Source organism: Streptomyces bluensis (genome assembly GCF_014650715.1).
GTDB classification, from domain to species: Bacteria; Actinomycetota; Actinomycetes; order Streptomycetales; family Streptomycetaceae; genus Streptomyces; species Streptomyces bluensis.
The window spans coordinates 1-44,473 of the sequence record NZ_BMVM01000035.1; the positions used below are offsets into that span (position 1 = coordinate 1).

3 protein-coding genes are annotated in these 44,473 nt (G+C 75.1%); all 3 read right to left on the reverse strand.

The window, feature by feature from the left end:
• A partial coding sequence (locus tag IE262_RS38810) for a type I polyketide synthase (protein WP_373305239.1) occupies positions 1–1,736 on the reverse strand: 1,736 nt, incomplete at its 3' end.
• A gap of 42 nt (positions 1,737–1,778) precedes the next feature.
• Complete coding sequence (locus IE262_RS38815) at positions 1,779–16,424, reverse strand: type I polyketide synthase (RefSeq protein WP_189880325.1); 14,646 nt, start codon at positions 16,422–16,424, stop codon at positions 1,779–1,781.
• Between the two features lie 11 nt (positions 16,425–16,435).
• Positions 16,436–44,473 (reverse strand): type I polyketide synthase (locus tag IE262_RS38820; protein ID WP_189880327.1); only part of this gene is annotated, 28,038 nt, incomplete at its 5' end.

Below are 44,473 nucleotides of genomic sequence, written 5' to 3' on the forward strand. Positions count from 1 at the left end.
CCCTCACCCCACATCGCCTCCCGCACACCAGAAGGCAACAGCGCCAGCACCTCATCAATAGCCCGCGCGAACACCGGAAAACGCCCGTACAACTCCCGCCCCATACCCAACCGCTGAGCACCCTGACCAGAGAACAACACGGCCAACGGCCCCGGCTCGGCCACCCCTCGCGCGGCCTCCGTGAGTCCGTCGGGCGTGGCGAGCAGCACGGCGCGGTGCTCGAAGACCGGGCGGGCGGTGGCGAGTGAGTAGCCGACGTCCAGTGCCGGGTGCCCCTGCGCCTGCGCGCGGACCCGGTCGAGTTGTTCGTCCAGCGCGACCTCGGTGCGGGCGGAGACCGGCCAGGCGACGATGCCGGGAGCGACGGTGCCCTGCTGCGGCTCGGCGGTGGCGGCCGGGGTGTGCTCCTCGACGATGACGTGGGCGTTCGTGCCGCTGATACCGAAGGACGACACGCCCATGCGGCGCGGGTGGCCGGTGTCGGGCCAGTCGGTGGTGGAGGTGAGGAGTTCGACGGCGCCCTCGGTCCAGTCGACGTGGCCGGAGGGGCGGGCGATGTGCAGCGTGGGCGGCAGGGCGGCGTGTCGTAGGGCCATGACGGCCTTGATGAGTCCGGCGGCTCCGGCCGCGGCTTGAGTGTGCCCGATGTTGGACTTCACCGAGCCCAGCAGCAGCGGCCGTTCACGGTCCTGACCGTACGTCGCCAGCAGCGCCTGCGCCTCGATCGGGTCGCCCAGCCGGGTGCCCGTACCATGCGCCTCCACCGCGTCCACCTCGGCCGGCGTCAGCCCCGCCGACGCCAGCGCCTGCCGGATCACCCGCTGCTGCGACGGACCGTTCGGCGCCGTCAGACCGTTCGACGCACCGTCCTGGTTGACCGCGGAGCCCTTCACCACGGCCAGGATGCGGCGGCCGTTGCGCACCGCGTCCGAGAGTTTCTCCAGTACGACGACACCGATGCCCTCCGACCAGGTGGTGCCGTCGGCGTCGTCGGAGAACGCCTTGCAGCGCCCGTCGGACGCGAGGCCGCCCTGGACGTCGAAGCCGGCGAAGGCGGCCGGGGTCGTCATCACGGTGACGCCGCCGGCCAGGGCGAGGGAGCACTCGCCGCCGCGCAGCGCCTGCGCCGCCAGATGCAGCGACACCAGCGACGACGAGCACGCCGTGTCCACGGTGACCGCCGGGCCGACCAGGCCGAGGACGTAGGCGACGCGCCCGGATATCACGCTGGCGGCGAGGCCGGTGCCGGCGTGCCCGGACAGGTCCTCCTTCGCGGTGTGCACGAGGCGGACGTAGTCCTGGCCGTTGGTGCCGACGAAGACGCCGGTCTGACTGCCGCGCAGGCTCAGCGGGTCGATGCCGGACCGCTCGAAGGCCTCCCAGCCGGTCTCCAGCAGCAGCCGCTGCTGGGGGTCCATCGCGAGGGCCTCGCGGGGGCTGATGCCGAAGAAGCCCGCGTCGAAGCCTCCGGCGTCGTCGAGGAAGCCGCCGCGGCCCTGAAGGTCCCAGCCGCGGTCGGTGGGGAACGCGGTGATGGCGTCGGTGCCGGAGGCGACCAGCTCCCACAGCTGCTCCGGCGTCCGCACCCCGCCGGGGAAACGGCAGGCCATGCCGACCACGGCGACCGGCTCGTGGCGCCCCGACTCGGCCTCGTCGAGACGTCGCCGGGTCTCGTGCAGGTCAGCGGTGACGTACCTGAGGTACTCGACGAGTTTCGCTTCGTCCGGCATGGTCAATGCCCTTTCCTCGGTGGGAGACCGGTGGGAGATGTGACCGGTTCAGCGGTCGGTGGGTCGGCCGATCTCGCTGTCGATGAAGGCGATGAGGTCTTCGGCGCCGGCGGCGTCGAGGCGCTTGCGCACGTCGTCGTCCGCCCCCTGCCGTTCGCCGCCGCCGTCGGTGATCCGGGCGAGCAGGGCCCGCAGCCGGGCGGCGGTGCCGGTGCGGACGGCGGGGTCGAGGCCGTCGGTGTCGAGCGCACCGGCCAGGGCCGTGTCCAGGCGGTCGAGTTCGGCGCGCAGTGCGTCGGCGGGTGCCGTCGGACCGCGGCCGAGCCGCCGGGCGAGGTGCTCGGCGACGGCCAGCGGCGTGGGGTGGTCGAAAACGAGGGTGGCGGGGATCCGCAGGCCGGTGACGGTGCCGAGCCGGTTGCGCATCTCCACGGAGGTCAGGGAATCGAAGCCGAGGGAGGCGAACTCGTCCTCGGCACCGATCTGTTCGGGTGTGTCGTGGCCGAGCACGGTCGCGGCCTCGGCGCGCACCAGGTCGGTGAGGTGCCGGGTGCGCTCCGACGGACGCAGTCCGTCGAGGCGGGCGGCGAGTTCGGCGGCGCGGTTGCGGCCCGCGGCCGTGCGGCGTCCGCCGATCAGCCCGCGCAGGACGGGCGGCACCGGTCCGGCGAAGGGCAGCGCCGCGCCGGTGCGGGCGGCCGTGCGCATCAGTACGGGCCGGGCGTCGTCGCGGGCGGTGGCCGCGTCGAACAGGGCGAGCCCCAGTTCGGGTTCGAGGGGCGGGGTGCCGGAGCGGTTCATGCGCCGGATGTGGTCCTCGCTCAGTGAGCTGGTCATGCCGGAGCTGTGCGCCCAGGGGCCCCAGGCCAGCGAGTGGCCGGGCCGTCCGGTCGCGGCGCGGTGCTGGGCGAGGGCGTCGAGAAAGGCGTTGGCGGCGGCGTAGTTGGCCTGGCCGGGGCTGCCGACGACACCGGCGGTGGACGAGTACGTGACGAACGCGTCCAGGTCCAGATGGCCGGTGGCCCGGTGCAGATGCCAGGCGGCGTCGGCCTTGGGCCGCAGGACGGTGTCGAACCGGTCGGGGGTGAGGGCGTCCAGGACGCCGTCGTCGAGAACGCCGGCCGTGTGCACGACGGCGGTCAGCGGGTGTTCGGCGGGAACGCTCGCGACGAGGGCGGCCACGTCGTCCGGGTCGGCGACATCGGCGGCGGCCAGGGTGACCCGGGCGCCGTGCGCTTCGAGTTCGGCGCACAGCTCCGTGGCGCCGGGGGCGTCGGGGCCGCGCCGGCCGGCCAGCAGGAGGTGGCGCATGCCGTGCGCGGTGACCAGGTGCCGGGCGAGGATGCGGGCCAGGCCGCCGGTGCCGCCGGTGATGAGCACGGTGCCGTCCGTGCGCCAGCCGGCCGGTCCGGCGGCGGATGGGGCGGCGGCGTCGGGCACGCGCCCCAGCCGCGCCACGCGCAGGCATCCGTCGCGGATCATGAACTGCTCCTCGTCCGTGTCCGGCAGGGCGGGCAGCACGGCCGCGGTGGACGCGCCGCCGTCGACGTCGACGAGGAGGAACCGGCCGGGGTGTTCCATCTGGGCGGACCGCACCAGGCCCCAGACCGCCGCGGCGGCCGGGTCGGTGACGTCCTCGCCGTGCGGTGCGACCGCGCCGCGGGTGAGGAACACCATGCGGGTACGGGCGAACCGGTCCTCGGCGAGGAACTCCTGCGTCAACGTCAGCGCGCGGTACGTCAGTTCGTGGACCGCTCCGGCGGTGTCCTCGGGGCGGCCCGTGAGCGGGACGGCGAGCAGCCGCACCGGCGCGTCGTCACCTTCTCGTAGTTCGGCTAGGGACTTCACTGGTTCCGCGAGCGATCCGAGGGCGAGGGCCGGGTCGGTGTCGCCGGTCGTGAGGACGTACCAGGGGGCCGGGTCGGCGGGGGCGGCCGGGACGGGCCGTTCCTCCCAGTCCAGGCGGAACAGGGAGGTGCGCAGGTCGGGTCCGGCGGCGGGGGCGTCGGCGCGGCGCTCCGCGGGGCGCAGGACGACGGCGCGGGCGGTGAGCACCGGCGCGCCGGAGGGGTCGGCGGCGACGAGGTCACGTGTGTCGCCGCTGCCGGTCAGCCGTATGCGCAGTTCGGTGGCCGACACGGCGTGCAGGGACACCTCGCGCCACTGGACGGCGAGCAGCCGCTCGGGCTCGGACTGGTCGGGCTCGGTGACGAGGTGCGCGGCGTGCAGGGCGGCGTCGAGGAGCACCGGGTGCAGTCCGAACCCGGCGTGTTCGCCGGTCTCCTTGGGCAGGGCGAGTTCGGCGTACAGGTGGTCGCCGTGCCGCCAGGCGGCGCGCAGGGCGCGGGCGGCGGTGCCGTGCTCGACACCGGCGTCGGCGAGCCGGTCATAGAGGTCGTCCAGGGCGAGTTCGGTGGAATCCGGCGGGGGCCACTGGCCGGTGGCGTACCGGGTGGTGTCGGGTGCGGGGGCCGGTGGCTCGGGGGTGAGCCGGCCGTGGGCGTGCTCGGTCCAGACGACGTCCGGCTCCTGGGCGGGCCGGGTGTGGCACCACGCGGGACGGCCGCCGTCGTCGCCGGGGGCGCCGATACGGAGCTGGAGTTGGAGGGCGCCCTGGTCGGGCACCGTCACCGGCTCGGTCAGGGCGAGTTCGGCGATGTGCGGTGTGCCGACCTGGTCGCCGGCGCGCACGGCGGCCTCCACCAGGGCGGCGCCGGGCAGCCGGACCGCTCCGTCCACGGCCGAGCCCTCCAGCCAGGGGTGAAGGGTCCGCGACAGGGTGCCGGTGAGTACCAGGTCCCCGGCCCCTGCAACGGGCAGTGCGGCGCCCAGCAGAGGGTGGTCGGTGGCGGCGAGGCCGAGTCCGGTCGCGTCGGCGGAGCGCAGGGAGGCGGTGGGCCACAGCCGGCGCCGCTGGAACGGATAGGTCGGCAGTTCGGGGAGGTGCCGGGCGCCCGTGCCGGCGTACAGGGCGGTCCAGTCGACCGTGACGCCCTCGACGTGCAGGGCGGCGAGCGCGGTCACCACCGACGCCTCCTCGGGGCGGTCACGGCGCAGCAGCGGTACGGCGACGGCGTCGGGTGCGAGGCCGGCGACGAGGGAGGTGAGGCCGCCGTCGGGGCCGATCTCAAGGAAGGCGTCGGCGCCGGTGCCGGTGAGCGTGCGGACGGCGTCGGCGAAGCGGACCGGCTGGCGCAGGTGCCGCACCCAGTACGCGGGCGAGGCGAGGTCGTCGCCGGCCGGGGCGCCCGTCGCGGCGGACACGAACGGGATGCGGGGACGGTGGTGGGTCAGGGTGGCGGTGACGGTCCGGAAGTCGTCGAGCATCGGGTCCATCAGCGGGGAGTGGAAGGCGTGGGACACCTCCAGCCGGCGGGTGCGGCGGTCGCCGAGGCGGGCGAGGACGGCCTCCACGGCGGGCTCGGTACCGGACAGCACCAGCGCGGAGGGGCCGTTGACGGCACCGATGGCGACCTCGCCGGTGAGGAGGGGCACCACCTCGTCCTCGGTGGCGGCGACGGCCACCATGACGCCGCCGGGCGGCAGTTCGCCCATCAGCCGGGCGCGGGCGCCGACCAGGGCGCAGGCGTCGTCGAGGGTGAGGATGCCCGCGACATGGGCGGCGGCGATCTCGCCGACGGAGTGTCCTGTGACGTACTCCGGCGTGACGCCGAGGGACGCGACGAGGCGGTACAGGGCGACCTGGAGGGCGAACAGGGCGGGCTGTGCGTGCTCGGTGCGGCGCAGGGTGTCGGGGTCGTCGCCCCAGACGATGTCGCGCAGGCCGGGCGGGAGGTGGGTGAGCACCTCGTCGAAGGCGTCGGCGAACACCGGGAACCGGTCGTACACCTCCCGCCCCATGCCGGGCCGTTGTGCGCCCTGTCCGGAGAACACCAGGGCCGGGCGGCGTTCGGCGGCGGTGCCGCGCACGCTCTCGCCGTCGGCGAGGAGCACGGCGCGGTGGGTGAAGTGGGAGCGGGCGGCGAGGGAGCGGCCCACGTGGTGCGGGTCGCGGCCGCGCGCCCAGTCGGTCAGTGCCGTGATCCGGGCGTCGAGGGCCTCCTCGGTGCGGGTGGACACCGGCCACGGAGCGAGGGCGGCGCTCACGCCGGACGTCTCCGGCTCCGGCGCGGGAGCGCCCTCGATGACGACGTGCGCGTTGGTGCCGCTGATCCCGAAAGCGGACACGGCGATCCGCGGCGGCCTGCCCGTCTCGGGCCACTCGGTGGTGTCGGTGAGCAGGGACAGCGTGCCGGAGGACCAGTCGATACGGCTGGAGGGTGTGTCGGCGTGGAGGGTGCGGGGCAGCCGGCCGTGGCGCAGGGCGAGCACCGACTTGATGACGCCGGCGACTCCGGCGGCGGCCTGGGTGTGGCCGATGTTCGTCTTCACCGACCCGAGCAGCAGGGGCCGTTCGCGGTCGCGGCCGTAGGTGGCGAGGAGCGCCTGCGCCTCGATGGGGTCGCCGAGCCGCGTTCCGGTGCCGTGCGCCTCGACGGCGTCCACGTCGGCCGGGGTGAGACGGGCGCTCGCGAGGGCCTGGCGGATGACGCGCTGCTGGGAGGGGCCGTTGGGGGCGCTGAGCCCGTTGGAGGCACCGTCCTGGTTGACGGCCGAGCCGCGCACGACGGCCAGTACCTCGTGCCCGGCCCGTACGGCGTCCGACAGCCGTTCCACGACCAGCATGCCGATGCCCTCGGACCACACCGTGCCGTCGGCGTCGTCGGAGAACGCCTTGCAGCGGCCGTCCGCCGCCAGGCCGCCCTGGATGCTGAAGCCGACGAAGCTGACCGAGGTGGTCATCACGGTGACGCCGCCGGCCAGGGCGAGGTCGCACTCACCGGCCCGCAGCGCCTGGGCGGCCAGGTGCAGCGAGACGAGGGACGAGGAGCAGGCCGTGTCGACGGTCATGGCCGGCCCCTCCAGGCCGAACACGTACGCCAGCCGGCCGGAGATGACGCTGGCGGCGAGACCGGTGCCGAGATGGCCGCCGATGTCCTCTCGGGCACGGGTGGCGAGGTGGACGTAGTCCTGGCCGTTGGTGCCGACGAAGACTCCGGTGCGGCTGCCGCGCAGCGCCTCGGGGTCGAGTCCGGCGCGTTCGAACGCCTCCCACGACGTCTCAAGGAGCAGCCGCTGCTGCGGGTCCATCGCGAGGGCCTCGCGGGGGCTGATGCCGAAAAAGCCCGGGTCGAAGTCGGCGACGTCGTACAGGAATCCGCCGCGGGTGGTGGCGCTGCTGCCGGGGCCCGCTCCGTGCAGGGTGTCGAGGTCCCAGCCGCGGTCGTCGGGGAAGGGTCCGGTGCCGTCGCGGCCGGCGAGCATCAGCTCCCAGAACTCCTCGGGGGTGCTGACGCCGCCGGGGAAGCGGCAGGCCATGCCGACGATGGCCAGCGGCTCGTCCTGGGCCACGGGCGCGGCGCGCCGGGCGCTCCGGTCGGCGGTGGCGGCGTCGTCGAGCAGTTCGGTGAGGAGGTGGGCGGCGAGGCGGCTCGGGCTCGGGTAGTCGTAGACCAGGGTCGCGGGCAGTTTGAGGCCCGTGCCGGCCGAAAGACGTCTGCACAGCTCCACGGCGGTGAGCGAGTCCATGCCCAGCCTGCCGAACTCGTGGTCCGGGTCGATCTCGTCGCGGCCCCGGTGGCCAAGCACGGCGGCCGTCTCGGTGCGCACCAGCGTCAGCAGGTGCCGCTTGCGCTCCTTCGGGCCGAGGGGGTTGAGCCGCGCGAGGAGTTCGTCGCGGGAGGCGGAGCCGTCCGTGGCCGGTTCGGTGCGGGCAGCGGGCGGGGCGACAGGGCCGCCGTCGGGCCAGTACCGCTCCCGCTGGAAGGGATACGTCGGCAGGTCCACGCGGCGTGCGCCGGTGCCCGCGCCGACGGCGCGCCAGTCGACGGGGACGCCCGCGACATGGAGCGTGGCCAGCGCGCCGATCACGGACTCCTCCTCGCCCCGGTCGCGGCGCAGCATCGGGGTGGCGACGTCGTCGTCCGGGCCGGTGGCGAGGACCATGCCGCTGAGCACACCGGCCGGGCCGGCCTCCAGGAACGCCCCGGCTCCCGCCGTACGCAGGGCGTCCACCGCGTCGGCGAACCGTACGGTCTCCCGGGCGTGCCGCACCCAGTACTCCGCCGAACACAGCTCCTCCGGCCCGGCGATGCGGCCGGTGAGGGCCGACGCCACCGTGATGCGGGGCGGGTGGAACTCCAGCCCGGCCAGGGCCTGCCGGAAGTCGTCCAGCATCGGCTCCATGAGCGGCGAGTGGAAGGCGTGGCTCACGGTGAGGCGCGTGTGCCGCCGCTCACCGAGGGCGGCCACGACGGCGGTCACCTGGGCCTCGGCTCCGGAGAGGACCAGCGCGGTGGGGCCGTTGACCGCGGCAAGGGACACGCCGTCGGTGAGCAGGGGCCGTACCTCGTCCTCGGTCGCCTCGACGGCGACCATCACGCCGCCCGGCGGAAGGGCGGCCATCAGCCGGCCCCGGGCCGCCACCAGCGCGCAGGCGTCCGCGAGCGAGAGGACGCCCGCGACATGGGCGGCGGCCACCTCGCCGACGGAGTGCCCGGTGACGTGTCCGGCGGTGACGCCCCACGACTCCAGCAGCCGGAACAGCGCGACCTCCACGGCGAACACGGCGCACTGCGCGTGGTCGGTGCGGCTCAGCAGCGCCTCGTCCGTGCCCCACATCGCGTCCCGGACGCCGGTGTCGAAGTGGCCGAGTACCTCGTCGAGGGCGGAGGCGAACTCGGGGAAACGGGCGCTCAGTTCGCGGCCCATACCGAGCCGCTGGCTGCCCTGGCCGGGGAAGACGACGGCGAGGGGACGGTCGGCGCCCAGGCCACGGGCGAGTTCGGTCGTGCCGTCGGGGTGCAGGACGGCACGGTGTTCGAGGGCGGCACGACCGGCCAGCGTCCAGGCCACGTCCCGTGCGTCGAGCCCTTCGGCGGCCGACCTGATCCGGGTGATCTGGGCGTCGAGGGCGGCCTCGGTGCGGGCGGAGATCACCCACGGCAGGAGGGGGGTGGCGGGGGCGGCGCGGTCCGGATCCGCTCCCGGGGCCCCGGCCGACGCGGGGTCCGGACCCGGCGCGGTGGCCGACGCGGGGTCCGGTTGCGTTGCGTTGGGCGGCGTCCGGTTCGGTTCCGGGGCGCCGAGGGGTGGCGGCGGTGCTTCCAACCCGCTTGCGCTGGGCGGCTGTTCGAGCAGGACGTGTGCGTTGGTGCCGCTGATGCCGAAGGAGGACACGCCGGCGCGGCGGGGGCGGCCGGTGTCCGGCCAGGGGTGGTTCTCGGTGAGCAGCCGTACGGCCCCGCTCGACCAGTCGACGTGCCGGGACGGCGGGTCGGCGTGCAGGGTGCGGGGCAGGACGCCGTGCCGCATCGCCATCACGGTCTTGATGAGCCCGGCGGCACCGGCTGCGGCCTGGGTGTGGCCGAGGTTGGACTTCACCGACCCCAGCAGCAGCGGCCGTTCGCGGTCCTGACCGTAGGTCGCGAGCAGGGCCTGCGCCTCGATCGGGTCGCCGAGGGCCGTACCGGTGCCGTGCGCCTCGACGGCGTCCACGTCGGCCGGGGTGAGCCCGGCGCCCGCGAGGGCCTGGCGGATGACCTGCTGCTGGGAGGGGCCGTTGGGCGCGGTGAGCCCGTTGGAGGCACCGTCCTGGTTGACGGCCGAACCCCGCACCACGGCGAGGACCTCGTGCCCGTTGCGCACGGCGTCCGACAGCCGCTCCACGACGAGGACGGCGACGCCCTCGGACCACCCGGTCCCGTCGGCGCCGTCCCCGAAGGCCTTGCAGCGGCCGTCGCCGGCGAGGCCGCCCATGCGGGAGAACCCGGCGAAGCCCACCGGCGTGGACATGACGGTGACCGCTCCGACGAGGGCGAGACCGCACTCACCGCCGCGCAGCGCCTGCCCGGCGAGGTGGAGGGCGACGAGGGAGGAGGAGCAGGCGGTGTCGACGGTCAGGGCCGGGCCCTGAAGGCCGAACACATACGCCAGCCGCCCGGAGGCGACGCTGGTGTTCAGGCCGGTGGTGGCGTGGGCCTCGACGTCGACGGAGGACTGCATCACGAGGGTGCCGTAGTCCTGGCCGCTGAGGCCGACGAAGACGCCGGTGCGGCTGCCGCGCAGGCTGTGCGGGTCGAGGTCGGCCCGTTCGAGCGCCTCCCACGCGGTCTCCAGCAGGAGCCTCTGCTGCGGGTCCGTCGCCACGGCCTCGCGTGGGGAGATCTCGAAGAACGCGGCGTCGAACTCGCCCGCGCCCCGCAGGAATCCGCCGGCGACCCCGTCGGCCGAGGCGACGCCGGTGTGTTTCTCCCAGCCCCGGTCGTCGGGCATGCCGGAGATGGCGTCACCGCCGGCCGCCACGAACTCCCACAGCTCTTCCGGCGAGGTGATGCCGCCGGGGTAGCGGCAGGCCATGCCGACGAGGGCGAGCGGTTCGTCCGTGGGGCCGGTGCCGTGGCCGGCTCCGCTGCCGGGGGCGGTCCGCGTCACGGGGGCGTCGCCGACGACGCCCTCCTCGATGAGTTCGCCGAGGAGATGGACGGCGAGACGACGTGGCGTGGGGTAGTCGAAGACCAGCGTGGCGGGCAGGTGGAGACCGGTGGCGGTGGCCAGCCGGTTGCGCAGTTCGATCGCCGTCAGCGAGTCGACGCCCAGCCGGCGGAACTCGCTGTCGGCGTCGACCGCCTCGCTGGTGCCGTGGCCCAGCACACCGGCCGCCTCGGCCCGCACCAGCTCCACGAGGTGGCGGCGCCGTTCGTCGGGCCTCAGGCCCGCGAGCCGGTCCACGAGCGCGCCGCGCGTGATCGTCCCGCTGCCGGCGGTGCGTCTGCCGGGGCGGACCAGGCCGCGCAGCAGCGCGGGGACGGGGACGCCCGGGGGCAGGGGCGTGCCGCCGACGGGCAGCGGGGCGAGGACGGCCGCGTCGGTGGCGAGCGCGGCGTCGAAGAGGGCGAGGCCCTGCTCGGAGGTCAGCGGCGGGAGTCCGAGGGCCGAGACGCGCCGCTGGTCGCGGTCGGACAGCGCCGCGGTCATGCCGCCGCCGTCCCGCTCCCAGCCGGGCCAGCGCAGCGACAGCGCGGGCAGCCCGTGCGCGCGGCGGTGCTCGGCGAGCGCGTCGAGGAAGGCGTTGGCGGCGGCGTAGTTGGCCTGGCCGGGGCTGCCCATCAGACCGGCGGTGGACGAGTAGAGCACGAACGCGGCCAGATCCAGGTCGCGGGTCTGCTCGTGCAGGTGCCAGGCCGCATCGGCCTTGGGCCGCAGCACGGTGTCGAGCCGGTCGGGGGTGAGGGCGTCCAGCACGCCGTCGTCGAGGACGCCCGCCGTGTGGACGACGGCGGTGAGCGGGTGCGCGGCGGGGACGGCGTCCAGCAGGGCGCGCACGGCGCCGGGCGCGGTGAGGTCGCAGGCGACCAGGGCGGTCTCGGCGCCGTGCGCCGCGAGTTCCTGCTGGAGTTCGCGGGCGCCGGGCGCGTCGGGTCCGCGGCGGCCGGCGAGCAGCAGGTGCCGTACGCCGTGCCGGGTGACGAGGTGGCGGGCGAGGAGGCTGCCGAGGCCGCCGGTACCGCCGGTGACCAGGACCGTGCCGTCGGGGTCCAGGGCGGGCGGCAGGGTGAGGGCGAGTTTGCCGGTGTGCCGGGCGAGGCTCATGAAGCGGAACGCCTCGGCGGCCCGCCGCACGTCCCAGGAGCGCACCGGCAGGGGCCGCAGGGCGCCGTCGGCGAACAGCGCGTCGAGTGCCGTCAGCATCCGCCGGATGCCGTCGGGTTCCACCCAGCCCAGGTCGAAGGGCTCGTAGCGGATGCCGTCGGGGAGGGTGTCCGCGGAGCGCAGATCGGTCTTGCCCATCTCCAGGAACCGGCCGCCGGGCCCGAGCAGTCGCAGTGAGGCGTCGACGAACTCGCCGGACAGCGCGTTGAGGACAACGTCGAAGCCGTCACCCGCCGCGGCGGCGAACCGGTCGGCGAAGCCGGTGTCGCGGGACGAGGCGATGTGGTCGTCCGCGACGCCGAGTTCGCGCAGCACGGGCCACTTGCTCTCACTGGCGGTGGCGAAGACCTCCGCGCCCAGGTGGCGTGCGAGTTGGATCGCGGCCATGCCGACACCGCCCGCGCCCGCGTGCACGAGGACCTTCTCGCCGGGCCTGACGTCGCCGAGTTCGACGAGCGCCCGGTAAGCAGTGAGGAACACCAGCGGCACCGAACCGGCCGTCTCCCAGGACCAGTCGGCGGGTACGGCGGTCAGCTGCCGTTCGTCGACGACGACGCTCGGCGCGAAGCCGCCGGCGACCATGCCCATGACGCGGTCGCCGGGCCGCCACAGCTCGGCCTCGGGGCCCGCCTCGACGACGACACCGGCGGCCTCGGAGCCCAGCAGCCCGGCCTCGCCCGGGTACATGCCGAGCGTGCTCAGCACATCCCGGAAGTTGATACCGGCGGCCCGCACCGCGACGCGCACCTGCCGTCCCGTCAGCTCCTCGTGCTCCGCGGGCGTCAGGGCGAGCCCGTCCAGGCTCCCGCGGTCGGTCACGTCCAGCCGCCACGGCCCGGTCACCGGGGGCACGAGCCCGGCACCCGCGCCCCGCGCCAGCCGCCCGACGCGCAGTTCCCCGTCGCGCAGGACGGCCTGCGGTTCGGCGTCGTCGAGCAGGGCGGGCAGGGTCGGCAGCAGCGCGGCGGACGCGTCGTCGGTGTCCACCAGCAGCAGACGGCCGGGGTGTTCGGCCTGTGCGGACCGGGCGAGTCCCCCTACGGCGGCGGCGCCGGGATCGGGCACGTCCTCGGTGTCCGTCGCTGCGACGGCGCCCCGTGTGACCAGCAGCAGACGGGAGCGGCGGAAGCGGTCGTCGGTGAGGAAGTCCCGCAGCAGGGCGAGGACGTGGCGGGTGGCGGTACGGGCCGCCTCGGCGCCCTCGCCCGACCCGGTGACGGACACCACGAGGTGGCGCGGTGCCCGCCCGTCCGGCAGCGCGTCCAGTGTCGGCACGTGCGCGGCGCCCTCCAGATGCGCCGCGAGCCCGAACGGGTCCTCGCCGACCAGGGCCCAGCCGCCTCGCGCGGCGGCCGGCACCTGGTGGTTGTGCCACTCCAGGCGGAACAGCGACCCGGCCGGGTCGGGCAGGGCCGTCGTGGCGGCGGCGTCGGGTGCGGCCCGCAGGGTGAGCCCGGCGACGGAGAGGACCGGGGCGCCCTGCGCGTCGGCGGCGTCGACCACGACGGTGTCCGGGCCGGTGCGCAGCAGCCGGGCGCGCAGCAGTGCGGGTCCCGAGGCGTGCAGGGTCACCTCACGCCACTCGAACGGCAGCAGGCGCTCGGTGTCGTGGTCCAGGGCGGCCGCGTGCAGGACGGAGTCCAGCAGGCCGGGGTGCACGCCGTACTCGCCGGTGTCGCGGACGGAGGCGTCCAGGGCGATCTCCGCGAACAGTTCCTCACCGCGCCGCCACAGGGCGCGCAGTCCGCGGAAGGCGGGGCCGTACTCCAGGCCGGCGGCGGCGTAGCGGTCGTAGCGGCCGGTGATGTCGACGGGCCGCGCGTCGCGCGGCGGCCACTCGGCGGCGTCGAACCGAGCGGGCTCGGCGGCGTCCGGGGCGAGCCGGCCGGTGGCGTGCAGGGTCCAGGGTGCTTCGGGCCGGTCGGCGGGCCGGGAGTGGAACCACAGCTCGCGGCGCCCCGTCCCGTCCGGTCCGCCGATTTTCAGCTGTACCTGTACGGCGCCGTCCTCGGGCAGCACGAGCGGTACGGCGAGGGTCAGTTCGGCGACGCGGGCGCAGCCCACCTGGTCCCCGGCGCGGATCGCCAGTTCCAGGAAGCCGGTGCCGGGGAAGAACAGCATGCCGCCGACGCGGTGGTCGGCCAGCCAGGGCTGCACGGCGGGCGACAGGACACCGGTGAGCACGAGGTCGTCGGAGCCGGCCACGACCATCGCGGCGCCGAGCAGCGGATGCCCGACCGCTTCGAGTCCGGCGCCGGTCACCTCCAGGGTGCGGGCGCCACCGGCGGGCCAGTACCGCTCGCGCTGGAAGGCGTACGTCGGCAGGTCCACGCGGCGTGCGCCGGTGCCGGCGAAGAACGCGGCCCAGTCGACGGCGACGCCGTGGACGTGCAGCGCGGCGAGGCCGGTGACGAGCGCGGGCTCCTCGGCCCGGTCGCGCCGCAACAGCGGCTGTACGACGGCCCGTTCGGGCAGGCAGGCGCGGGCGGCGGCAGCGAGTACGGTGTCCGGGCCGACCTCCAGGAAGGCGGTGGCCCCGGCCTGAGCGAGGGCTGTCACCCCGTCGGCGAAGCGCACGGTCTCGCGGACGTGCCGTACCCAGTACTCCGCCGAGCACAGCTCCTCCGGTTCGGCGATGCGGCCGGTCAGCCCGGAGACGACGGCGAGTTGCGGGGCGTGCCAGGTCAGTCCTTCGGTGACCTCACGGAAGTCGTCCAGGATCGGGTCCATCAGCGGTGAGTGGAAGGCATGGCTCACCGCGAGCCGGGTGTGCCGTCGCTCCCCCAGCGACGCGAGCAGATCCTCCACGTCCTCCTCGGCGCCCGACAGCACGAGGGAGCGCGGCCCGTTGACGGCCGCCACCGCCACGCCGGGCGTCAGCAGCGGCCGTACCTCGGCCTCGGTCGCCTCGACGGCGGCCATCACGCCGCCCGGCGGAAGAGCGGCCATCAGCCGGCCGCGCGCCGCCACCAGCGTGCAGGCGTCCGCGAGGGACAGCACCCCCGCCACATGTGCCGCGGCGATCTCGCCGACCGAGTGCCCGGCGACGAACTCGGCGCGCACGCCCCAGGACTCCAGCAGCCGGTACAGCGCGACCTCCACGGCGAACAGCGCTGCCTGGGTGTGGTCCGTACGGTTCAGCAGCGCGTCGTCCGTGCCCCACATCACCGCGCGCAGCCCGGGGTCGAAGCGGGCCAGCGCCTCGTCGAGCGCGTCGGCGAACACCGGCAACCGGGCGTGCAGTTCACGGCCCATGCCGAGCCGCTGGCTGCCCTGCCCGGAGAACAGCAGGGCGAGCTTGGGCCGGCCGGTGAGCTGGCCGTGGACGGTGCCGGGGCCCGTGGGGTCGGCGAGGGCGGCCGGGTAGGGCGTGTGGTCGTCGGCGGGGGCGACCACGGCGGTGCGGTGGTCGAGGGCGGCGCGGGTGACGGCGAGGGAGTAGGCGACGTCGAGGGGCCGCGGCCTCTCGTCACCGGCGAGGAGGTCGCGCAGGCGTTCGGCCTGCTCGCGCAGGGCGGCCGGGGTGGCGGCGGACAGCAGCCAGGGCAGGGCGCCGGGCGTGCGGTCGGGGGCCGTCGGCTCGGGCTCCGCCGGGGCGGGCGGGGCCTGTTCGAGGATGACGTGGGTGTTGGTGCCGGTCACACCGAAGGAGGAGACGCCGGCGCGGCGCGGGTGGCCGGTGTCGGGCCAGGGCCGCTCGGTGCCGAGGACCTCGACCGCGCCGGACGTCCAGTCGACGAGGCGGGTGGGGGGGTCGGCGTGCAGGGTGCGCGGCGCGATGCCGTGCCGGATCGCCATGACGGTCTTGATGACGCCGGCGACACCGGAGGCGGCCTGCGCATGGCCGAAGTTGGACTTCACCGACCCCAGCAGCAGGGGCCGGGCACGGTCCTGGCCGTAGGTGGCGAGCAGGCTCTGTGCCTCGATGGGGTCGCCGAGCGGGGTGCCGGTGCCGTGTGCCTCGACGACGTCGATGTCGGCGGGGGTGAGCCGGGCGGCGGCGAGGGCGGCGCGGATGACGCGCTGCTGGGAGGGGCCGTTGGGGGCGGTGAAGCCGTTGGAGGCGCCGTCCTGGTTGACGGCGGAGCCCCGGACGACGGCCAGCACCTCGTGGCCGCCCCGTTCGGCGTCGGAGAGCCGCTCCAGCAGCAGCACTCCGGCGCCCTCGGCCCATCCGGTGCCGTCGGCGCCGTCTCCGAAGGCCTTGCAGCGGCCGTCCCGGGCGAGCCCGCCCTGCCGGCTGAACTCGACGAGGGGTCCGGGTGTCGCCATCACGTTGACGCCGCCGGCCAGGGCCAGGGTGCTCTCGCCGCTCCGTAGCGACTGGCAGGCCAGATGCAGCGCGACGAGGGACGAGGAACACGCGGTGTCGACGGTCAGCGCGGGCCCTTCCAGACCCAGCGTGTAGGAGAGCCGCCCGGACAGGGCGCCGGCGCCGATGCCGCTGCCGACCTCGCCGTCGGCGTCGGCCAGGGAGCGCAGCACGAGGTGGGCGTAGTCCTGGCCGTTGGTGCCCATGAAGACGCCGGTGCGGCTGCCGCGCAGGGTGGTGGCGTCGAGGCCGGCGCGTTCGATCGCCTCCCAGGAGATCTCCAGCAGCAGGCGCTGCTGGGGGTCCATGCGCTGTGCCTCGCGCGGGGAGATGCCGAAGAAGGCGGCGTCGAAGTCGGTGACGCCGTCGAGGAAGCCGCCGCGGGTGCTGAGTTCGTGTCCGTGCTCGTCGACTCCGGCGGTGCTGAGCGCGGTGAGGTCCCAGCCGCGGTCGGCGGGCAGCGGGGACATCGCGTCGGTGCCGTCGGCGACGAGCCGCCACAGGTCCTCCGGGGAGCGCACACCGCCGGGGTAGCGGCAGCCGATGCCGACGACGGCGATCGGCTCCGTGGCGGCGGCGGCCAGCTGCCGGTTCTTCCTGCGCAGACGGTCGACGTCCTTCACGGCGGCCCGCAGGGCCTGGACGACCTGCTCGCTGGGCTTCGTGGTCATGGCTGGCTCCGTCACTTGGCGGACTCGTCGGTCGGGTCGTGCGGGTCATCGGGTTCGGTGGGGTCGTCGGGTCCGGCTGCGTGCCCCTGGAGTGCGGCGCGCACGAGGTCGTCGAGCGCCATGGCGTCGATGTCGGCGTCGGGTTCGGGATCCGACGGGGGCGCGGGGGTGTCCGGGGTGGCTGCGGTGAGGGCGAGGAGTTCTTCGAGCAGTCCGGTCTCGCGGAGCCGGTCCAGGGGCAGTCGGGCGAGCGCCGCGCGGATGCCGGCGTCCTCGGGGGACTCGTCGGGCGAGGCGGGCTCGGTGGGTGTGGTGGGGGCTGCGGGTGTGGGTGTCTCGGGGGTGAGGCGTTCGGTCAGGTGCCGGGCGAGTGCCAGCGGGGTGGGGTGGTCGAAGACGAGGGTGGCGGCGAGCGGCAGACCGGTGGCGGCGGTGAGCTGGTTGCGCAGCTCGACCGCGCCGAGGGAGTCGACGCCGAGGTCGCGGAAGAGGCGTTCGGCGCCGATGGCGGCCGGGTCGCGGTGGCCGAGGACAGTCGCGGACCGGGCCAGCACCAGGTCGAGGACGGCGTCGGTGCGGCGTGCCGGGGGCAGCTTGGCGAGCCGTTCCCGCAGGGCGGTGGCCGGTTCGGCCGTCCGCTCGGCGGCGCCCCGCGGCCGGTCGTGGCCGGGCAGGCCGCGCAGCAGGGGGCGGGGGCGTCCGGCGGCGGGTCCGGCGAACGCGCCCGGGGCCAGGCCCGCCACCAGGGCGGTCGGGTGGGGTTCCGTGACGAGCCGGCACAGCATCTCGGCGGCGAGCTCGGCGTCCATGGGCTCGATGCCGACGCGCCGCATGGCCTCCTCGGCGGCGGCTCCCCCGGCCATGCCGCCGCCTCCCCAGACGCCCCAGGCGATGGACGTGGCGGGCAGGCCGTCGGCCCGGCGTCGTTCGGCGAGCGCGTCCAGGACGGCGTTGGCGGCGGCGTAGTTGGCCTGGCCGGGGTTGCCGACGAGGGCGGTCGCCGAGGAGAACAGGGCGAAGACCTCCAGGTCGCTGTCGCGGGTGAGTTCGTCGAGGAGCAGTGCGGAGGCCGCCTTGGCGCGGAAGACGGTGCCGAACCGCTCGGGGGTGAGCCGGTCCAGCACGCCGTCGTCGACGACCCCGGCGGTGTGCACGACGGCCGTCAGCGGCAGGTCGTCCGGGATTCGGGCGAGCAGGCCGGTGAGCTGCTCCCGGTCGGCGACGTCGCACGCGGCGAGCGTGACGCGTGTGCCGAGGCCGGTCAGCTCGTCGCGCAGCGCGGCGGCTCCCGGTGCGTCGGGGCCGCGCCGTCCGGCGAGGAGGAGGTGCGGGGCACCGGCCTTGGCGAGGCGCCGCGCCACATGGGCGGCCAGGGCTCCGGTGCCGCCGGTGATCAGTGTGGTGCCGGTGGGCTGCCAGGCGGCGTCGGCGTCGGTGTCGCGGCCGTCGGCGGGTGCCGGGACGATCCGGCCCGCGAAGACGGTGCCGCCGCGGACGGCGACTTGGTCCTCACCGTACTCGCCGTCGTGCCCGGCGAGGACGGCGGTGAGGGCGTCGAGTTCGCGGGCGCCGGGCATGGCGGCCGGAAGGTCCACCAGGCCGCCCCAGCGGTCGGGGTACTCCAGCGCGGCGACCCGGCCCAGGCCCCAGACGGCGGCCTGCCGGGGAGCCGGGGCCGCGTCCGCCGCCCCGACCGTCACCGCACCGCGCGTGACGCACCACAGGGGCGCGGTCAGACCCGCGTCGCCGAGCGCCTGGACGAGGGCCGCGGTGCCGACGGTGCCCGAGGGTGCCCCGTCGTCGGCCGCACGGTCGTCCAGGGCGAGCAGCGACAGCACGCCCGCGAACCCGTCGCCGAACGCCCGTATCCGCGCGGCGAGTTCGGCGCGTTCCGTGCTGTCGACGCGCATCCGCACGACGCTCGTTCCGAGCCCGTCGAGGACCGCGTCCGTCCAGGCGTCGTCATCCGTCCTGGCGTCGTCGTCCGTCCTGGCGTCGCCTGTCCTGGCGTCGTCGGTGCCGGACGCGGGCAGTACCGCGAGCCAGGTGCCGGTGGCGCGGCGGGCCGGGAGGCCGGACAGCGGCTGCCACGCGACGCGGTACCGCCAGCCGTCCATGCGGGCCTCGGCGTCACGGCCACGCCGCCAGTCGAGCAGCGCGGGCAGCACCTTGGCCAGGGCGTCGTCATCGACGTCGAGACGGGCGCCGAGCTCGGCGAAGTCCTCCTCCTCGACCGCCGTCCAGAAGTCACCGTCCCCGCCCTGGACCGCCCGCCGAGCGGTGTGCTCGGGCCAGAACCGCTCATGCTGGAACGGATACGTCGGCACGTCGACGCGGCGCGCCCCGGTGCCGGCGAAGTACGCGTCCCAGTCCACGCCCAGCCCGGCGAGCCGCAGCCGGGCCACCGCGGTGCTCAGCGACTCGGCCTCCGCGTGGTCCCGGCGCAGCAGGGGCACCGCGAGCGCGGACGCGGCCTCTCCGGCGCCGGCCAGCCCGAGCAGCGCACCGCCCGGTCCGGCTTCCACCAGCACCGACACCTGACGTTCGGTCAGGGTGCGGACACCGTCGACGAACCGGACGGCCTCGCGCACGTGCCGGACCCAGTACGCGGGCGTCCCGAAGCCGTCGTCGGCTCCGGTGAGGCGTCCGGTCAGGTTGGAGACGACCGGGATCGCGGGCGCCCTGACGGTGAGACCGGTGATCTCCGCACGGAAGTCGTCCAGCATCGGGTCCATGTGCGGGGAGTGGAAGGCGTGGCTGACACGGAGGCGGCCGGTGCGGCGGCCCAGATCGGCGAAGTGGCCGACGATACGGAGCACGTCGGTCTCGTCGCCGGAGATGACGACCGCGTCGGGCCCGTTGACGGCCGCGAGCGACACGCGGTCGGTGAGCAGCGGCCGGATCTCGTCCTCGGTGGCCTGCACCGCGCTCATCGCGCCGCCCTCGGGCAGCCGGTCCATGAGGCGGGCCCGGGCGGCGACGAGTTGGCAGGCGTCGGCGAGCGGGAGCACGCCCGCGACATGGGCGGCGGCGATCTCGCCGACGGAGTGGCCGACGACGTAGTCCGGTGTGATCCCCCAGTGCTCCAGCAGCCGGAACAGCGCGACCTCGACGGCGAACAGCGCGGGTTGCGCCGTGCGGGTGCGGTCGAGGGCCCTCTCGTCGTCGCCCCACATCACGTCCCGCACGGCCGGGTCGACGTGCCCGAGCACCTCGTCGAGGGCGGCGCGGAAGGCCGGGTGGGTGGCGTACAGCTCGCGGCCCATGCCGAGGCGCTGGCTGCCCTGGCCGGGGAAGAGGAACGCGACCCGGCCGGGGCGGGGTACGTCCGCGCGCAGCACGCCGGGGGCGTCGGCGGTGCCGGACGGATCGGCGAGGGCGGCCAGGCCCGTCGTGAGGTCGTCGTGGCCGGTGACGGTGAGCGCGGCGCGGTGCTCGAACAGGGCGCGGCCGGTGGCCAGCGTGTACGCCAGGTCGGCGACGGCCGGGCGCGGTTCGGCGGTGACCCGGTGCAGCAGTCGGCGGGCCTGGTCACGCAGGGCGGCGGGGGTGCGGGCGGAGAGCACGACCGGCAGCGGGTGCCGTACGTGGTGCGGCGCGGGCTCCGTACTCGGCGCTGCGGGTGCCTGCTCCAGGACGACGTGGGCGTTGGTGCCGCTCGCGCCGAAGGAGGACACGCCGGCGCGGCGCGGTCGGCCGGTCTCCGGCCAGTCGGTGGTCTCGGTCAGCAGGTGTACGGCACCGGATGCCCAGTCGACGTGCGGGGACGGTGTGTCGGCGTGCAGGGTGCGCGGCAGCAGTCCGCTGTGCATCGCCTGCACCATCTTGATCACGCCCGCGACTCCGGAGGCGGCCTGGGTGTGGCCGAGGTTGGACTTCACCGAGCCGAGCAGCAGCGGCCGTTCACGGTCCTGGCCGTAGGTGGCGAGCAGGGCCTGGGCCTCGATCGGGTCGCCGAGGCTGGTGCCGGTGCCGTGGGCCTCGACGGCGTCGACGTCGGACGGGGTCAGTCCGGCGTTGGCCAGGGCCCGGCGGATGACGCGCTGTTGGGCGGGCCCGTTGGGCGCGGTGAGGCCGTTGGAGGCGCCGTCCTGGTTGATGGCCGTGCCGCGGACGACGGCGAGCACGGGGTGCCCGAGCCGTTCGGCGTCCGAGAGCCGTTCCACGACGAGCATGCCGACGCCCTCGGCCCAGCCGGTGCCGTCCGCGTCGGCGGAGAACGCCTTGCAGCGGCCGTCGGCGGACAGCGCGCCCTGCGCGGTGAACTCGACGAAGGCGACCGGCGTCGACATCACGGTCACACCCCCGGCCAGTGCCACGGTGCACTCCCCGGCGCGCAGCGCCTGCACGGCGAGGTGCAGCGCCGCCAGGGAGGAGGAGCAGGCCGTGTCGACGGAGACCGTGGGGCCTTGCAGCCCCAGCGTGTAGGCGACGCGGCCGGAGAGCAGGCTGCCGGACTGCGCGGTCTCCCAGCGGCCGAGGTCGTCCGGGAGCCGGTAGTCGCCGCTCGTGCCACCGATGAACACGCCCGCGTCGCCGCCGCGCAGCCCGCTCGGGTCGATACCGGCCCGCTCCAGCGCCTCCCAGGCGGCCTCCAGGACGAGCCGCTGCTGCGGGTCCATGACGAGGGCCTCGTTGGGTGAGATACCGAAGAAGCCGGGGTCGAAGTCGGCCGCGTCGGCGAGGAATCCACCGCGCCGGGTGATGCTGCCGCCCGGTCCGCCGGACAGCAGCCGGTCGAAGTCCCAGCCACGGTCGAGCGGCATGTCGCCGGTGGCGTCGGCCCCGGCGACGACGAGCTCCCACAGGTCCTCCGGGGAGCGTACGCCGCCGGGGTAGCGGCAGCTCATGCCGACGATGACGATCGGGTCGCCGGTCACCGGAACAGGGGCCGCGGGGGTGTCCGTCCGCTCGGACCGTTCGGTGCCGCCGAGGAGTTCGGTGAGCAGGTGGCGGGCGAGGTCGTCCGGGGTCGGGTGGTCGAAGACGGCCGTGGCGGGCACCGTGAGGCCGGTGGCGCGGGCCAGCTGGTCGCGCAGGTCGACGGCGGCGAGCGAGTCGAAGCCGAGGTCGCGGAAGGGGCGGTCGGGTTCGATGGCATCGGCTGCCGCCGTGTCGTGGCCGTGTCCGAGGACGAGGGCGCTCTTCTCCCGTACGAGGCACAGGAGTTGGTCGGCGCGTTCGGTCCCGGGAAGGGCGCGGAGCTCTGCGCGCAGGCGCGCGGCCGGGTCGTCGCCGGGTTCGCCGCCGGGTGCGGCGGCCAGCGCGTCGCGGGCCTCGGGCAGGGCCGCGAACAGGGCGGTGGAGGGGCCGCTCGCGGTGTGCGCGGGGGCGAACGCCGCCCAGTCGACGTCGGCGGCGGTCACGGCGGGCAGGCCGAGGCCGACGGCCCGGTCGAGGGCGGCGAGCGCGGTGTCCGGGGTGAGGGCGGGAAGCCCGCTGAGCCGCAGATGCCCGGCGAGGGAGGGCGCCACGGTGCCGGCCCAGGCGTTCCAGGCCACGGTCACGACGGCCCGGCCGCGCTCCCGGCCCCGCTCGGCCACGGCCTCCAGAGCGGCACCGGCGGCGGCCTCGGCGGCACGGCCCCGGGCACCCCAGGTGGCGGCGATCGACCCGAACAGGACGAAGGCGTCCAGCTCTCGGTCGGCGAGGAGTTCGTCCAGGGCGAGGACACCGGCGAGCGCGTCGTCGAGGGTGGCCCCGGCGGGTTCCTCCGCATGGACGACGGCGGTGAGCGCGGCGTTGTCCGGGCTGTCGAGGAGTGCGGTCAGGGCGGTGCGGTCGGCGATGTCGCAGGCGTGGACGGTGAGACGCGTCGTTTCCGTGGTGGTGTCGGCCAGGACGCGTTCGGCGGTGTCCGGGGCGGGCGCGCGCCCCACGAGCAGGACGTGGTGGGCGCCGCCGAGCACGGCGTGGCGGGCGACGGCCACGCCCATCGGGCCGGCGCCGACGACGAGCACGGTGCCTCGCGGCGTCCAGTCGGCGCCGTGAGCGTCCGGGCGTATGCGGGCGATGCGGCGGGCCCGCAAGCCGTCGGCGCGCAGAGCCAGTTCGCGTTCGCCCGAGGCCTGTCCGGCCGCGTCGGCGGCGAGGGTGAGCAGGGCGCCAAGCCGTGCGTCGGGCGCGGTGTCCAGGTCGAGCAGTCCGCCCCAGCGGCCGGCGTGTTCCAGTGCGGCGACACGTCCGGCGCCCCAGGCCGCGGCGGACGCCACGTCCGGCGCGGGGTCGGTGACGTCGGCCTTGACGCCCCGGTGGGTCGCGCACCACAGCGGTGCCGTGACGCCCGCCTCCGCCAGGAGGAGCAGGAGCCTGTCGGGGCCGTGGGCGCGCACCGCGCCCGGCAGGGCGAGGACACCGGTCGCTTCGGCGGTGACGTCGGCGAAGGTGTCGATGTCGGCCCGCTGAAGACGGTCGGCGCCCAGTGCCGCGACGGCGGCGTCGGCCCATGTCCCGTCCCCGTCGCCGGCCAGCAGGAGCCAGCGCCCGGTACCGGAGTCGGCGGGCACCGGAATCGGCACCCACTCGGCGCGGTAGAGCACGTCGTCCGCGGCGGCCCGGGCGCGGCGCCCGCGACGCCACGTCGCCAGGGCGGCCGTCGCCTCGGAGCCGAGGTCGGCGCCCAGGGTGGCGGCGAGCGCGTCGGGGTCGCCCGCTTCGACGGCCTGCCAGAACTCCGCCTCCACGGGGTCGGCCGGGGCCACGGGCGCGGTCTCGGGCCAGTAGCGGCGGTGCTGGAAGGCGTAGGTGGGCAGGTCGACGAGGCGGGCGCCGGTTCCGGCGAAGAAGCGCGCCCAGTCCACCGGGACACCGTCGGCGTGCAGCCGGGCGAGGGCGGTCAGCGCGACGGCCGGTTCGTCGCCGTCCCGGCGCAGCAGCGGCACCACGGGCGTGGTGTCGTCGAGTGAGGAACGTACGGCGCCGCAGAGCACGGCGTCCGGGCCGGCCTCGACGAACGCGCCGACGCCGGCGTCCCGCAGCGCGGCGACGCAGTCGGCGAACCGCACGGTCTCCCGGACCTGCCGCACCCAGTAGTCGGGGGTGCCCAGTTCGCCGTCCCCGGCGGGCCGGCCGGTGAGGTTGGAGACGACGGTGAGCGTCGGCGGATGGAACTCGATCCGGTCGAGCGCGGCCCGGAACTCGTCGAGCATCGGCTCCATCAGCGGCGAGTGGAAGGCGTGGCTGACGCGCAGGCGGGTGACCCGCGCGGGGTCGAGCCGGTCGAGGACGGCGTTCAGCGCGCTCTCCTCCCCGGACAGCACCACCGCGTCGGGCGCGTTGACGGCGGCGACCGCGACACCGTCGGCACCGGCACCGGCACCGCAATCGGCATCGGCATCGGCTTCGGCTTCGGCTTCGCCGAGCAGTGCGCGTACGTCCTCCTCGCGGGCCCGTACGGCGGCCATGGCGCCGCCGGGCGGCAGGGCGTCCATGAGCCGGGCGCGGGCCGCGACCAGGGCGCAGGCGTCGTCGAGGGTGAGGACGCCCGCGACGTGGGCGGCCGCGATCTCGCCGACGGAGTGCCCGGCGACGTACTCGGGTGTGACGCCCCAGGACTCCAGCAGCCTGAACAGCGCGACCTCCACGGCGAACAGGGCGGGCTGTGCCATGCCGGTGCGGTCGAGGGCGGCCGCGTCGTCGCCCCACATCAGCGGGCGCAGCGGTCGGCCGAGTTCCAGGTCGAGGCGGGCCAGTGCGGCGTCGAGAGCGTCGGCGAACACCGGGAAGCGGGCGTGCAGTTCGCGGCCCATGCCGAGGCGCTGGCTGCCCTGGCCGGAGAACAGGACGGCGAGCGGGCCGCGGCTGCCCCGGGCCCGGCCGCGTGCGACCTCGGTCGTGCCGTCGGGGCCGGCGAGCAGTACGGCGCGGTGCGGGAGGGCGGCGCGGGCCGTGGCCAGGGTGAGGGCCACATCGGCGGTGGTCCCGTTCAGGTCCGCGGTCCGCAGCCGGTCGAGTTGGGCGTCGAGTGCGGCGGCGGTGCGGGCGGAGACGACCCACGGCCACGGGGCCGCGACCTCGGGGACGCTCTCGCGCCCCTCCGCGACACCTTCGCGCCCGCCCTCAGCACCGTCGCGCCCGCTCTCGGCACCGTCGCGCCCGCCCTCAGCACCGTCGCGCCCGCTCTCGGCACCTTCGCGCCCGCCCTCAGCACCGTCGCGCCCGCTCTCGGCACCGTCGCGCCCGCCCTCGGTCGGCGCGGCCACCTCCGGCTCCTCGGGCGCCTGCTCCACGACGACGTGCGCGTTGGTGCCGCTCATGCCGAACGCGGACACACCGGCGCGGCGCGGGCCGTGGCGGGCGGGCCATGCGGTCGGCTCGGTGAGCAGGGTGAGGCCGCCGGGCGTCCAGCCGATGTGCGGGGAGGGCTCCTCGGCGTGCAGGGTGCGCGGCAGGACGCCGTGGCGCATGGCGAGGAGCATCTTGATGACGCCGGCGACACCGGCGGCGGCCTGGGTGTGACCGAGGTTGGACTTCACCGTGCCGAGCAGCAGGGGCTGTTCACGGTCTCGTCCGTAGGCGGCGAGCAGGGCCTCGGCCTCGATCGGGTCGCCGAGGGTGGTGCCGGTGCCGTGTGCCTCGACGGCCTGGACGTCGGTGGGCCTGAGGCCGGCATCGGCGAGGGCGTGCCGGATGACGCGCTGCTGGGAGGGCCCGTTGGGGGCGGTGAGCCCGTTGGAGGCGCCGTCCTGGTTGACGGCGGAGCCACGGACCACGCCGAGGACATGGTGTCCGTTGCGGCGGGCGTCGGAGAGCCGTTCGAGGACGAGGACGCCGACGCCTTCGGACCAGGAGGTGCCGTCGGCCGCGGCGGAGAACGCCTTGCAGCGGCCGTCGGAGGCGAGTCCGCCCTGGGTGCTGAACTCGACGAACGCGTCCGGTGCCGACATGACCGACACGCCGCCGGCCAGGGCGAGACCGCAGTCGCCGTCGCGCAGCGCCCGCACGGCCCAGTGCAGGGCGACGAGCGAGGCGGAGCAGGCGGTGTCGACGGTGACGGCCGGTCCTTCGAGGCCGAGGACGTAGGCCAGCCGGCCGGAGAGCACGCTGGCCGTGTTGCCGGTGGCGGCGTAGCCCTGGACGTCGGAGGTGCCGCGCCGCAGGACGGTGGCGTAGTCCTGGCCGTTGGTGCCGACGAACACGCCGGTGGGGGTGGCGCGCAGGCCGGTCGGGTCGATGCCGGCGCGTTCCAGGGCCTCCCAGGACGTTTCGAGCAGGAGCCGCTGTTGCGGGTCCATGGCGAGGGCCTCGCGAGGGCTGATGCCGAAGAAGTCGGCGTCGAAGTCGGCGACCGCGTCGAGGAATCCGCCCTCGCGGGTGGTGGAGGCGCCGTCGGCGAGCGCGGCGAGGTCCCAGCCGCGGTCGTCGGGGAACGGGCCGATGGCGTCGCGGCCGTCGGCGAGCAGCCGCCACAGGTCGTCGGGTCCGGTGACGCCGCCGGGGAAGCGGCAGCCGATGCCGACGACGGCGATCGGGTCGTCGGCGGCCGCCCGCGCCTGCGGCACCGGGTCCCCGGGGGTGGACTCGGCGGTGTCGCCGAGGAGTTCGCCGAGCAGGAAGCCGGCGAGGGCCCCCGGGGTGGGGTGGTCGTAGACCAGGGAGGCGGGCAGCGTGAGGCCGGTGGCGGTGGCGATGCCGTTGCGCAGTTCGAGGGTGGTCAGCGAGTCGAAGCCGAGGTCGCGGAAGGTCCAGTCGGCCTCGACGGTCCCCGGGTCGGCGTGGCCGAGGACGGCGGCGATACGTGCCCGCAGCACGTCGAGCAGCGTCCGGCCGCGTTCGGCGGGCGGCAGCGCGGCCAGCCGGGACCGCAGATCGTCCTCGCCCGGCTCACCCGGCCGTTCGTCGGCCGGGGCGGGTCCGGCGAGTTCGGTGAGCAGCGCGGCCGAGGCGGGCTGAAGGGCCGCGAGGCGGGGCCAGTCGACGTCGGCGACGGTGACGGCGGTGTCGCCGTGGGCGACGGCGTCCAGCAGGGCGTCGACGCCGGCTTCGGGGTCGAGCGGGGTGAGTCCGGCGCGGCGCAGCCGGCGGTCGATGTCCTCCCCGGCGGCCATGCCGGATCCGGCCCACGGTCCCCAGGCGATGGACGTGGCGGGCCGTCCGTCGGCGCGACGGCGGGCGGCGAGCGCGTCGAGCCGGGCGTTGGCGGCGGCGTAGTTGCCCTGTCCGGCGGCGCCGAGGACACCGGCGGTCGAGGAGTACAGCACGAACGCGGTCAGCGGCAGATCGCGGGTGAGGGCGTCGAGGTTCTCCGCGGCGGTGACCTTGGCACGCAGTACGGGCGTGAAGTCGTCCGGCGTGAGGGTGTCCAGGACACGGTCCTCGACGACTCCGGCCGCGTGCAGGACGGCGGTCAGCGGCGCGTCGGCGGGCAGCTCGGCGAGGACGGCGGCGAGCGCGTCGCGGTCGGCCGCGTCGCAGGCGGCCAGGGTGACGCGGGCGCCCAGCGCGGTCAGTTCGTCGCGCAGTTCGGCGGCGCCGGGCGCGTCGGGGCCGCGACGGCTGAGCAGCAGCAGGTGACCGGCTCCCTCGCGGGCGAGGCGGCGCGCGGCGTGGGCGCCGAGGGCGCCGGTGCCGCCGGTGATGAGGACGGTGCCGTGCGGGTCGGCGAGACCATGGCCCGATGTCGGCGGCGTCTCACGGTGCGGTGCCCGCACGAGCCTGCGGACGTACACGCCGGAGTCGCGTACGGCGGTTTCGGCGTCACCGCCGGCCAGCACGGCCCGCAGTCGGCGTCCCGCAGCGGCGTCGACCTGATCGGGCAGGTCCACCAGTCCGCCGAGGCGGCCCGGGTGTTCGAGGGCTGCGACGCGGCCCAGTCCCCACACCCCGGCCTGGGCGGGATCGCGCACGGGCTCGCCGGCTCCGAGGACGGAGACGGCGCCCCGGGTCACGCACCACAAGGGGGCGTCGAGTTCGGCGTCGCCGAGTGCCTGGCAGGCGGTGGCGGTGAGCGCGGCGGCGTCCTCGCCCGCGAGCGCGAGCAGGGACACCACGCCGCTGAACGGTCCGTCGAGGGCACGGAGTCGGCGGGCCGTCTGCTCGCGCCCGCCCGTGACGGTGACGCGTACGGCGTCCGTGCCCAGCGCGGTGAGGATGCTCTCGGCCCACTCGGAGTCGCCCGTGTCCTCGGGCAGCAGCGCCAGCCAGGTGCCGGTGAGGGTGGCCGTGGTGGGCTGGGCGGGCCGCCAGACGACGTGGTGGCGCAGGGCGTCGAGGCGGGCCCGGTCGTGGCGGCGGCGGCGCCAGGCGGCGAGGGCGGGCGTGAACGACCGGGCGGCGTCCGCGTCGACGCCGAGTTCGGCGGCGAGGGCGGTGGTGTCCTCGCGTTCGACGGCGGACCAGAACGCGGTGTCGGCGGGGTCGGCGGTGACCGCGGGTGTGCCGGTGCCGGGTTCGGGCCAGTAGCGCTGCCTCTGGAAGGCGTAGGTGGGCAGGTCGAGGTGATGGTCGGTCACGTCCGCGGCGGCGAGGAAGGCCGCCCAGTCCACGGTCACGCCGTGCACATGGGCGGCCGCGACGGCGGTGGTGAGCTGCGGGATCTCGGCTAGGGCCTGTGTCGAAAGTGGCGTCGTCCGCCCGGAGGGCGGGCCGGGCGGCGTCTGGTGCGTGCTCTCGGCGTGCCGGGCGGAAGCCCTCGTACTGGATGTACGTGGGCTTTCGCCCGGTGCGGCGAGAGTGCGTGCCAGGCGTCGCCCGGCAGGCGCCACTTTCGACACAGGCCCTAGGTCGCGGCGCAGCAGCGGTACGACGGCGGCGGACTCACCCGTGGTGGGGTCGTCGTCGAGGACGGCGCGGGCCATGCCGCTGAGGACGGCGTCGGGCCCGACCTCCAGGAAGGTCCCCACGCCACGCCCGGTCAGGGTCGTCACGGCGTCGGCGAACCGCACGGTGTCGCGGAGGTGCCGCACCCAGTGGTCGGGGGCGGCCAGTTCGTCGTCGGTGAGGACGTCACCGGTGCGGGTGGACACGAGCGGGAGCACGGCAGGTGCCGGCCGGATGCCCGTGACGGCCTCGGCGAACGCGTCGAGTACGGCGTCCATGCGGGGCGAGTGGAAGGCGTGGCTGACGCGCAGCCGGCGGGTACGACGGCCGCGGGCGGCGAGCGCGGCGGCGACGGCCTCGACGGCGTCCTCGTCTCCGGACAGGACCAGTGAGGCGGGCCCGTTGACGGCGGCGACGGACACCCGCGCGTCGAGCAGTGGGGTCACTTCGTCCTCGGTCGCCGTCACGGACACCATCGCGCCGCCCTCGGGCAGCCGGGCCATGAGGCGGGCGCGGGCGGCCACCAGGGCGCAGGCGTCGGCCAGTTCGAGGGCTCCGGCCGCGTGGGCGGCGGCGATCTCGCCGACGGAGTGCCCGGCGACGTAGTCGGGCGTGATGCCCCAGGACTCGACGAGGCGGTACAGCGCGACCTCGAAGGCGAACAGGGCGGGCTGCGTGTATCGGGTGTGGTCCAGCAGTGCGGCCTCGGGGGTGCCCTCGGACGCGAACATCACGTCCCGCAGCGGCACGTCGAGCCCGGTGTCGAGGTGGGCGAGGGCGGCGTCGAGCGCGTCGGCGAACACGGGGTGGTGGTCGTACAGTTCACGCCCCATGCCCGGGCGCTGGCCGCCCTGCCCGGTGAAGAGGAAGGCGACCCGTCCGCGTCCGGCGCCGGGTGTGGCCGGGCGGACCACGGCGGGGTCGGGCTGCCCGTCGACGAGCGCACGCAGGCCGCGCAGCAGGTCGTTCCGGTCGTTCGCGACCACGGCGGCGCGCCGCTCGAACGCCGAGCGGTGCAGGGCGAGGGCGGCGGCGAGGCGGTCGAGCGGCAGGTCGGGCCGGTCCTCGGCGAACGCGAGGAGGCGGGTGGCCTGGGCGCGCAGGGCGTCGTCACCGCGGGCGGAGAGCAGCACGGGCAGCGGACCGGCCGGCTCCACATCCTGGGAAGCGCCGGGCTGTCCGGCGTCGGGCGTGCCCTGACCCGGTGGTACGTCCTGGGGCGCGCCGACGTGCTCCGGGGCCTGTTCCAGGACCGTGTGGACGTTGGTGCCGCTGATGCCGAACGACGACACGGCGGCGCGCCGCGGCCGTCCCGTCCGAGGCCAGTCGGTGGTCTCGGTGAGCAGGCGCACCTCACCCGCGGACCAGTCGACGTGCGGGGACGGTGTGTCGGCGTGCAGGGTCGGCGGGAGGACGCCGTGCCGCAGCGCGGTGACCATCTTGATGACTCCGGCGACACCGGAGGCGGCCTGGCTGTGCCCGATGTTGGACTTCACCGAGCCGAGCAGCAGCGGCTGTTCGCGGTCCTGGCCGTAGGTGGCGAGCAGGGCCTGCGCCTCGATCGGGTCGCCGAGGGCGGTGCCGGTGCCGTGGCCCTCGACGGCGTCCACGTCGGCGGGCTCCAGGCGGGCGGTGGCGAGGGCGGCGCGGATGACGCGCTGCTGGGCGGGGCCGTTGGGCGCGGTGAGGCCGTTGGAGGCGCCGTCCTGGTTGACGGCGGAGCCCCGGACGACGGCCAGCACGGGGTGGCCGTGGCGGACGGCGTCGGAGAGCCGTTCCACGAGGACCATGCCGACGCCCTCGGCGAGCGCCATGCCGTCGGCGCCGTCGCCGTACGCCTTGCAGCGCCCGTCGGGGGCGAGGGCGCGCTGGCTGCTGAAGCCGATGAAGGTGTTCGGGGTGGCCATGAGGCTGACGCCGCCCGCGAGGGCGAGGTCGCTCTCGCCGCCACGGAGCGACTGGCAGGCCAGGTGCAGCGCGGTGAGGGAGGAGGAGCAGGCGGTGTCGAGGGTGACGGCCGGGCCCTCCAGGCCGAGGAGGTAGGCGACGCGGCCGGACAGGACGCTGGTGAGGGAGCCGGTCACGGCGTGGCCGTCGGCGCCCTCGCCGTGGGCGGCGGGGTAGTCGTGGTAGCTGGCGCCGATGAACGTGCCGGTGCGGCTGCCGCGGACCGTCTCGGGCACGATCCCGGCGCGCTCGAAGGCCTCCCAGGACGTCTCAAGCAGCAGGCGCTGCTGGGGGTCCATGGTGAGGGCCTCGCGGGGCGAGATGCCGAAGAACACCGGGTCGAAGCCGGCGGCGTCGCGCAGGAATCCGCCCTGGACGGCGTAGGTGCGGCCGGGGGTGTCGGGGTCGGGGTCGTACAGCGCGTCGACGGGCCAGCCGCGGTCGGCGGGGAAGCCGCTGATGGCGTCGGTGCCGGACATCACGAGGTCCCACAGGGCCTCGGGCGAGTCGACGCCGCCGGGGTAGCGGCAGCTCATGCCGATGACGGCGATCGGTTCGTCGGCGGTGACGGCGACGGGTGCGGCGGGTCCGGCCGTTTCGGTGCGGGTGCCGGAGTCGTCGAGGAGGGTGCGCAGGAACGCCGCGAGGGCCGCGGGCGTGGGGTGGTCGAAGACGAGGGTGGCGGGCAGGGTGAGCCCGGTGGCGGAGGCGATCCGGTTGCGCAGGTCGACGGCGGTGATCGAGTCGAAGCCGATGTCGCGGAAGGCACGCCGCTCGGACAGGTCGTCGGGGCCGGTGAGGCCGAGGACGGCGGCGGCCTGCCCGCGCACGGTGTCCAGCAGCAGCCGGTCGCGTTCGGCGGCCGGCAGCGCGGCGAGCCGGGCGGCGAACTCGCCGTCGGCGGAGCCCTGTTGCCGCTCGGTGCTGTCGACGGCCCGGCGGGTCTCGGGCACCTCGTCGAAGAGCCGGGTGTCGCGGACGGAGGTGAAGACGGGGTAGTAGCGGTCCCAGTCGACGTCGGCGACGGCGAGGACGGCCTCGTCGTCGTCCAGGGCGCGGCGCATCCCGGCGAGCGCGAGGTCGGCGTTCATGAACACCAGGCCGGTCCGGCGTACGTGGTCGGGGGCGACCCGGCCGACGCCGAGTTCGTTGGCCCAGATGCCCCAGTGCACGGAGGTCGCCTTCAGGCCCCGGGCGCGGCGCTCGGCGGCGAGCGCGCCGAGGTGGGCGTTGCCGGCGACGTACGCGGCGTGCTGTCCGCTGCCCCACAGTCCGGCGACGGAGGAGAAGAGCACGAACGCGTCGAGGTCGTCGTCGGCGAGCAGCGCGTCGAGGTTGCGGGCGCCGTCGACCTTGGCGTGCAGGACCCGGGAGACGGCGGCGAGGTCGGTGTCGGCGAGGGTGTGCAGCTCGATGACGGCGGCGGCGTGGATCACCGTGCGCGGGGTGTGCCCGTCGGCGCGCAGCCGGTCCAGGAGTGCGCCGAGGGCGGCGCGGTCGGTGATGTCGCAGGCGGCGACGGTGACCTGGGTGCCCGACTCGGCCAGTTCGGCGACGAGTTCGCCGGCGCCGGGCGCCTCGGGGCCGCGCCGACTGACGAGCACGATCCGCTCGGCACCCTGGGCGGACAGCCAGCGGGCCACGTGCGGGCCGAGGGTGCCGGTGCCGCCGGTGACGAGGACGGTGCCGCGCGGCGTCCAGCCGTTCGCCGGGCGGTCACCGGTGCGGTCACGGACGACGCGGCGGGCGAAGACGCCGGAGGCGCGCAGGGCGAGCTGGTCCTCGGCGCTGTGGGCGCCGCCCGCGAGGAGTGCGGCGAGCCTGCGCGCGGCCCGCTCGTCGAGGGTGTCGGGCAGGTCGACGGTGCCGCCCCAGAAACGGGGGTGCTCCAGCGCCGCGGTCCAGCCGATGCCCACCGACTGCGCCTGCGCGGGCCGGGTGACCCGGTCGGCGCGGCCGGTGGTGACGGCGCCCCGGGTCAGCAGCCACAGCGGGCAGTCGGCGTCGAGGTCGCCGAGCGCCTGGACGAGGACGACGTTGAGGGCGGTGCCGAGTGCGGCACCCGGGTGGCCCGGGCAGTCCTCCTCGGCCGCGGCCAGCAGGGAGACGATGCCCGAGACACGGGTCGTACCGCCGTCGGACTCCGCCGCGGACTCCGCCTCGGACTCTTCGCCAGCCGCGAGGCCCGCCTCCCGCAGCGACTCGGCGACGGCCTCCCGGTCCAGGTGGGTGCCGTCGAGCACGAGCCGCACGGGTTCGGCTCCCTGCGCGGCAAGGGCTTCGACGACGTCCGTGCCGTCGTCGCCGTCGTCCCCGGCGGCGGTGACGACGAGCAAGCGTCCGGTGACCGTACCGCTCGGCACGGACAGCGGCACCCAACGCACCTTGTACCGCCAGTCGTCCAGCGTCGACTGCTCGCTGCGGCGCCTGCGCCAGGCGGTGAGGCCGGGCAGTACGGCGGCCAGCGCGTCCTCGGCGACGTCGAGGTCCTGGGCGAGCCCCGGCAGGTCGGCCTCCTCCACGGCGTTCCAGAAGGCGGCGTCCTCCGTGCCGGCCGCTCCCTCGCCCGCACCGGGTGTCACGGGCGGCACCCAGAGCCGCTGGTGCTGGAAGCGGTAGGTGGGCAGGTCCACCCGGCGCCGGGCGCCGTCGCCGTACGCGGCGGTCCAGTCGACGGGCACGCCGCGCACGAACGCCTCGGCGACCGAGGTCAGCACGCGTCGCGCGTCGTCCTCGCCACGCCGCAGGGTGCCGCCGACGTACGCGGCGACGCCCGCCTCGTCGACGGCGCCCTGGATGCCCGGGGTGAGCACGGGGTGGGCGCTGATCTCGATGAACGCCCGGTGCCGGTCGGTGAGGAGTCGTTCGACGGCCGGTCCGAAGCGGACCGTCTGTCGCAGGTTGCGGTACCAGTACGCGGCGTCCGTGCCGCCGCCGTCCGCGGCCGGGTCGCCCAGCCACTCCCCCGTCACCGTGGACAGCATCGGAATGCGCGGTGCGCGCGGGGTCACGGGGGCGAGCACGTCGAGGAGTTCGTCGTGTAGGTCCGTCACGTGCGCGGAGTGCGAGGCGTAGTCCACGGGGATCTTGCGGGCCCGCACGCCGTCGGCGGTGAGCACGTCGTGCAGGGCGTCCAGGGCCTCGGGGTCACCGCAGACCACGACCGCGCCGGGCCCGTTGACGGCGGCGACGGTCAGCCGCTCGCCCCATGGCTCCAGGCGGGCGGTGGCCTCGGCGACGGGCAGCGGCACCGACATCATGCCGCCGCGCCCGGCGAGGGTGCGGCCGATGGCCTGGCTGCGCAGCGCCACGACCCGGGCACCGTCCTCCAGGGAGAGCGCCCCCGCGACGACGGCCGCGGCGATCTCGCCCTGCGAGTGACCGATCACGGCGTCGGCGCGGACCCCGTACGCCTCCCACACGGCGGCCAGGGACACCATCACGGCCCAGGTGACGGGCTGGACGACGTCCACCCGGTCGAGTCCGGGCGCGCCGGGCTCCTGGCGGAGTACGGCGGTCAGCGACCAGTCGACGAACGGGTCGAGGGCGAGGGCGCAGGCGGCGACGCGTTCCGCGAACACGGGCGACTGGTCGAGCAGGTGCGCGCCCATGCCGTCCCACTGGGTGCCCTGGCCGGGGAAGACGAACACGGTACGGCCGTCGACGTCGGCTTCGCCGTGCACGACGGGCGCGGACGGCTCCTGTCCGGCGAACGCGCCGAGCGCGCCGGCGAGTTGGGCGGCGTCGGCGCCGAGGGCGACCGCGCGGTGGTCGAGCAGGGCGCGGGTGGTGACGAGGGCGTGCCCGGTGTCGGCCGGGTCGTCGCCGGGCCGCGCCGTGGCGTGGGCGGCGAGCGCGGCGGCCTGGTCCCGCAGGGCGGCCCGGGCACGGGCGGACAGCATCCAGGGCAGGGCACCGGTTACGGGCGGCGCCGTGACTACCGAGGGCGCGGTGGTGACCGGGGCGGGCGCGGCGGTCACCGAGGGCACGCCGGTCACCGGGGGCGCGGTGCCCGGTTCGACGGCCGTGGGCAACTCCTCCGGCGCCTCCTCCAGGACCGCGTGCGCGTTGGTGCCGCTGATGCCGAAGGAGGACACGGCGCACCGGCGCGGGCGCCCGGTGGCGGGCCACTGCCGCTCCTCGTCGAGCAGCCGGAGCGCTCCCGAGGACCAGTCGATGTGCCGGGACGGCGTGTCGACGTGCAGGGTGGGCGGCAGGACGCCGTGCCGCAGGGCCAGCACCATCTTCATGACGCCGGCGACACCGGCCGCGGACTGGGCGTGCCCGATGTTGGACTTCACCGAGCCGAGCCACACCGGACGCTCCGGGTCCCGGTCCCTCCCGTACGTCGCGACCAGTGCCTGCGCCTCGATGGGATCGCCGAGCGCGGTGCCGGTGCCGTGTGCCTCGACGGCGTCGATGTCGTCCGGGGCGACGCGGGCGCTGGCGAGGGCCTGCCGGATGACGCGCTGCTGGGAGGGCCCGTTGGGGGCGGTCAGACCGTTGGAGGCGCCGTCCTGGTTGACGGCGGAGCCCCGGATCACGGCGAGCACCCGGTGGCCGTGGCGGACGGCGTCGGAGAGCCGCTCCACGAGCAGCAGCCCGACGCCCTCGCCGAGGGTCATGCCGTCGGCGCCGTCGCCGAACGCCTTGCAGCGGCCGTCGGTGGCGAGCGCCCGCTGCCGGCTGAACGCCACGAACGAGTCCGGCGTCGTCATGACCGTCGCACCGCCCGCGAGCGCCAGGGTGCTCTCGCCGGCCCGCAGCGACTGGCAGGCCAGATGCAGGGCGACGAGGGAGGAGGAGCAGGCGGTGTCGACGGTGACGGCGGGCCCTTCGAGTCCGAGGACGTACGACAGCCGGCCCGACAGCACGCTCGGGCTGGACCCGGTGACCATGTGGCCCTCGGCGCCCTCCCCGGCGCCACGCCCGTAGTCCTGGTAGCTGGAGCCGATGAACGCGCCCGTGCGGCTGGCGCGCAGCGTGCCCGGGTCGATGCCGGCCCGCTCGACGGCCTCCCACGCGGTCTCCAGCAGCAACCGCTGCTGCGGATCCATGACGAGCGCCTCACGCGGGGAGATCCCGAAGAAACCGGGGTCGAAGTCGCCCGCCGCGTCGAGGAATCCACCCTGCGTGGAGTATGTGGTCCCGCTGCGGTCGGCGTCCGGGTCGTACAGCCCGGACACGTCCCACCCGCGGTCGGCGGGGAACTCTCCGATGGCGTCCGTTCCGGAGGCGATCAGTTCCCAGAACGCCTCCGGGGAGTCGACGCCGCCGGGGAAGCGGCAGCTCATGCCGATGATGGCGATCGGTTCGTCGGACACGTCGGCGGCGGTGGCCACGATGTCGGCCCCGTCGCCCTCGGCGAGGATCTCCCCGAGCAGGTGACGGGCCAGGGCGAGCGGCGTCGGATGGTCGAAGACCATGGTGGCCGGCAGCGGCAGACCGACGGCCGCGGTGAGCCGCTTGCGCAGCTCGACGGCCATGAGCGAGTCGAACCCGTGCTCCTGGAAGGCCCGCTCGGGCCTGACGGCGTCCGGCCCGGGATGCCCGAGCACGGCCGCGGCCTGGGTGCGGACCACATCGAGGACGAACGGCAACCGGTCGTCCTCACGGGCCGCCAGCAGGCGGGTGCGCAACTCGGCGGCGGCACCGGCACGTTCCCGCCGCGCCTGCTGGGCGGCGGCCGCGATCTGGCGTGCGCCGGGCAGTGAGGTGAGGGAGGCGGTGTGCCGGAGCGCGAACATGCCGTCGAGCAGTTCGGCGTCGGCGAGGTCCGCGACGACCGTGTCCGGCGCGCTCTCGGCGACCAGTTCCGCCATGGCCGTCAGCGCGAGCTCCGGTTCCAGGGAAGGTTGGAAGGCGTGCCGGCCGAGCCGCCCCTCGGCGGCCATACCGGCTCCGCTCCACGCGCCCCAGGCGAGCGAGGTGGCGGGCAGTCCCGCCGCGACCCGCCGACGGGCCAGCGCGTCCAACGCGGCGTTCGCGGCGGCGTAGTTGGCCTGGCCGGGGTTGCCGACGGCGCCGGCGAGCGAGGAGAACAGCACGAAGGCGTCCAGGTCCGGGGCCAGGTCCCGGGTCAGCTCGTCGAGGACCTGGGCGGCGGTCACCTTGGCCCGGAACACCGCGTCGAACCGCTCCGGCGTCAGACTGTGCAGCACGCCGTCGTCCAGGACACCGGCCGTGTGGACCACGGCCGTCAGCGGCGCCTCGTCCGGGACCGCGGCCATCAGTTCGCCGAGCCCGTCCCGGTCGGCCATGTCACAGGCCGCGACGGTGACGTCGACCCCGAGCGCCGTCAGCTCCGCCTCCAGCGCCGCCGCGCCGGGCGCCGCCGGCCCACGCCGGCTCACCAGCAGCAGCCGCTCGGCACCGTTTTCGGCGAGCCAGCGCGCGACGTGGGCGCCGAGGGCGCCGGTACCGCCGGTGACGAGTACGGTCCCGGAGGGGCGCCATGGGGCGGGGCGGGGCGTGTCGTTGTCCGTGGGGTGGTCGTCCGCGGGGTGCTTGCCTGCGAGGTACTTGTCCGTGGGGGCGGCAACGAGCCGTCGCCCGTAGGTACCCGCTTCCCGTACGGCGACCTGGTCCTCGCCGTCGGTGCGCGCGAGCACGCCCAGGAACCGGCCAAAGGTCCGCTCGTCCGGCTCCTCGGGGAGATCCACGAGCCCGCCCCAGCGCTCCGGATGCTCCAGGGCGACCACCCGGCCGAGCCCCCACACGGCGGCGGCACGCGGCTCGGGCAGCCCGCGCGCGGCGTCGTCCGCGACCGGCACACTCACCGCACCGCGCGTCACCGCCCACACCCGGGCGTCGAGCCCGGCCCCTTCAAGGGCCTGGACCAGTGCTGCCGTGCCGGTCACGGCCACCGGAACTCCGGAGTCCCGTACCTCGGTCCCGGCGGCGAGCAGCGACACCACACCGGCGATCCCGGCACCGTCGCCGAGCCCGGCCAAGGTCTCCCGCAGACGCGGCGCGATGCCGTCCGGAGCCTCCTCAGCCCCGACCTCCACCGTCAGGGTCTGCCCGCCGAGCGCTGTCACGACGGACCGCACCCAGGCGTCCTCGCCCCACCCGGACGGAACCACGGCCAGCCACGGCCCGGCTTCACGGCTCCCGACCGCGACTCCGTCCCCGAGCGCCTGCCACGTCTCCCTGAACCGCAGCGCGTCCACGGCCGACCGCATCCGCCGCCGCCCGCGCCACGCCGCCAGCGCGGGCACCACGTCGTTCAACGCCTCGCTGTCGACGTGCAGTTGAGCGGCGAGACCGTCCACATCGGCGTCATCGACGGCTGCCCAGAACTCGGCCTCGGCGGGATCGGCGACACGGCTGTCAGATGCCGACAGCGCGGCGATGGCGCCGGACTCGGGCCAGTAGTGCTCGCGTTGGAAGGGATAGGTGGGGGCGTCGGTGAGTCGGGCGCCGGTGCCGGCGAAGAGGGCAGACCAGTCGACCGCGACGCCATGCGTGAAGAGCTGAGACAGGGCCGTGAGGACGGCTGCTTCCTCGGTCCTGTCCTTGCGCAACGTCGGGACGATGACCGCGCCTTCGGGCGCCACCTGCTCGATCAGGGCGGTGAGGGTGCCGTCGGGGCCGAGTTCCAGGAAGCGGGTGACGCCCTGGTCGGTGAGGGTGCGGATGCCGTCGGCGAAACGGACGGTCTCGCGGACGTGGCGGGTCCAGTAGGCGGGGTCGCTCAGGTCGTCGGGGGTGGCGAGGGCGCCGGTGAGGTTCGAGACGAGCGGGATGCGTGGGGGGCGGAAGTCGATGCCGGACAGGGCCTGGGCGAAATCGGCCAGCATCGGGTCCATGAGCGGGGAGTGGAAGGCGTGGGAGACCCGCAGGCGGGTGGTGCGGCGCCCGGGGAGGGCGGCGGCCACCGCGAGAACGGCTTCCTCCGCGCCGGAGAGCACCAGGGAGGTGGGGCCGTTGATCGCCGCGATGCTCACCTCGTCGGTGAGGTGCGGGGCGACGTCGGCTTCCGTGGCCTCGACCGCGAGCATCAGGCCACCCGCAGGCAGCGCCTGCATCAGCCTCGCTCGCGCCGACACCAGCGCACACGCGTCCGCCAGCGACAGCACACCCGCGACATGGGCGGCGGCGATCTCACCGACCGAATGTCCCGCGAGGTACTTCGGAGTGATCCCGAGGGAGGTGACCAGCCGGAACAGCGCGACCTCGATCGCGAAGAGGGCCGGCTGGGTGAACTCCGTACGGTTCAGGGCCTCCTCGTCCTCGCCCCAGATCAGGTCACGCAGGGCGGGGTCGAGCTCGGCCAGCACCGCGTCCAGAGCCTGGGCGAACACCGGGAAGCGGCCGTACAGTTCCCGACCCATGCCCAGACGCTGGGCACCCTGACCCGAGAACACGAACGCCAACGGCCCCTCGACCGCCACTCCCCTGGCCGCCTCGGTTACGCCCTCCGCCGACGCCAGCAACACTGCCCGGTGCGCGAACCGCGCACGACCACCCGCCAGCGTGTAAGCGACATCCACCGACGGCTCAGCCGCCCGCAGCACCTCGATCTGCGCATCCAGCGCCTGCCCCGACCGCGCCGACACCACCAACGGCACCACCGACGGCACCACCGACGGAACGGGAGAGTCGGGCACCGGATCGCTGTCGGCGTCCCGCCACTGCTCCAGGATGATGTGGGCGTTGGTGCCACTGAGGCCGAAAGAGGACACACCGACGCGGCGCGGGCGGTCGCTGTCCGGCCACGGAACCGACTCCCGCACCAGTTCGACGGCACCCGCCGACCAGTCCACATGCGACGACGGAGCGTCGACATGCAGGGTCGGCGCGACAGTGCCGTGCCGCATCGCCATGATCGACTTGATCAGACCGGCGGCACCGGCGGCGGCCTGGGTGTGTCCGAGGTTGGACTTCACCGACCCGAGCAGCAGCGGCCGTTCACGGTCCTGCCCATAGGTGGCAAGGAGCGCCTGCGCCTCGATCGGGTCGCCGAGGCTGGTACCGGTGCCGTGTGCCTCCACGACGTCGACGTCCCCAGCGCTCAGCCCCGCTGACGCCAACGCCTGCCGGATCACCCGTTGCTGCGACGGGCCGTTCGGTGCCGTGAGCCCGTTGGAAGCACCGTCTTGATTCACGGCACTGCCGCGAACGACCGCCAGAATCCGATGCCCATTCCGCACCGCATCCGACTGCCGCTCCAGCAGCAGCACACCCACGCCCTCAGCCCAGCCCACCCCATCGGCGGAGTCGGAGAACGCCTTGCACCGGCCGTCCGGCGCCAGCCCACCCTGCCGGGAGAACTCCACGAACGTCGTCGGCGTCGACATCACCGTCACACCACCGGCCACCGCAAGCGAGCACTCACCACCACGCAACGCCTGCGCGGCCAAATGCACGGCCACCAGCGACGACGAACAGGCCGTGTCGATGGAGACGGAAGGGCCTTCCAGGCCGAGGGTGTACGCGACGCGGCCGGAAACGACGCTCTGGGAGCTGGCGTTGCCGCGGAAGCCCTCGAATTCGGGGCCCGCCAGCAGGTTGGCGTAGTCGCTGTACATGACGCCCGCGAAGACGCCGGTCTGGCTGCCGCGCAGGGAGGTCGGATCGATTCCGGCCCGTTCGACGGCTTCCCACACCGACTCCAGCAGCAACCGCTGCTGGGCGTCCGTCGCCAGCGCCTCGCGCGGACTCATTCCGAAGAACTCGGGATCGAAGCCGCCGACGTCGTTGAGGAAGCCGCCCTCGCGGGCGGATGAGGTGCCCGTGTGCTCGGGGTCGGGGTGGTAGAGCCGCTCCAGGTCCCAGCCGCGGTCCTCCGGGAAGCCCGACACGGCGTCCCCGCCCTGGGACACCAGCCGCCACAGATCCTCCGGCGCCGCCACGTCACCCGGGAAGCGGCAGGCCATGCCCACGACGACCACCGGGTCCTCGGTCACCGCCGCCAACGGGGTCACCGGAGCGGCCGTGCGCGAACCGAGCACCTCGTCCAGGAGGAATCCGGCGAGCGCGCTCACCGTCGGATAGTCGAACACCAGCGTCGCCGGCAACCGCAGCCCGGTCACCGACTGCAAGCCGTTGCGCAGTTCGACGGCGAGCAGTGAGTCGAAGCCCAGGTCGCGGAAGGACCGCGAGTCGTCGAGGCCGGCCGGGCTGTCGTGGCCGAGGACCAGTGCCACCTGGCCCCGTACGAGGTCCAGCAGCACCTCGCGCCGTTCCACCTCGTCCAGACCGGTGAGCCGCTGGAGCAGACCGCCCGCCGCGACCACCCGACGCCGCGAGCGCACCAGCCCCCGCAGCACCGCGGGCACGTCACCGCGATCACGGATCGCGCGCAGGTCGAGCGGGAGGGGAAGGACGACGGGCGTGCCGTGGGCCAGTGCGGTGTCGAACAGTGTGAGCCCCTGCTCCGGGGTCACGGCGGGGAAGCCGGTGCGGGCGAGGCGTTCGCGTTCGGTGGAGGTGAGGTCGCCGGTCATGCCGGTGCCGTCGAGGTCCCACGGCCCCCATACGAGGGACGTGGCGGGCAGTCCGAGGGTGCGGCGGTGCTCCGCGAGGGCGTCGAGGAAGGCGTTGGCGGCGGCGTAGTTGGCCTGTCCTGTGCCCCCGAAGGTACCGGCGGCGGAGGAGACGAGGACGAAGGCCCGGACGTCGGGCAGGAGTTCGTGCAGGTGCCACGCCGCGTCTGCCTTGGGCCGCAGGACGGAGTGCAGTCGCTCGGGGGTCAGGCCGCCGACAAGCCCGTCGTCGAGTACGCCCGCGGCGTGGACGACGGCCGAGACGTGTCGCCCTGCCAGTACGGCGGTGAGGGCGTCGGCCAGCGCGTCACGGTCGGAGACGTCGCAGGCCGTCACGTCGACCCGGTGCGCCCCCAACTCCGTCAGCTCGGAGACGAGTTCGTCGGCGCCCGGTGCGTCCGTGCCCCGCCGCGACAGCAGCACCAGCTCGCGCACACCGTGAGAGCGCACGAGATGCCGGGCCAGGACCGCGCCGAGGCCGCCGGTACCACCGGTCACGAGGACAGGGCCCGGGCCGGTCCAGAAGTCTGCCGCCGGGTCTGCGGGTGTGGTCGCCCGCACGACCCTGGGGGCTTCCAACCGGCCTTCGCGTACGGCGGTTTCGGGCTCGTCGAGGGCCAGGGCCCGGCGAAGCAGGTCGAGGTCGGAGTCGGGGTCGGGGTCGGGGTCGGGGTCGATCTCGTCTCCCGCCGACCAGGACAGCAGGCCGACGCGCCCGGGGTGTTCGTTCTGCACCGTGCGGAGCAGGCCGCGTACGGCACCGAGGACCGGCTCGGGCATGCCTGCGGTGGTCACGACGAGGCGGGCGTCGGGGTGCCTCTCCTGGTCGAGCCACTCCTGAACGAGCCGTAGTACGCGCGCTGTTGTGTCATGCAGGGCTGTCACGAGGTCGTCAGCGGTGGGGTCGCCGTCGATACGGGCGAGGACGACGCCGGGAGAGGTGTCGGTGAGGGAGGCGAGATCGGGGTATGCGGTGGCGCCCCATGCCTGGGCCGACCGGGTGATGTCCTCGCCGACCACGGCGAGCGGGCCGCTGTAGGGCTCCGTGGCGGTGACCGGCGTCCACGCGATGCGGTAGAGGCCGCTGCTCGTGCGGCTCGCCGAGAGACGGTCGTCGGCAGGGCGGACGACGAGACGGTTCACCGATGCGACCGGGTTCCCGTCCTGGTCGGTCACGGTCACAGCGATGCTGCCGGTTCCGCCGGTTGCCGTGCCCGTGCCGGTGCCGGTGGCGGTGGCGGTGGCGGTGCGCGCCAGCTTGGCCCTCACTGTGGAGGCGCCGGTCGCGTGCAGGGACACGCCCTCCCAGGCGAACGGCAGCAGTCCGCCCGGCTCCGCGGCCTCCTCGCCGACGAACGCGGCCGCGTGGAGCACGGCGTCGAGAAGAGCCGGGTGCAGACCGAATCCGCTGGTCGGAACGTGCTCGGGCAGCTCGGCCTCGACGAACACCTCGTCGCCGCGTCGCCAGGCAGCGCGCAAGCCCCGGAACACCGGGCCGTACGCGAAACCGTCCTCCGCCCGTGCCTCGTAGAAGCCGTCGAGGTCCAGGGGCCGCGCCTCGGCGGGCGGCCACGTCGTGAACTCAAGCGTCTGCGGAGAGCGGTCCTCCGCGGCGAGTGTGCCGGAGGCGTGCTGCGTCCAGGGCAGATCCTCCTCCGACGTGTCCGGGCGGGAGTGGACGCCGACGGAACGGCGGCCGTCCGCGTCCGGAGCACCGACGGCGATCTGGATCCGCACGGCCTCACGCGGGCCGAGGAACAAGGGCACGCCGAGGGACAACTCCTCGACCAGGCCGCATCCGACCTCCTCCCCCGCGCGCAGCACCAGTTCCAGGAACGCGGTCGCCGGCAGCAGCACATTGCCCTGCACCGCGTGATCGGCGAGCCAGGTCTGCGTACCTGCCGAGAGGCGCCCGGCGAGGACCACCCCGTCGGACTCCACCAACGGCACGACAGCGCCGAGCAGCGGGTGCCCGACGGGTTGCAGCCCCAGGGCCACGGCGTCCTGAAGGGAAGCGGTGACGGCGGGCCAGTAGTGCCGGCGTTGGAAGGGGTAGGTGGGGGCGTCGGTGAGACGGGCGCCGGTGCCGGCGAAGAGGGCAGGCCAGTCCACGGGGACGCCGTGCGTGAAGAGCCGGGACAGGGCCGTGAGGGCGGCCGCTTCCTCGGTCCTGTCCTTGCGCAACGTCGGGACGACGACCGCGTCTTCGGGCGCCAACTGTTCGATCAGGGCGGTGAGGGTGCCGTCGGGGCCGAGTTCCAGGAAGCGGGTGACGCCCTGGGCGGTGAGGGTGCGGATGCCGTCGGCGAAGCGGACTGTGCCACGGACGTGTCGGACCCAGTAGTCCGGCGTGTCCGGGGCGGTGAGGGTGCCCGTGAGGTTCGAGACGAGCGGGATATGGGGCTCGGCGAAGTGGAGACCGGAGATCGCGGCGCGGAAGTCCTCCAGCATCGGATCCATCAGCGGGGAGTGGAAGGCGTGGGAGACCCGCAGGCGGGTGGTGCGGCGGCCGGGCAGGGCGGCGGCCACCGCGAGAACGGCTTCCTCCGCGCCGGAGAGCACCAGGGAGGCGGGGCCGTTGATCGCCGCGATGCTCACCTCGTCGGTGAGGTGCGGGATGACGTCGGCTTCCGTGGCCTCGACCGCGAGCATCAGGCCACCCACAGGCAGCGCCTGCATCAACCGCGCCCGCGCCGACACCAGCGCACACGCGTCAGCGAGCGACAGCACACCCGCGACATGAGCGGCGGCGATCTCACCGACCGAATGACCGGCCACGTAGTCCGGCCGTAGGCCCAGAGATTCGGCCAACCGATACAGCGCCACCTCGACCGCGAACAGCGCGGGCTGAGTGAACTCCGTACGGTTCAGGGCCTCCTCGTCCTCGCCCCAGATCAGATCACGCAGGGCGGGGTCGAGCTCGGCCAGCACCGCGTCCAGCGCCTGGGCGAACACCGGGAAGCGGCCGTACAGTTCCCGACCCATGCCCAGACGCTGGGCACCCTGACCCGAGAACACGAACGCCAACGGCCCCTCGACCGCCACTCCTCTGGCCGCCTCAGCGATGCCCTCCGCCGACGCCAGCAACACTGCCCGGTGCGCGAACCGCGCACGACCACCCGCCAGCGTGTAAGCGACATCCACCGACGGCTCAGCCGCCCGCAGCACCTCGATCTGCGCATCCAGCGCCTGCCTCGACCGCGCCGACACCACCAACGGCACCACCGACGGCTGCTGGGCGGGGCTCGACTCCTTTGCGTCCATGGGGAGTTCGAGGATCACGTGGGCGTTGGTGCCGCTGAGGCCGAAGGAGGAGACAGCGGCCCTGCGGGGGCGGTCACTGTCCGGCCACACAACCGGCTCCCGCACCAGCTCCACCGCACCCGCCGACCAGTCCACATGCGACGACGGAGCATCCACATGCAAGGTGCGCGGGACGACACCATGCCGCATCGCCAGCACGCTCTTGATCACACCGGCAACACCAGCAGCAGCCTGCGTGTGACCGAGATTCGACTTCACCGACCCCAACAACAGCGGCCGTTCACGATCCTGACCATAGGTGGCAAGAAGCGCCTGCGCCTCGATCGGATCGCCAAGCGTGGTACCCGTGCCATGCGCCTCCACCACATCCACGTCCCCAGCACTCAACCCCGCGGACGCCAACGCCTGCCGGATCACTCGCTGCTGCGACGGGCCGTTCGGTGCCGTCAGCCCATTCGACGCACCATCCTGGTTCACCGCACTGCCGCGAACGACCGCCAGAATCCGATGCCCGTTGCGCACCGCATCCGACCGCCGCTCCAGCAGCAGCACACCCACACCCTCAGCCCAGCCCACCCCATCGGCGGAGTC

What these genes read in the sequence shown, in the direction of transcription:
- IE262_RS38815 (WP_189880325.1), bottom strand. Translation starts at nt 16,424, where the DNA reads ATGACCACGAAGCCCAGCGAGCAGGTCGTCCAGGCCCTGCGGGCCGCC.